Genomic DNA, 55,629 nt, shown 5'->3' on the forward strand with positions numbered 1-55,629 from the left:
GGATCGAGGCCTGCCGTGCCATCAAGGACGACAACCCGTCCGCCAAGGTGATCATGCTGACCGTCTCCGACGAGGAGGCCGATCTCTACGAGGCGGTGAAGAGCGGCGCGGCCGGCTACCTGCTCAAGGACTCCTCGATCGAGGAGGTCGCCCAGGGCATCCGGGTGGTCGCGGACGGCCAGTCGCTGATCTCCCCGTCGATGGCGGTGAAGCTGATCGACGAGTTCAAGCAGATGTCCAAGCCCGAGCGCAACCAGGTCAACGGCCTGCGACTGACCGAGCGGGAGCTGGAGGTGCTGCGGCTGGTCGCCAAGGGGCTGAACAACCGCGAGATCGCGCGCCAGCTCTTCATCTCCGAGAACACCGTGAAGAACCACGTCCGCAACATGCTGGAGAAGCTCCAGCTGCACTCGCGGATGGAAGCGGTCATGTACGCGGTGAAGGAGAAGCTGCTCGAGCTGCCCTGATGGCCACCGCTCTCTCCCGCTCGCAGGCCAGGAGGATCGCCCTGGCCGCCCAGGGCTTCGCGGACCCCCCGCACGCGGTGCCGACCATGCGCACCCTGGTGCGCACGGTGGACCGGACCGGGGTGCTCCAGGTCGACTCCGTCAACGTCCTCGAACGTGCTCACCGGATGCCGCTCTACTCGCGGATGGGGCCGTACGACGTCGCGCTGCTGCGTCGCGCCGCCGAGAGCCGGCCGCGGCGGCTGGTGGAGTACTGGGCGCACGTCCAGGCACTGATGCCGGTCGAGCTGTGGCCCTGGATGCGGCACCGGATGGAGGACTACCGCAGCACCCGGGGCAAGTGGGGCCTCGGTGCCGATCCTCAGCTCGAGCCCCGGGTCCTCGCCCTGGTGCGTGAGCGCGGCCCGGTCACGGCGCGTGAGCTGGAGGGCGAGCTGGGCGGGTCTCGGACCCGCGAGCACTGGGGGTGGAACTGGTCCGACGCACGGAAGGTGCTGGACCGCCTCTTCCTGGTCGGCGACCTGGCGATCGCGGGGCGCACACCCTCCTTCGAGGTGCGCTACGACGTGCCGGAGCGGGTCCTCCCGCCCGAGGTGCTCGCCGCGCCGGTGCCGAGCCGGGAGGAGGCCGCCCGCCACCTGGTCCGTCGGGCCGCGCGCTCCCACGGGGTGGCCAGCCTCGCGTGCCTGCGCGACTACTACCGGATGTCGGTGGCGGACACCCGGCTCGCGGTGGCGTCGCTGGTGGAGGACGGGGAGCTGGAGCCGGTCACGGTGGAGGGCTGGGAGCGGCCGGCGTTCCGGCACGTCGGCAGCCGCCTTCCGCGGCGGGTGGAGGCCCGGGCGCTGCTGAGCCCCTTCGACCCCGTGGTCTGGGAGCGGGCGCGGGCCGAGGCGCTCTTCGGGTTCCACTACCGGATCGAGATCTACACCCCCGCCCACCGCCGCGTCCACGGCTACTACGTCCTCCCGTTCCTGCTCGGCGACCGGCTGGTCGCCCGGGTCGACCTCCGGGCCGAGCGGCGGACCCGGGTGCTGGAGGTCCTCTCGGCGTACCGGGAGGCCGGCGCCCCCGCCGAGGTCGCGGAGGAGCTGGGCGCCGAGCTGGTGCGGCTCGCGGGCTGGCTGGGACTGGAGGAGGTCGTGCTCAAGGGCGGGGGCGACCTGGTCCCGGTGCTGGGCCGCTAGGGCCATCGTGCTCGCTTGCGATTGTGTGCGTGCCTGTGCCCGTTACGATGGCCAACGGGGTCGGCGTCAGCGCCTGTCCCCGAGACCCCACCGGTGGTTCCGCCAACCAGTGTGTCCCCGTCAACTCAGGAGTCCGTGTACGTGCCTGCCATCATCGACAAGCTCCTCCGCATCGGCGAAGGCAAGATCGTCCGCCAGCTCCAGGGCATCTCCAAGGCCGTCAACGCCATCGAGGACGACTTCGTCGCGATGACCGACGACGAGCTGCGCGCGATGACCGACGAGTTCAAGGGACGACTGGCCGACGGCGAGTCCCTCGACGACCTGATGCCGGAGGCCTTCGCCACCGTGCGCGAGGCCGCCAAGCGGGTGCTGGGCCAGCGCCACTACGACGTGCAGATCATGGGCGGCGCGGCGCTGCACCTGGGCAACATCGCGGAGATGAAGACCGGGGAGGGCAAGACCCTGGTGGCGACGCTGCCGGCGTACCTCAACGCGCTCGCCGGCAAGGGCGTCCACATCGTCACCGTCAACGACTACCTGGCCAGGTACCAGTCGGAGATGATGGGTCGCGTCTTCAGCTTCCTGGGGCTGACCACCGGGGTGATCCTGCCCTCGATGCGCCCCGCGCAGCGCCGCGAGGCCTACAACTGCGACATCACCTACGCCACCAACAACGAGCTCGGCTTCGACTACCTGCGCGACAACATGGCCGACGCGATCGAGGACTGTGTCCAGCGCGGCCACAACTTCGCGATCGTCGACGAGGTGGACTCGATCCTCATCGACGAGGCCCGGACGCCGCTCATCATCAGCGGTCCGACCCAGGACGAGGTCCACTGGTACGCGGAGTTCGCCAAGATCGCCGCCCGCATGGTCCGCGACGTGGACTACGAGGTCGACGAGAAGAAGCGCACCATCTCGGTCCTGGAGCCCGGCATCACCAAGGTCGAGGACCACCTCGGCATCGACAACCTCTACGACTCGGTCAACACCCCGCTGATCTCGTTCATGAACAACTCCATCAAGGCCAAGGAGCTGTTCCGCAACGACAAGGAGTACGTCGTCATCGACGGCGAGGTGCTGATCGTCGACGAGCACACCGGCCGGATGCTGGCCGGGCGCCGCTACAACGACGGCCTGCACCAGGCGATCGAGGCCAAGGAGGGCGTGACCGTCCGCGAGGAGTACCAGACCCTCGCCACGGTGACGCTGCAGAACTACTTCCGCCTCTACGACACCCTCTCCGGCATGACCGGCACGGCGATGACCGAGGCGAGCGAGTTCGACAAGATCTACAAGCTCGGCGTGGTGCCCATCGAGACCAACAAGCCGATGTCCCGGGTCGACCAGCCCGACCTGGTCTACCGCACGGAGGAGGCGAAGTTCGCCGCCGTGGTGGACGACATCGAGGAGCGCCACCGCAAGGGGCAGCCGATCCTGGTGGGCACCGTCTCGGTGGAGAAGTCCGAGCTGCTCTCCAGGGCGCTGCGCGCCCGCGGGGTCCCGCACTCGGTGCTCAACGCCAAGGTGCACGCCGACGAGGCGAAGATCGTCGCCCAGGCCGGCCACAAGGGCGCCGTCACCGTGGCGACCAACATGGCGGGTCGAGGCACCGACATCATGCTGGGCGGCTCGGTCGAGTTCCTCGCCGACCAGGAGCTCCGCAAGAAGGGCCTCGAGCCCACCGGCGAGACCGCGGAGGCCTACGAGGCGGAGTGGCCGCTGGCGGTCGAGCGGACCAAGGCGCAGGTCGCCACCGAGCACGAGGAGGTCACGGCGCTCGGCGGTCTCTACGTGATCGGCACCGAGCGGCACGAGTCCCGCCGCATCGACAACCAGCTGCGCGGGCGATCGGGTCGTCAGGGCGACCCGGGGGAGAGCCGCTTCTACCTCTCCCTGCAGGACGAGCTGATGCGCCTGTTCAAGTCCGACTGGGTCGACCGGGTGCTCCAGGTGCTCAAGGTGCCCGACGACGTCCCGATCGAGAACAAGCGGGTCACCGGCGCGATCGCCAGCGCCCAGGGACAGGTCGAGGCGCAGAACTTCGAGTCCCGCAAGAACGTGCTCAAGTACGACGACGTGATGAACCGGCAGCGCGAGGTCATCTACGCCGAGCGGCGTCGGGTGCTCGAGGGGGCAGACCTCGAGGAGCAGATCCGGACCTTCATCGACGACGTGGTGAGCGCCTACGTGACCGCGGCCACCGCGGACGTCGCCGAGGAGTGGGACCTGGCGGCGCTCGGCACCGCGCTGGGCCAGCTCTACCCGATGACCGTGACGCTGGAGGAGCTGGAGAAGCGCGCGGGCGGCCGGGCCAACCTCACCCGCGAGATGCTCGACCGCGAGCTGCGGGCCGACGCGCAGGCGGCCTACGACCGGCGCGAGAGCGAGGTCGGCGAGGAGGTCATGCGCGAGCTGGAGCGGCGTGTGGTGCTCTCCGTGATCGACCGCAAGTGGCGCGAGCACCTCTACGAGATGGACTACCTGCGCGAGGGCATCTACCTGCGCGCGTACTCGCAGCGCGACCCGCTGGTGGAGTACCAGCGCGAGGGCTTCGACATGTTCGCCGTCATGATGGACGCCATCAAGGAGGAGTCCGTCGGCTTCCTGTTCCACCTCGACGTCGAGGTGGAGGAGGACGACGGGGCCGGAGAGGCCCCCGAGGTCGAGGAGGCCCCGGCTCAGCCCGTCGGCGCGATCGACATGGCCGCAGCGGCGGCTCACGCCCCGCAGGTTCGCGCCAAGGGGCTCGACAAGCCGTCGCGCCCCCAGCGCCTCACCTACTCCGCCCCGTCCGAGGACGGCGACGTCGAGGTCTCCGCGGAGGGTGCCGGAAGCGTCGACGACCCGTATGCCGGGGTGGGGCGCAACGCGGACTGCCCCTGCGGATCGGGCAAGAAGTTCAAGAAGTGCCACGGCGCTCCCGGCGGGCCCACCGGGCTGACGGCCCGCGCGAACGGCTGACGCCCTCAGCAGAACTCGAGGGCAGTGCAGACCCACCGGCCGCGGAAGGTCTCGAACCGGGCCGCCACGGCGCGCGAGCGCGCACCGTGGCGGACCCGTGCCGACGCCTCCACCACGTCGTCGGCCAGGAAGTTGAGCCGGACCGCGGCGACCCGCGACTTCGCCAGCCCGCGGCGTCGCCCCTGCCCGGGGACATGGCCCCCCGCCCGAGCCACCAGGTCGGCGCGCCGGGCCAGGTCCTGGTGCACGTCGCGGCGGGTCCAGCGGTGCAGCTGGGAGGCGGGCCGGTCGCCGGCGACGATCTCGACCGCGGCCTGCACGTAGCCGCTCACCCATCGCTGGACCTCCTCGCGCCGGTGCGCGGCCACCTCGACGAGGTCGGAGCCCGGGAGGCCCGGGCGGGCGCCCGGCACCGGGGGGTCCAGGTGCGGCACCAGCTCCAGGGCGAGCGTGCCCTGGACGGTCGCGATGGGGGCACGGGCGTGCAGGCGAGTGACGCTGGCACCGGGTCCGGGTCCGGGTCCGAGTGCGGGTCCGGGGGCGGGGACGGGGGCGGGGCGGCTGCTCATGAGGGGTCTCCCTGGGTGGTGTGGGGCAGCAGCAGTCCCTGCCCGGGGCGGATGAGGTCCGGGTCGTCGCCGACGACCCGGTGGTTGAGCCGGTGGATCTCGCGCCAGCGGGCGTCCACCTCGGCCGCGGAGGCGCCCCCCGGCAGCGTCGCGGCCGCGATGCTCCAGAGCGTGTCTCCGGGACGCACCACGTACGAAGGGCTCCCCAGTGCGGTCCGGATGGTCGCCGGTGGCTCCCCGGGCTGGGCGGGCGCACCCACCGCCGCCCGGTCGGGATAGGGCAGCCCCGAGAGGTCGGAGGGCTCCGAGGCCGCGGAGGCGTGCGCGGTGCCGGTCATGGAGGTGGCCAGCGCGATACCGCACAGGGCCAGCACGGCGCGTCGCACCCCGCTGCGGCCGGGCCGCGGCAGGCGGCCGCGCACGACGTCGAGCACGGTGAGGGAGGCGATCACCCAGAGCCACGCCAGGGACAGGGCGCCGGCCACGCCACCCACCCCCACCAGCAGGTCCTCGAAGTGGCCGGGGGCGCCCAGCGCGTCCCATCCGTGCGGGCCGGGGGAGCGCGCGGCCCGCAGACAGGCGGTGCCGCCTGCCCCTGCGGCCAGTGTCACCAGCAGCCAGACGAGGGCGCAGCGCTTGGTTGATCCCCGAGTCATGCGAACCCCTTCGTTTGCGTCCGTTTGCCTAACGTAGCGACGATTGAAGTTGCATGTCTCTGTTGTCCACAGGGCGACCGGGCGTCTGCGGAGGACCGTCCGCGGCCAGAATTGGCCCATGACCGGTGACGAGGAGCTCTTCGAGATGTTCGAGGACCTGGAGGCTCAGGCCGAGGCGCTCCAGCAGGCGGAGCGCGCCGTCGAGGTGGCGGACCGGGCTCGTGCCGAGTACGGCGCCGTGACCTTGGACGCCCGGCTGATGGCCTCGGTGGGCCAGGGCGTCGAGGCGGACGTGCTCGCGGTCGGACGGGTGGCCGGCGAGCTCGTCAGGGTGGGGCCGGGGTGGTTCCAGCTGGACGCGGTCGGCGGGACCTGGTGGGTGCGGACCTCCGCGGTCACCGCCCTGCGGGGGGCCTCCGACCGGGCGCTCCCCGAGCTGGCCTGGTCACCGGTCGACCGCCTCGGCATCGGGTCGGCGCTGCGCCGGCTCTCCGACGACCAGGAGCTCGTGGTGCTGCAGCTCGTGGACGGGGGACGTCACGAGGGGCGGCTCGGCAGGGTCGGGGCCGACTTCGTGGAGGTGGTCGGTGCCGGAGGACAGGCCGGGGGAGCCGTCCTGGTGCCCCTGGGCCACGTGGTGGTGTGCCGCACCGCCGGGGCCCCCTGACTCAGGTCGCCTCGTCGTCGAACGGGGGCCGCGCGCCCGCCGGGAGTGCGGCCGAGGGGGCCGGAGAGTCGACGTCGGCCATCGCCTCGATGATGTGCTTGCGGACGATCGTCCGCGGGTCGAGGTCCCGCAGCTCGAGGTCGGAGTACTCCGGACCCAGCTCGCTGCGCAGCTCGTCGCGGGCCGAGTTGGCCATCGCGCGGCCCTTGCGCACCAGCACCCCGGCCTGGCGGGCCAGCTCCGGCAGCCGGTCGGGCCCCAGGACGAGCACCGCGACGAACGCGATCACCGCCATCTCGGGCAGACCGACGCCGAACATGTCAGAACTTGCTGGTGGGCGTCAGGCCGAGCTGCATCCCGGCGAGGCCGCGACCCCGCCCGCTCAGCTTCTCCGCGACCCCCAGCAGCACCTGCGCCGCGGGCGCGGTGGGGTCGGAGTCCACGATGGGCTTGCCGGAGTCGCCTCCCTCGCGCAGCGACAGGTCGAGCGGCACCGAGCCGAGCAGGGGCACGTCGTAGCCGAAGCGCTCCCCGAGGGTGCGGGCGACCCGCTCGCCTCCGCCCGAGCCGAAGACCTCGAGCCGGTGCTCCTTGCCCTCCTCGGCGCAGTGCGGGCACGCCAGGAACGCCATGTTCTCCACCACGCCGACCACCCGCTGGTGCATCATCGAGGCCATGGTGCCGGCCCGCTCGGCCACCTCGGCGGCGGCCTCCTGGGGGGTGGTCACCACGACGACCTCGGCGTTGGGCAGGTGCTGCCCGAGCGAGATGGCCACGTCGCCGGTGCCCGGTGGCAGATCGAGCAGCAGGACGTCGAGGTCGCCCCAGTAGACGTCGGCGAGCATCTGGACCAGCGCCCGGTCGAGCATGGGGCCGCGCCACGCCACCACCTGGTCGCGCCGCGGCTTCAGCATGCCGATGGAGATCACCGAGACGCCCGAGGGCGTCGGGACCGGCATGATCAGGTCGTCGACCTGGGTCGGGCGGGCGTCGGCGACACCGAGCATCGCGGGCACCGAGTGGCCGTAGATGTCGGCGTCCACGACGCCGACCTTGAGGCCCTGCCCGGCGAGGGCCAGGGCGAGGTTGACGGTGACCGAGGACTTGCCGACCCCGCCCTTCCCGCTGGCGATCGCGTAGACCTTGGTGAGCGAGCCGGGCTGGGCGAAGGGGATCTCCCGCTGAGCCTGGCCGCCGCGCAGCGTCTCGCCGAGCTCGCTGCGCTGCTCGGGCGACATGACCCCCAGCGTCAGGTCGACGCCGGTCACCCCGGGGACCGCGGAGACCGCCGCCGTCACGTCCCGGTTGATCGTGTCCTTGAGCGGGCAGCCCGCCACGGTCAGGAGCACGGTCACCGCGACGTTCCCGTCCGCCGCGACCTCGACGCTGTCCACCATGCCCAGGTCGGTGATCGGCCGCTTGATCTCGGGGTCGTGGACGGTCGCCAGGGCGGCGTTGACCTGCTCGAGGGTGGGGGTGCTCATGGGAGTCAAGAGTAGTTCGTGCCCGGTGGCCGCGGGTCGTCGCCCGCCCGCTCGTCGTCGGCGCGCTCCCGGTGGTGAAGGTCGCCCAGCAGCTGGCGCAGCTCCGAGCGCATGAAGTCGCGGGTCGCGACCTCGCCGACCGACATCCGGAGCCAGGCGATCTCGCGGGCCAGGAACTCCATGTCCGCCTGCGACTGGGCGTTGACCCGCCTGTCCTGCTCGGCCAGCACCTTGTCCCGGTTCTCCTGGCGGTTCTGGGCGAGCAGGATGAGGGGAGCGGCGTACGACGCCTGCAGGCTCAGCATCAGGGTCAGGAAGATGAAGGGGTAGTCGTCCCAGCGCATCTCCGCCGGGGCGAGCAGGTTCCAGGCGATCCAGATCACGACGAAGGCCGTCATGTAGATCAGGAAGCGGGCAGTGCCCATGAACCGGGCGAACTGCTCGGCGAAGACGCCGAACGTGTCGGAGTCGTAGGCGCGGCGGGGGAGTCGGCCCCGGCGTCCCTCGAGCGGGGTGTCGAGTCGGGACTGGGTCCCACGGGTCTCGCTCATCGCCGCACCGCCCTGTCGCGCCAGTTCTCGGGGAGCATGTGGTCGAGCAGGTCGTCCACCGTGACGGCGCCGAGGAGCCGCCCCTCCTCGTCGACGACCGGCGCCGCGACCAGGTTGTAGGTCGCCAGGTGGGCCGCCACGTCCTCGATCCGGGCCTCGGGGGTGAGCGGGTCGAGCGAGTCGTCGACGGCCGCCGCCACCAGGGTGGACGGCGGCTCGCGGAGCAGCCGCTGGATGTGCGCCGCACCGAGGAGCCGGCCCGTGGGCGTCTCCAGGGGTGGGCGGCAGACGAAGACCAGGGCTGCCAGCGAGGGGGTGAGGTCCGGGTTCCGCACGTGGGCCAGGGCGTCGGCGATGGTCGCGCTCGGCGGCAGGATGACCGGCTCGGGCGTCATCATGCCGCCCGCGGTCTGCTCGGCGTAGGAGAGCATCCGCTTGACGTCCTCGGCCTCCTCCGGCTCCATCAGGGCCAGCAGGGTGGCCGCGGTCTCCGGAGGAAGGTCGGCGATGAGGTCCGCGGCGTCGTCGGCCGACATCTCCTCCAGGACGTCCGCCGCGCGCTGCGAGGTCAGTCGCTCCAGGATCTGGACCTGGTCCTCGTCCGGCATCTCCTCCAGCACGTCGGCGAGACGCTCGTCGTCCATCGCCGCCACCACCGCGGAGCGCCGCTCCTCGGGCAGGTCGTGGATGGCGTGGGCCGCGTCGGCCGCGCGCATCTCCGAGATGGTCGCGATGAGGTGGGTCGCCGGCTGGGTGTCCTGCCGGTGGGTAAGCCCGACCACGTCGCGCCAGTCGACGATGTAGGTCTGGCCGCGGCGGCGGAAGCTGCGCGACGGCTCGCGGACAGCGACCCGGCTCAGCACCCAGTCGCGGGTGCGGGCCTGCTCCATGGCGACGTCGTAGACGACGCCCTCGACTCCCGTCGGGGTGATCCGCACCGTCTTGTCGAGGATCTCCGCGATCGCCAGGGTCTCGGTGGCCCGCTGCTCGAAGCGCCGCATGTTGAGCAGGCCGGTGGTGTGGACCCGACCGGCGTCGATGTGGGTCACCCGGGTCATCGGCACGAAGATGCGGCGCCTGCCGAAGACCTCCGCGACGAGGCCGAGCACCCGCGGCGGGCTCGCCTCGGTGCGCATCGCGACCACCACGTCGCGGACCTTGCCCACCTGGTCCCCCTGGGGGTCGAAGATCGGCAGCCCGACGAGTCGGGCCACGTAGACGCGGCTGGGGGCGGTGCTCACGCGGTCACGCTACCTGCGACCGGCCGTCGCAGCGGTGAACCCGAGGGGAGCGTCGAGCACGGGCTAGGCTGCTGCCATGCGATTCGGGGCTTCCAGGACATCCGTCGGCACCCGTCGGGCGTGGGCGGCGACGCTGCTGCCTGCGTTGCTCCTCACGGCTCTCGCCGGCTGCGGGGACGAGGCCGCCGACCCCGACGCCGGGACGGACACCTCGGCGAGCCCCTCCTCGACGCCCGGCTCCTCGACGCCCGGCTCGTCGGCCTCCGCCGACCCCGACGCCCCGGACTGCGACGAGGTCTGGGTGGAGGGCGCCAAGATCCCCGCGGGGTACGCCGGCTGCAACGCCGAGGGCGTCTTCGTCGAGAAGGACGTGCTCTCCTGCTCCTCGGGGCAGTACCTGGCCCGCCACGAGGACCGCTACTTCGGCGTGCTCGGCGGCAAGGTGCGCGTCGCCAAGTCGACCCTGGCCCGGGACGACGGGTACCGTGCCTCGGTCGCCAAGTGCCGGGGCTGACCCCAGGCCGGCCGAAGCTCCCGTTCCACGGCGCCCCCTGCAAGTTGCCACTCCCGAGAGGAACCCGATGCTCCACCGTCGGCTGATCACGGTCATCGCCCTGTCCGTGACCCTGTGCCTGACCTTCGCCGCCCCCGGCCTCGCCCTGCCCGGGCAGGGTGTCCAGCAGGGTGCCGCGACGACGGGAGCCACCGTCCAGGCCTCGGGCTCCCTCGCCGCCGCGCCGGTGGTGCTGGCGCGCAAGAAGCTGAACAAGCGCGACAACAAGAAGAAGTGGCGCCGCACCTTCAAGCCGAGTGCCGGCGTGACCTTCAACAGCGCGATCGGCGAGGGCCGGGACCAGCACACGATCAACCGCAAGATCATCAACCTGATCGACGCCTCGCGCAGCGGCACCCGGATCCGGATCATGAGCTGGAACGTGATGTCCCGGCCGGTGACCCGCGCGTTGCTCAAGGCGCAGAAGCGGGGCGCCCTCCTCTACATCCTGATGGCCGAGGAGAACGCCGAGGCGATCGACAACGAGGTGTGGCGCGAGCTCATCGCCGGCATGAACGCGGTCAACGCCGCGAAGCCCGCCAACCGGCAGAGCTGGGCCAAGACCTGCGTGGCGTCGTGCCGCGGCGACAGCGGCCAGGCGCACAGCAAGTTCTTCCTCTTCAGCAAGGTGGGCCGGGCCAAGAACGTCCTGGTCCAGGGTTCCGCCAACCTGACCCACGCCGCCGCGGTCAACCAGTGGAACGACATCTACACCTCGGTCAACCGCAGGCGTCCCTACCAGTTCGCCAAGCAGATCTTCGACGAGATGGCGCTCGACGTGCCGGTCGCCAACCCCTACCGGGAGTGGAAGGGCAAGAACAGTCACCTGATCTTCCACCCGCTGATCGGCACGGGCGCCAAGGACCCGGTGCTCCGGCTGCTGCGGATGACCAAGTGCCGCGGCGCCACGAACACCGCCAACGGCCGCACCCAGATCAGGATCGCGCCCGACGTCATCCGCAACGCGCGCGGGATGCGCATCGCCACCAAGCTCCGCAGCCTCTGGGAGCAGGGGTGCGACATCCGGATCGGCTACACGATCAAGGGCGTCGACGTGGGCCGGACGCTCCGCGACAAGGGCGGCCGGGGCCCGATCCCCATGCGCCACCTCGTGGTGGACCGCAACGGGGACGGCGAGTTCGACAAGTACTTCCACCTCAAGGCGATGTCGATCATCGGCCACGTGAAGAAGAAGAAGAACAACTACGTGGTGCTCAACGGCTCCGCCAACTGGTCGGGCATGGGGGCGGTCTCGGACGAGAACGTCGGGATCTACTGGGACAAGAAGCTCACCAAGCAGTACGCGAAGCACATCGACTACTGGTTCGAGAACTTCCCCAGCAGCTCGCGGCGACGCACCGCCACCGCCGGTGACGGCGCGGCCGCCCGGTTCGAGCAGGGCCCCATCCACACCCCGGACATGCTGCTCTCCGAGGGGGAGGAGCTGGTCCCCGGCGTCGACCCCTACGCCAAGATGGACCTGGACTGACACCGGCGATGGTCGTGACCCCGTCGGGGGAGGATGCCCCGCGCGTCCTCACGGTCGATGAGACCGGATTGACGCTCACCGCCTCCCGGGACCGTGCCGTGGACGTGGTCTTCGACGAGCAGCGTGTCTGGTCGTTCTGGGTGCTCCGGGACACCGAGGCGACCGGCTCGCGGGGACGCCGGCGGCAGGTCGAGTGGCCCGCGCCCCTGCAGAAGTTCCTCGACGGCCGGACCCTGCTGACGGTGCGGGACTCCGCCTCGTCGGAGGTGCTCTGGCAGCAGGACGTCGCCTTCGGCACCTCCCCGGAGCAGATCCGGGTGGTGAACCGCCGGGGCGCCGCCGTCGGCATGGACAAGTCCGGACGGCTGGTCCCCACCTTCGACAGCCGCAGCGGTTCCGACATCGACGCACTCGTCGACGCCACCGAGGAGGTGCTGCGGGTCCTCGCCGCCGCGGGTGCCGAGCCGTTCCTCGCCTACGGCACCCTGCTGGGGGCGGTCCGGGAGGGTCGGGTGCTCGGCCACGACTCGGATGCGGACGTCGCCTACGTCAGTCGCTACCGCGACCCCGTCGACGTGTGCCGGGAGTCCTTCCGCCTGCAGCGTGAGGTGACCTCCTTCGGCTACGCCACCCAGCGCTACAGCGGTGCCGCGTTCAAGATCGAGGTCCCCGAGGGGGACGTGGTCCGCGGCCTCGACGTCTTCGGCGGCTTCTTCACCGGTGGTCGCCTCTACCTGATGGGCGAGGTGGGGGTGGAGTTCGAGGAGGAGTGGATCCACCCGCTCGGCACCGCGTCGCTCGAGGGCCGCTCGCTCCCGGTGCCCGCACAGCCCGGCAAGCTGCTGGAGGCGATGTACGGCCCGTCGTGGCAGGTGCCGGATCCGGCCTTCCAGTTCGCCACCCCGGCCCGCACCTCCCGGGCGCTCAACGACTGGTTCCGTGGGCTCCGGGTCAACGAGAAGCAGTGGCAGCGTCGCTACCTGCGTCGTTTCGACGAGACGCTCGAGCCCCGCGCCTCCAAGCTGGCCCGCCTCGTCGCCCGGGAGGCCGCCGAGCGCGGAGCCCAGGTGCTCGACGTCGGTGCCGGTGCCGGTCGTGACTCCCTCTGGCTCGCCCGGGAGGGACTCGACGTGCGCGCCTACGACTACGTGCCCGAGCTGCTGGAGCAGGGGGAGAGCCTGGCCACCGGGTACGCCGGCTCCTTCGCCGCGCGGTACCTCAACCTGGCCGAGCTGCGCTCGGTGCTGGCCGAGGGGGCCCTGCTGGCGCGCGACCCCCGGCCCCGGGTGGTGCTGGCCCGCAACCTGCTCGACGCCGTCGACCCGTTCGCCCGGGAGACCTTCGCCCGGTTCTGCTCGATGTCCCTGCGCGCCGGGGGAGCGGTGTTGGCCGAGTTCCACGTCGGGGAGTCCTCGGTGGATCGGGAGTGGCGGGTCGGCCGGGTGGATCCGGTGGCGGTCGAGGCGCAGTGGCGGGCCTGGGGGGCCACCCGGGTCACCCGGGAGGAGAACGTCCGCGGAGGCGAGGACGGCAGGGTCGACCGGCTCGTGGCAGAGTGGGGCCCGTGAACGTGATGGACACGGTGCGTGGCACCAGGATCGCCGAGCTGGAGCGCAGGGTCGCCGACCTCGAGGCCGACCTCGCGGAGCTCCGCCAGCACAACGTGCGGCTGGCCGAGCTGACCGACCTGGTGCAGGAGCTCCTCATCCCGATGGCGAGCCGCGACGAGCAGCGGATCTCAGAGGCGATCGCCCGGTTCAACGAGAGCCTCTAGTGGTCGAGCGGGTCTTCCTCCACATCGGGCTGCCCAAGACCGCCACGTCCTACCTGCAGACGATCATCTGGAGCAACCGCGACGCGCTGCGTGCCGCCGGGGTGGTCGTCCCGGGGCGGGAGCGGCGTGACCACCTCTGGGCGTCCCGGGTGGTCCGCGAGGATCCGCACCTGCACCGGCACCCCGAGCACCACGCCACCTCCTGGGGACGGCTGTGCGACGAGCTCGCGGGGACGACCGGGTCCGGCCTGGTCAGCCACGAGTTCTTCGCGGCGGCCTCGCCCCGGCAGGCCCGGGCCGCCGTCGAGGCGCTCGCGCCGGCCGAGGTGCACCTCGTGGTCACCGCACGGGAGCCCCTGGGCCTCTTCACGGCCAGCTGGCAGGAGAGCCTGAAGAACGGCGGGACCGTCGCGATGGCCGACTACGGGCGCTCCGAGTCGAGGAGCCCGGAGGCGATCTGGGACTGGCGGACCCTCGACCTGGCGCTGGTGCTGCACCGGTGGGCGAAGGCCGTGCCGCCCGAGCGGATCCATGTGCTCCCGCTGGACCCGGCGGCCCGGCGCGAGGAGATCTGGCACCGGTTCGCGGGAGTGCTGGGGGTCCGTCCCGACGGCTTCGACCTCTCCGACTCCTTCCCGAACGCCTCGATGGGGGTGGTCGAGGCCGAGACGCTGCGGCGCGTCAACCTCTCGCTCCGTGCCTCCGACCATCCCTTCGACCGCGCCTTCGACAAGGGGGTCTACCTGCGCACCTTCCTCGCCGACGAGAGGTTGGTTTCCCGGGGCGGGGAGAGGTTCTGGCCCGAGCCCGACCAGATCGAGGACTGCCGGGCCCGGGGGAGGAGCGCGGTGGAGCTGCTCGAGGCCGGCGGGTTCACCGTGCACGGGCGCGCGGAGCACCTGCTGGTCCCCGAGCAGCTCGCGCCGCGTCGGGTTCCCGCCTCGGTCACCGACAGCGAGGTCGCCGCGGTCGCCGTCGACCTGGTCGGCACCCTGCTCGACGACGTGCGCCGTCTGCGTACCGCGCAGACGGGATCGGCACCCGAGGCGTCGGGCGCCGGATCCCACGCTCCCGGCGGACCGGCCGGGCGGGCGGGGGTCGGCGTACGGCTACGACGTCTCTTGCGCCGGGAGGCCCGCCCGGCCGTGGCGCCGACGACGGGCCATCCCACGAGCCCAGCGGCCACGTCCTGACGCGGGACCGGTCCCCGGCACCTCCGGGTCGCGGTGCAGCTCGGCGTTGAGCCAGCCCTTGGGCTCGGCAGCCAGGCGGCCGAGCCCCTCGGTGAGCACCGCCTGCCGCTCCGCGGTCAGCGCCTCGGGCCGATGGGTCCCGTCGGTGGGATCGACGTCGACCAGGAGGCCGAGCTCCTCGAGGGTCTGGACGTCGTCGCGGGTGCTGGTCTCGTAGATCCGGCGCAGGTGCCGCTCCGCGACCTCACGGGGCAGGTCCTTGGCCACCAGGGTGCGCAGTGCCTCGGCGAGGGGCGCCCGGTTGGGCCGGAACCCCGCCGGGCCGGCGCCCACCATGGCCGTCCACTTCCGGACGAACTCGGCCCCCGAGATCGCGTCGTAGTGGAGGACCCGCAGCGCGGGATCCTCCGCCCTGGCCGCCACCCGGCCGTCCGCGTCGACCGCCTCGTGCAGGGTGAGTCGCAGCCCGGAGGCGGGCCGCACGCCGGACTTGCCCTTCACGTGCCCGTGGAAGTAGGAGGCGTTCGTCGGAGAGTCGAGGAGATCGAGGACGTGCAGCAGGTTGAGGTCCGCGTCGTCCAGCAGCCGTTTGAAGCGGGTGGGACGTCGCGGCGGGTCGGGCTCGCTCACCGCCTCCAGCGGAGTGAGCCACGCCGCCCCCGTGGTCGCGGGCAGCGCGTCCAGCAGCTGCCGGTCCCCGGCGAAGACCTCGTCCCCGTCGAGGTGGAAGACCCAGGAGGCCCACGGCTGGTCGGCGAGGACGTGCACCAGGGCGTTGGCGTTGATCCGCTGGCGCACGTTGAGGCTCTTGGGCCGCTTGCCCCGCCACCAGTCGCGTCCGGCCGGCACGGCGGTCACCTGGGGGACGGAGTCCAGCCAGGCGCGGACCTCTCCCTGCTGCTCGGCCGCAGGGGCGTCCAGGAAGACCACCATGTGGTCGACGCCCATGGCCAGGTTGCCGCGGACGAAGTGCTCGACGTTGGCCGGGCTGTCGAGGATCGTGGAGGCCGTGAGGAGCATGTCCTGAGCGTAGCCACTCCGCGCCGCCGGGGCGTCTCCAGGCGCCGCTCCCGAGCCGGTGGACCGGGGGCGCGGCCTGTGTAAACTCCGCGCATGCCCGATCCGAGCCACAAGGCCCGTGACGCCGGGCGCCGGGGGGTGGTAGCCGGCCTCATCGCCGTGTGCCTCCTGGCTGCCGTCGTCCTGGCCGCGGTCCTCGTCGAGGATCGTGGAGCCGCCCCGTCGGCCGACCCGACGCCCGCCGCGCAGGCCGACGCGCCGGCGTACCGGTCGGTGCGGGCCGACGGGGCGCTGCGCCCCCGAGCGGCGCGCCGGATCGCCAAGGCCCGGGAGACCTACCTGCGGACGGCCGACCTGATGCGCTTCGACACCGGCCCCCGGCCCTGGCGCAAGGTGTGGACGCCGGCCCAGCTGGCCGAGCGCAAGGCCGCCCGCGAGGCGAAGCGGGAGCGGATCCGGGCGCGCCGGGAGCGCAAGAAGATGCAGGGCGCGCCGTTCACGATGGTGGTGGGCACGTTCAACGTGCTGGGCAGCCAGCACACCGCGCCCGGCGGGGAGCGGCGCAGGTTCCCGCCCGCCTCGGTGCGCAACGGCCAGGCCGTGGGCTACATCCGCGGTCACGGGGTCGACGTGCTCGGGACCCAGGAGCTCCAGGACGACCAGCTGCGCGCCGTGCAGTCGATGACCGGCATGGCGGCCTACCCGGGCTTCGAGTGGGGCGTGCAGGAGACCGACAACTCGATCCTCTGGGACCCGGCGAAGTTCGAGTTCCTCTCGGGCGAGAGCTACACGATCACCTTCGTGGGACGGCCCCGGCCCCAGCCGATCGTCAAGCTGAGGCACAAGCTGACCGGGCAGCAGTTCTACGTCGTCAACACCCATCCGTCGCCGGGGCAGGGCAAGGCCCTCGGCGAGCGGCGCAGTGCCCAGGCGACGACGGTGGGGGTGATCAACCGGCTCAAGGCGGACGGGATCCCGATCCTGCTCACCGGCGACATGAACGACCGTCAGGAGTTCTACTGCCAGGTGGTGGGGCCGGCGGGGATGACCACCCCCCAGGGCGGCTCCTACGGCGGCGGCTGCCGGCCGCCGGGCGGGCATCTGGCCGTCGACTGGGTGGCCGGCGCCGGGGTGACCTGGAGCGACTACCGGATGGACACCTCGCCGGTGGCGCGCCGGGTCAGCGACCACTTCTTCGTCAGCGCCACCGCCCACGTGGACTGATCTCCCCGCGCGGCGCGCACCGGGGGCTTCGCTCTGGGGCTCGATCGGGGCATCCTGGGGAGAGCGCCCGTGGCCCGGGGACGAATTCCACGGTTGGAATTCGCGCGAAGGCCTTCCCTGGGGTTGTTGTGACTGGTGTGATGTGTGTGACTCGGGGCTGGTGGCCGTCCCGACTCTTGTCCCGAGCAGCAAGGAGCACCCTGTGATTCCCGCCCCCCTCTCCCGATCCCACCGTCCCCGCCGGCACCGCGGACTGACCGCGGCCGTAGGGGTGCTGGCGCTGACCGCCGGCACGGTCGGAGTCACCGGGCTGGGGGCGTGGGGCTCAGGCGCTGCGGCCGGCGCCCCGCTGGCCTCCGTCAACTTTCCCTCGGCGACGCCCACCCCGACGGTGAGCCCGAGCCCGACGCTGCCCACCACGACGCCGACGCCCACCGTGACGCCCACGGTGACCCCCACCGTGACGCCGACGCCGACGCCGACGCCGACGCCCACCCCCACCGTTCCGCCGGTGCCCACCCCGGAGCCGACCCTGCCGCCCTCGGTCACCGGCAGTGACATCACCGTCGTCCAGGCCAACCTCGAGTCCCCCCAGTCGGTGGTGGGCTTCCAGGGAGACGTCTTCACCGTCCGCTCCCAGGCCCCCGACCTCATCACCTACAACGAGGTCGCCTTCCGCCAGGACGTCAACCTCGCGCCGCCGCCGGGATACGCCATGTTCCGCACCCCCGGCCAGTACACCGGGGCCACCCCCGTCGCCTGGCGCACCGACAAGTGGAGCCCGCTCCTGCAGGGCACCGAGATCCTCTCCGACCACCGCGGCATCCCCAAGGGCAAGCAGACCGAGCTGGGTCGTCGCTCGGCCAACTGGGTCACCCTGCAGTCGCCCGAGGGGCGGATCCTCTCCCTGGTCTCCGCGCACCTCGCGCCGAAGACGAAGAACATGCCCGACGTGCGTCGACCCGGGGTGCAGGCGCTCGCGGCCCTGGTCGACCGGCTCGACGACCACGGTCCGGTCCTGGTCGGGGGAGACTTCAACATGCACCACCTGGGCTCCGACTACGCCGGCGACCTCTTCACCCAGGCGGGCCTGGTGCCGACCTACGACCTCCTCGGCACCCGCTTCCCGACCTACGACGGGAAGAACGCCACGATCGACTACATCTTCCTGAAGGGCACCGACCAGCTGCGCGCCGACGTGCACTACCCGGTCGAGCTCAACTCCGACCACAAGGCCGTGGTCGCCGGGTTCTCCTGGACCGTCGACGCCGCCGCCCTGGTCACCACCGTGCAGAACAACGCCGCCTCCCGGCGAGCCGTGCTCCGGGCGCTGCAGCAGCCCCTCCAGGACGCCAAGAAGGGCGACAAGGTGCAGCTCGCCACCACCCGCCTGGCGCTGCCCGCGCTCTACCGCGACCTGCTGAAGGCCGGAGAGCGTGGCGTCAAGATCCAGCTCACCACCCGCTCCGGCAGGCTCACCCCGCAGGAGGTCAAGCTCAAGCGCGCCCTCGCCGCCAAGAACGGCTCCTGGGTGCGTCGCTGCGGCAAGGGATGCAGCAAGAAGTGGACGCGCCTGGCCCGGCCCACCACCCTGATGCTGGTCCGCAGCGGCAACAAGCCGGCACTCCGGCTGGACGTCAACCGGCAGCTGCGCAAGTCGATCATCCGGCGGCAGACCCGGCTCTCGGAGAGCCGCGGACCGCTCAACCTGGCCGACGCCGGCAGCATCTTCCGCGACCTGCGCTGAGGTCGGACGCGGGCGGGCACGACTCCGGGAGGCCGGCGGGTGCCCGCCACGCGTGCGCCCGCCGGTGTTACTCGGGAGTTCGGCTAGCATCTGCCGACGCCCATCGACGAACGGAGTGACACGCATGCCCCGCCTCTGCCAGACCGAGGACCTCACCGAGGACCAGTCCGAGATCCTGAAGGCAGTGCGGACCTTCGTGGAGGAGAAGATCCTCCCGGTGGCCACCGAGCTGGAGCACGCCGACGAGTACCCGACCGAGATCGTCGAGGGCCTCAAGGAGCTCGGGATCTTCGGCCTGATGATCCCCGAGGAGTACGACGGCCTGGGCGAGTCGCTGCTCACCTACGCCCTGTGCGTGGAGGAGATCGCCCGCGGCTGGATGAGTGTCTCCGGCGTCATCAACACCCACTTCATCGTCGCCTACATGCTGATGAAGCACGGCACCGAGGAGCAGAAGCGCAAGTACCTGCCCCGGATGGCCACCGGCGAGGTGCGGGGCGCCTTCTCGATGTCGGAGCCGTCCCTGGGCTCCGACGTCTCGGCCATCTCGACCAAGGCCACCCGGATCTCGACGGACGGGGGCGATGAGGGCTACGAGATCACCGGCCAGAAGATGTGGCTGACCAACGGCGGGTCGTCGACCCTGGTGGCCGTGCTGGTCAAGACCGACGAGGGTGCCGACTCGGTCTACAAGAACATGACGACCTTCCTGGTGGAGAAGGAGCCCGGCTTCGGCGAGACCGCCCAGGGCGTCACGGTCCCGGGCAAGATCGACAAGATGGGCTACAAGGGCATCGACACCACCGAGATGATCTTCGAGGGTCACAAGATCTCCGCGGACCAGATCCTGGGTGGCGAGCCGGGCAAGGGCTTCTACCAGATGATGGACGGCGTCGAGGTCGGCCGGGTCAACGTCGCCGCGCGTGCCTGCGGCATCGCCAACCGGGCCTTCGAGCTCGGGGTGGCCTACGCCCAGCAGCGTGAGACCTTCGGCAAGCCGATCGCGGAGCACCAGGCGATCCTCTTCCGCATCGCCGAGATGGCCACCAAGGTCGAGACCGCCCACGCGATGATGGTCAAGGCGGCCCGCAAGAAGGACGCCGGCGAGCGCAACGACGTCGAGGCGGGCATGGCCAAGATGGTCGCCTCGGAGTACTGCAACGAGGTCGTCGAGGCCTCCTTCCGGATCCACGGTGGCTACGGCTACTCCAAGGAGTACGAGATCGAGCGGCTCTACCGCGAGGCCGCCTTCATGCTGATCGGTGAGGGGACCTCCGACATCCAGAAGATGATCATCGGGCGGAGCATGCTCAAGGAGTACAAGCTCCGCTGACCTCTAGGATCACCACCATGCCGGGCCGTCTCGTCCTCCACGTCGGAGCCATGAAGTCCGGCACGACGTTCATCCAGTCGCGCCTCTTCGCCAACAAGGCGATGCTGCGCCGCCGGGGTGTGCTCGTGCCGGGCCGTGAGTGGCTCAGTCAGGTCTACGCCGTCAAGCACCTCCTCGAGGGGCAGGGGCGGATGTGGGACAAGCACGCCGCGAAGGTCTCCGAGCACCCCGGTACGTCGGTCATCTCCATGGAGTACCTGGGCCCGGCGCGCCCGGCCGCGGCCCGGCGGGTGCGCGAGACGGTCGCGGGCGAGATCGAGGTGGTGATCACCGCCCGCGACCTCAACCGCTCCATCGCGGCGATGTGGCAGGAGACCCTGCAGAACGGCCGCACCTGGACCTGGCAGGAGTACCTGGACGGGATCGTCTCCCAGCGCCCCGGCCACCGGGACCCCGACGCCCCGGTCGCCGAGGCGGGGCGGACCTTCTGGCGCCAGCAGAACCTGGTACGGATGGCCCGCACCTGGGGCGAGGCGGTGGGGCCCGAGAACGTGACGCTGCTGACGCTGCCGCATCCCGGCGCGCCCCGGAACCTGCTCTGGGAGCGCTTCGCCTCGGTGCTCGGCACCGAGCCCGAGGGGTTCGCCCCCGCGCCCACCCAGAACGAGTCGCTGGGCGCCGCCTCCGCGCTGGTGATGCGCCGCCTCAACGAGCTCCTCGACGAGCACGGGCTGCCCTTCCCGGCGGGGACGCCGTTCCGCAAGGGGCTGCTCTCCAAGACGATCCTGGCCGGCCGCAAGTCCGCCGAGCCCTCGATCGGTCTGCCGGTGGCTCCGTGGGTGCGTGAGCACGCCGACGAGATGGTCCAGGGCCTCCAGCGGCTCGGCGTGCGGCTGGTGGGGGACTGGGCGGAGCTGGCGCCGGTCGAGGTGCCCGGCATCGACCCCGCGACCGTCCCCGAGGCCGAGGTGACGGAGGCCGCGCTCGTCGGCCTGGCAGGCCTGTTGGCCGACGTGATCCGCCGCGACGACGAGGAGCGGGCACGGGCGCGGGCCGAGGCCGGCCGGCCCGGCTGAGGGGGAACCCGGCTGACGGAGTGGGTGAGCCGTGGCACAGTTGGCCTCGTCCGCGAACCCCACGTGCACCACGGAACGGAGCTGTCATGAGCAACGACGACCTCAAGGCCAAGATGCGCGAGGCGCTGGAGAAGAAGAACGGCCAGGAGCGCGGTGTGCACCAGGACGGCCCCGTGCAGGAGAAGGCACACGGTCCCGAGGTGACCGGCGGCGCGGCCCCCAAGATGCACCGCCGCAAGGCCGGCGGCGGCGGCGCCTGACCGAGGCGGCGCCCGCGTCCCTGCCCGCGTCCCTGCCCGGGGTGGGCAGGGCGCGGCGCCGTCCGGCGCATGCGGCAGGATGTGACGCATGAGCCACAGCAAGACCAACCCGGGCAACTACTTCGAGGACTTCAGCCTTGGCCAGGTCATCGAGCACGCCACCCCGCGCACGGTCACGGAGGGGGATCGCGCCCTCTACGGCGCGATCTACCCCACCCGCTTCGCCGTGCCGTCCTCCGCCGAGTTCGCGGCCTCGGTCGGTCTCGCGGAGCACCCGGTGGAGGAGCTCATCGGGTTCCACATCGCCTTCGGCAAGACCGTGCCCGACGTGTCGCTCAACGCGGTCGCCAACCTGGGCTATGCCGAGTGCCGCTTCCACCGCCCGGTGGTCCCCGGCGACACGCTCCGGACACGCTCGGAGGTGATCGGTCTCAAGCAGAACTCGAACGGTCGCACCGGGGTCGTCTGGGTCCGCTCCACGGCGACCAACCAGCGGGGGGAGACGGCCCTGGACTGGGCGCGCTGGGTGATGGTCCACAAGCGGGACAGCGACGCGCCGGCGCCCGAGACGGTCGTGCCCGCGCTCGCCCCGGTGGTGGAGCCGGCCGACCTGCCCGTCCCGGCGGGTCTCGACTTCACCCGGTACGACGTCGCCGCCGCGGGCGAGCCGCACCGCTACGACGACTACCAGGTGGGGGAGCGCATCGACCACGTCGACGGCGTCACCCTCACCGACGCCGAGCACATGATGGCCACCCGGCTGTGGCAGAACACGGCCAAGGTGCACTTCAACACCCAGGCCCGGCCGGACGGCAAGCGCCTCGTCTACGGCGGGCACGTGATCTCCCTCGCCCGGGCGCTCTCCTTCAACGGACTCGCCAACGCCCAGCTGGTGGCGGCGATCAACGGCGGCTCCCACGTCTCGCCGGCCTTCGCCGGGGACACCGTGCACGCCTGGTCAGAGGTCCTCGACAAGGCCGAGGACCTCGCGCCCGGGGTGGCCGCGCTGCGGCTGCGCCTGGTGGCGACCCGGGGCAGGGACGAGTCGATGACGCTGCGGGGTGCGGACGGGAAGCACGCCGAGGGCGTCCTCCTCGACCTCGACTACTGGGCCCTCGTCCCGCGCTGATCCCCGCTGTCCGGGGTGGGGGTCACTTCCGCCCGAGGGCCTGCAGCGGCTGGATCAGCCGGTTGGGGACGAGCCGGGTGGCGGCGATGATCGCCTTGTACTGCCTCCCGGGGATCGAGAAGGCCCGGCCGCGGGCGTGGTCCCGCAACGCCTGGCGGACCAGGTCGTCGGCCTCCAGCCACATGAAGTCGGGGGCCGAGCCGCGGCCGACGTCCATCCGCTCGTGGAACTCGGTCCTGGTGAAGCCCGGGCACAGGGTCGTCACGGTCACTCCCCGGGGCCGGTACTCCGTGGCCGCCCACTCCCCGAACCGGTTGACCCAGGCCTTCGCGGCCGAGTACGTGCCCCGGGGCAGGAAGGCCGCGACGCTGGAGACGTTGATGATGCCGCCGCGGCGGCGCTCCACCATCGCTCCCAGGGCGGCGTGGCTGAGCCGCATCACGGCGGTGACCAGGACGTCGAGCATCTCGGTCTCGGCGTCCACGGGGTTGTCCAGGAAACGGCCCTTGAGCCCGAAGCCGGCGTTGTTGACCAGCAGGTCGACCGGCCGGCCGCGGTCCGCCAGTCGCTCCTCCACCCGGCGCAGCTGCTCGCGGTCGGCGAGGTCGGCCGGCAGGACCTCCACGGCGACGCCGTAGCGCGCGCCGAGCTCGGAGGCCTCGTCCGCCAGGCGGGCGTGGTCGCGCGCGACGAGCACCAGGTCGTGCCCGCCGGCGGCGAGCTGGTGGGCGAAGGCGCGTCCGATGCCTGCGGTGGCGCCGGTGACGAGCGCGGTGGGAGTGGTCATGAGCTCAGCATTCCGGTGTGGCGGGCTTGCAGCAAGCGCCGTCGGCACAGGAGGGTCGTGTCATGACGACGACACTGGCGGTAGCGAACCAGAAGGGCGGGGTCGCCAAGACGACCTCGGTCGCCTCGATCGGCGCGGCCCTGGTGGAGGAGGGCCACTCGGTCCTGCTGGTCGACCTCGATCCTCAGGCCTGCCTGACCTTCTCCCTGGGCATCGACCCCGAGGACCTGGAGCTCTCGCTCCATCACGTGCTGGCCAAGGGGATCTCCGCCGCGGAGGTGCTCCTGGAGACCCTTGACGGGCCGCACCTGCTGCCGGCCACGATCGAGCTCGCCCGTGTGGAGGCGGACCTGCTGACCCGCACCGGCCGCGAGCACGTGATCCGCACCATGCTGGAGGAGCTCGCCCGCGACGGCGCGGGCTACGACTGGGTGCTGCTGGACTGCCCGCCGTCGCTGGGGGTGCTGACGGTCGGTGCGCTGACGGCGGCCGACGGGGTCGTCGTGCCCCTGCAGTGCGAGACGCTCTCGCACCGGGGGGTCGGACAGCTCCTCGACACCGTGCACGACGTACGGCGCTTCACCAACCGGGACCTCGCCGTCTGGGGGGTGCTGCCCACCATGTACGACGGTCGCACCAACCATGCCCGCAAGGTGCTGGAGACGATCTCGGAGACCTACGACCTGGCGGTCATCGAGCCGCCCATCCCCAAGACCATCAAGTTCGCCGAGGCTCCCGCGGTCGGCCGCTCGATCCTGTCGACGTCGCGCACCAGCAAGGGCGCCACGGCATACCGCGAGGTGGCCAGGAGCCTGATCGCCCGGGCGGAGCGGCAGCCGGCAGGTCGCCGCTGACGCGTCGGCGCTGCCGGCCGTCCTCAGTCGGTCGTGGCGCCCGCGGCAGCCGCGCTGCCCTCGCCGGACGAGTCGCCCTGGCCCTCGCGCGAGCCCGACGGACGACGGCGCCGGCGACGGGTGCGCGCGGGCCTGTCGTCGGCGGAGCCGCCGGTGGCCTCCGAGACCGGCCCGGTGGTCGCCTTCGCCTCCGTCGCCGGCTCGGCGGCGGCCTCGACCGGCTGGCCGTTGCGGCTGCGCGTGCGGCTGCGGTCCCGCTCGCGGCCGCGGCCGCGCTGACCGCCCTCGCGACCGCTCTCGCGACCACCGTCACGCCCGCCCTCGCGGCGGCCGTCCCGACCTGCCTGGCGAGGGGCGCGCTCGACCGGCGCGGGGTCGACGATGCGGCCCTTGGTGCCCGGCGGGATGCCCTGGTCCTGGTAGAGGTGCTCGGAGGTGGAGTAGGTCTCCTGCGGCGAGTCGAACGGGAGGTCCAGTGCCTTGTTGATCATCTTCCAGCGGTGCAGGTCCGCCCAGTCGACGAAGGTGATCGCGGTGCCGGTGGCACCGGCCCGCCCGGTGCGCCCGATGCGGTGCACGTAGGTCTTGTCGTCCTCGGGACAGGTGTAGTTGATGACGTGCGAGACACCGGCGACGTCGATGCCGCGCGCGGCGACGTCGGTGGCCACCAGGACCCGGATCTTGTTCTCCCGGAACTTGGCCAGCGCCTTCTCCCGGGCCACCTGGGCCATGTCGCCGTGCAGGGGGCTGGCGGCGAAGCCGCGCTCGGCGAGGTCGTCGGCGACCCGCTGTGCCTGACGCTTGGTGCGGGTGAAGACGATGATCTTGTCCGCGTCGTCGGCCTGGAGCACCCGGCCGATGATCTCCGGCTTGTCGAGGTCGTGGGCCTGGTAGATGAACTGGGCGGTGGCCGGGACCATCGTGGTGTCGTACGAGGACTCCGCGCGGATGTTCATCGGGTGCCGCATGTGGGTGCGGGCGAGCGAGACGATGGCGGCCGGCATGGTGGCCGAGAAGAGCATCGTCTGGCGGGTCTCGGGCGTCATCGCCAGCAGGCGCTCCACGTCGGGGAGGAAGCCCAGGTCCAGCATCTCGTCGGCCTCGTCGAGCACCAGCGCGTGCACGTGGGAGAGATCCAGCGCCCGGCGGTTGGCCAGGTCGATCAGCCGGCCGGGCGTGCCCACGACGATGTCGACCCCGGACTCGAGTGCCTCCAGCTGGGTGTCGTAGCCGACGCCGCCGTAGACGGTGAGGACCCGCAGGCCCACGTCCTTGCTGGCGAGGTGGAGGTCGTTGGAGACCTGCAGCGCCAGCTCACGGGTGGGGGCCACGATGAGGGCCTGGGGCTTGCCCTGGGGGAGGTCGGAGTACGCCGGGTCGGACGGCGCGACGCTGCGCTGCAGCACCGGGATGCCGAAGGCCAGCGTCTTGCCGGTGCCGGTGCGGGCCTGTCCGATCAGGTCGGTGCCCATCAGGGCGACCGAGAGGGTCATCTCCTGGATGGCGAAGGGGGTGGTGATGCCGGCGCGCTCGAGCGCGTCGCAGATCCCGGGCAGCACGCCCAGGTCACGGAAGGTGGTCACGTCAATCGCTTTCGTCGCAGTTCGTTGCACCAGCGGCAAACTCGACGTAGCGGCCTGCCGCGCACATGCCGGTGTGCGGCCCTCGACCGCACACCCACGCGCACGTCTGCGTGCGCGGATGGGACCAGTGTATCGGTAGGGTTCACGCATGACTGCATCCCAGGAAGAGGCGCCGGAGCAGGGGCCGTTCGCCGACCCCGACTACCGCGAGGCGGTCGTGGACCTGCTGGGGGCCATCGCCTACGGGGAGCTCTCCGCCTTCGAGCGTCTCGCCGAGGACGCCAAGCTCGCCCCCGACCTCGTCGACAAGGTCGAGATGTCCGCGATGGCGGCCGCCGAGTTCGGCCACCTGGTCGCCCTGCGCGAGCGCCTGGCCGAGCTGGGCGCCGATCCCTACGCGGCCATGGAGCCCTTCCGCCGGGCGATCGACGACTTCCACGCGCACACCGCGCCGTCGGACTGGTACGAAGGACTCATCAAGGCCTACGTCGGCGACGGCCTCGCCGCCGACTTCTACCGGGAGATCGCGGTCTACCTCGACAGCGGGACGCGTGAGCTGATCAACGACTCCCTCGCCGACGCCGGCCACTCCGCCTTCGTCATCGAGCGCGTGCGCGCCGCCATCGTCCGGGACCACCGGCTCGGCGGCCGGCTCGCCCTCTGGGGACGCCGGCTGATGGGGGAGGCGCTGACGCAGGGGCAGCGCGTCGCGGCCGAGCGCGACGCCATGACCGCCCTGCTGGCCGGCGGCATCGACCGTCCCGGGCTCGACCTGGCCGCGATCGGGCGCATGTTCACCCGGCTCACCGAGCGGCACGCCGCCCGGATGGCCGAGCTGGGACTGGACGCCTGAGCGTCGCTCAGCGGAAGCCGACGGTCCCGGTGACGCCGCCGCCGAGCTCCACGTAGGCGATCTGCGAGCCGGGCACGAGCACCCGGCGGCCCTTGGCGTCGGTGAGGGAGACCGGCGAGCCGTCACCGATCGCGGTCCTGACCATCTCCTCCACCTCGTCCTGGGCGAGGTCCACGTCGACCACGATCTCCCGCGGGGCGTGCTGGATGCCGATCTTGACCTCCATGGAGGCCTCCTTCTCGAGTCGTCGGGGAGTCGCGCGAGTGCGCGAGCTCACTGTTCCTTCGGGTAGCCGCTGATCCCGCGCCACCCGAGGGCGGCGACGAGCGCGGCTGCGTCCTTCTGGCTGATGGTGTCGCTCTGGTCGCCGTGGGCGGTGTCGGCCAGCCAGAACCTGGCGCTGACCTGTCCCATGCCCACCAGCGCCACCGCCAGGAGCATGCAGGCGCGCATCGGCAGGCCGGTGTCCTTCTGGATGACCAGGGCGATGCTGGAGGCGGCGTCCTCGGTCACCCGCTCGACACGCTCGCGCACGGCGGCGTCGTTGGTGAGGTCCGACTCGAAGACCAGCCGGAACGCACCGGTGTCGTTGGCGACGTAGGAGTAGAAGGCGGCGATGGCGTCGGCGACGCGCTGCTTGTTGTCCTGCGTCGAGGCCATGGCCTCGCGGATCTTCTCGGTGATGGCGTTGCAGGAGTCGTCCAGCAGCGCCATGTAGAGCTCGAGCTTGCCCGGGAAGTGCTGGTAGAGGACGGGCTTGGAGACTCCCGCGCGCTCGGCGATGTCGTCCATCGCCGCGGCGTGGTAACCGTGGGCCACGAAGACCTCCAGCGCGGAGTCCAGAAGCTGGGCCCGTCGCTCCCGCCGGGGCATGCGAGCACCCCGAGGGCGCCCTTCGGCGTCATACCTGTCAGTGCTCACCGGCTCCTCCGTCTCACGCGGCGCAGCCTATCCCCCCACGCACGTACCCCGGCCGGTCGGTCGGGGTGTCGACGTGTCTACGCCTCCTTGCTACCGACGAGTATCAGCGTCCGGATGCCGGGACCGTCAGGGCTCCACGAGCCACGGAACGGACGATGGGAACAGAGAGACGGGGCCCGGCGTTGAGCCGGTTGCCCGTGCACCCCCGTGACCCGCAGGAGTATGTCGTGTCGTTCCCCGCGCTCGTCGAGCCCGCCGCCGAGCTGACCGTCGACGAGGTGCGCCGCTACAGCCGCCACCTCATCATCCCCGACGTCGGCATGACCGGGCAGAAGCGGCTGAAGAACGCCAAGGTCCTGGTGATCGGGGCCGGCGGCCTCGGCTCCCCGGCCCTGCTCTACCTGGCGGCCGCCGGTGTCGGCACGCTCGGCATCGCCGAGTTCGACGAGGTCGACGAGTCCAACCTCCAGCGCCAGGTCATCCACGGCCAGTCCGACGTGGGTCGGCCGAAGGCGCAGTCCGCCCGGGACTCCGTCAAGGAGGTCAACCCGCTGGTCGAGGTGGTGCTCCACGAGGGACGCCTCGACAACGACAACGTGATGGAGGTCTTCGCCGGCTACGACCTCATCGTCGACGGGACCGACAACTTCGCGACCCGCTACATGGTCAACGACGCCGCCTACTTCCTCAAGATCCCCTACGTGTGGGGCTCGATCTACCGGTTCGACGGGCAGGCGTCGGTCTTCGCGCCCTCCATGGCCGACGACGCGCCGTGCTACCGCTGCCTCTACCCGGAGCCGCCGCCGCCGGGCATGGTCCCCTCGTGCGCCGAGGGTGGCGTGCTCGGTGTCCTGTGCGCCTCGATCGGGTCGATCCAGGTCAACGAGGCGATCAAGCTGCTGACCGGCATCGGGGACCCGCTGGTCGGCAAGCTGATGATCTACGACGCGCTCGAGATGGAGTACCGCAAGCTCAAGGTGCGCAAGGACCCGAACTGCGCGCTCTGCGGCGACTCCCCGACGGTCACGGGCCTCATCGACTACGACGCGTTCTGCGGTGCCGTCTCCGACGAGGCGGCCGACGCGGCCGCCGGGTCCACCATCTCGGTGAGCACCCTGGAGTCCATGCTCAAGGAGCGCGAGGAGGGCAGCCGCGACTTCGTCCTGATCGACGTGCGCGAGCCCAACGAGTACGAGATCAACCGGATCCCCGGCTCGGTGCTGATCCCCAAGGGCGAGTTCCTCAACGGCAAGGCGCTGGAGCAGCTCCCCGCGGACAAGCAGATCGTCCTGCACTGCAAGTCCGGCGTCCGCTCCGCCGAGGCGCTGGCGGTCGTCAAGGGCGCCGGCTACGCCGACGCCGTCCACGTCGGTGGCGGCGTGGTGGCCTGGGTCAACCAGGTCGACCCCAGCCAGCCCTCGTACTGACTTCTCCCACGCCGACGGCGGGGTCCGGCAACGGAGCCCCGCCGTCGGCGTGACCTTTCGGCTCCTCGCGCGTTGAGCCGGGTGTCAGCGACTTCTGTCGTCCCCGGCCCGAAGGGAGCCTGCATGACCCACACCCCCATGAGCCCGACCCTCAGCCCCGAGGGTCTGCCTCGCGTCGGCCGCGCCGGCAGGCGCTTCCGGCAGTCCTGACGCCCATCTCCTCCGTGCCGGTCCCCTGATCGCGCGGAGGCACTGACCCGCTCCCGAGGCGGGACGGCGACCCCGTCGGCGCTGCAGTCGACGGGGTCGTCGGCGTCCGGGGGCGCGAGGACCGGCATGATGGGCGCATGCTCCTCGAGGCCCTCCACCGCGTCGTCCCCCCGGTGGCCCGGGCGGTGTGGAGGCCCGAGGTCGTCGGCCTCGAGCACGTGCCGAGGACGGGCGGGGTGATCCTGGCGAGCAACCACCTCAGCTTCGCCGACTCCGTCGTCATCCCGGTGGTGGTGCCCCGCCGCGTGGTCTTCCTCGCCAAGGCCGAGTACTTCGAGGGCAGCGGCGTGCGCGGGGCCCTGAGCCGGGCGTGGTTCGAGGGCCTCGGGATGCTGCCGGTCGACCGGGACGACTCGCGCGCGGCGCTGGACAGCCTCGACCTCGCGCTCACGGTGCTCGGGCGCGGTGAGGCCTTCGGCATCTACCCCGAGGGCACCCGCAGCCGCGACGGCCGTCTCTACCGCGGCAGGACCGGAGTGGCACACCTGGCCCTGACCGCGGGGGTGCCGGTGGTCCCGGTGGGACTGCAGGGCACCGAGCGCCTCCAGCCCGTGGGTTCCCGGCTCCCGCGCCTGGCGCGGGTGACCGTCCGGTTCGGACCGCCGATGGAGTTCGCGGAGCGGCCGGGCGTCGCGCCGGGGCGGCTCCGTCGCGAGGTCACCGACCAGGTGATGGCTGCCATCGGGGCCCTGAGCGGTCAGGAGCAGGCCGGGGTCTACCACGACCGGGCCAACGTCTCGGGCTGAGTCCCGGGCTGAGTCCCGGGCTGGGTCACGGGGCGCTCGGGCCGTCCTGGTGCCGGACCCCGGAGTGCTCGTGTCGGTGCCGGCTGCTTGGCTGGGGACATGAGCAGCTCGCCGCCACGCACCACCTACCGCCTGGTCCCTCCGGGGCCGGTCGGCGCCGTGCCGGAGCTCGACGAGCACCAGCAGCGGGTGGTGGAGCACCGCGAGGGTCCCCTCCTCGTGCTGGCCGGGCCGGGGACGGGCAAGACGACGACCCTGGTGGAGGCGGTGGTCGATCGCGTGGCGGGGGGCGCCGACCCCGACGGCGTGCTCGCGCTCACCTTCTCCCGCAAGGCGGCCGAGCAGCTCCGCGACCGGATCACCGCGCGGCTGGGCCGCACCACGGCGACCACGCCCTGCTCGACCTTCCACTCCTTCGCCTACGGGCTGGTCCGTCGTTTCGCGCCCGGTCATCTCTACGCCGCCCCGCTGCGCCTGCTGTCGGCTCCCGAGCAGGACGTGGTCCTCGCCGAGCTGCTGGCCGACACCCCGGAGGCCGTGCGCTGGCCGGAGTCCCTCGCGGCGGCCGCCCGGACCAGGGGGTTCGCCAAGGAGGTCCACGCGGTCCTCGCCCGGGCCCGCGAGCGTGGCCTCGACCCCGCCGACCTGGTCGCGCTCGGCCGCGACGAGCGGGCCCCCGAGCTGGTCGCCGCCGGGCTCTTCATGGAGCAGTACCTCGACGTGCTCGGAGACCAGTCGGCGATCGACTACCCCGACCTGATCGCCCGCGCGGTGGTGGAGGCCGAGGCCCACCGTGACGAGCTCCGCGCGCAGTTCTCCCACGTCTTCGTCGACGAGTACCAGGACACCGACCCGAGCCAGGTGGCGCTGCTCCGTGCCCTGGCCGGCGACGGTCGTCGCCTGGTGGTGGTGGGAGACCCCGACCAGTCGATCTACGGCTTCCGCGGCGCCGACGTGCGCGGCATCCTCGACTTCCCCCGGCAGTTCCCGCGCTCCGACGGCCGACCGGCCGACGTGGTCGCGCTCGGCACCACCCGGCGGTTCGGCTCGCGGCTGCTCACCGCGTCGCGCCGGGTCGCCTCCGGCATCAGCACCAGCGGCTCCATCCCCTCGGAGGTCTACGCCGCGTTCCGCGCGCCCGCCTCGGCGCCCCACGAGCTCGGCCCCGGGCGCGTCGAGGTCACCACCTACGACACGGCGCGGGCGGAGACCGAGCACGTCGCCGACCTGCTGCGCCGGGCCCACCTCGAGGACGGCGTGCCGTGGGACGAGATGGCGGTCCTGGTCCGGTCCGGCCGGGCCTCGATCCCGGCCCTGCGACGTTCTCTCTCCGCCTCCGGCGTGCCGGTCGAGGTGGCCAGCGACGAGACGCCCCTGGTCCGCGAGCCCGCCGTGGTGCCGCTGCTGGACGCGCTGCGGGTGGTGGTGGACGCCGAGATCGACGACGTGACCCACCCCGACCACGTCGGTCCCGACCGGGTCGAGGCACTGCTCACCTCGCCCCTGTGCGGCCTCGACGCGACGGCCCTGCGCTCGCTGGCCCGCACCCTGCGCGCCGCGCACCCCGAGCCCGCGCCCTCGCGCGAGCTGCTCCGCCGTGCGGTGCTGGAGCCGGAGTTCCTCGGCGACCTGCCCGCCGGCCCCGCGGGCAAGGACGGCGGGCCCGAGCGCGGCGACGCCCTGCGGGCGGCGGCGCGGCTGGCGCGGCTGATCGCCCGGGCCCGGGCTGCGCTGGAGGCGGGTGAGACGGTCGAGCAGGTGCTCTGGATCCTCTGGGAGGGGACCAGCTGGGGCCGCCGGCTGCGCGCGGCCACGGAGATGGGCGGCCAGGCTGCCCGGATCGCCCACCGCGACCTCGACGCCATCTGTGCCCTCTTCGAGACCGCCGCCACCACCGAGGAGCGGAAGGGGCACACGAGCGCCGGCTCCTTCCTGGCCACCCTCGGCGCCCAGGAGATCCCCGCCGACACGCTGGCCGACCGGGGCGTCCGGGGATCCTCCGTGCGGCTGCTCACCGCGCACCGCTCCAAGGGCCTGGAGTGGCGGCTCGTGGTCGTCGCCCACGTCCAGGAGCGCGGCTGGCCCGACCTGCGCCGCCGCAACTCGCTGCTCCAGGCCGACCGGATCTCCCGCGAGGGCCTGCTGCCCCCGGTCACCACCGCCGCCATGCTGGCCGAGGAGCGCCGCCTCTACTACGTCGCCTGCACCCGGGCACGGCAGCGCCTGGTGGTCACCGCCGTGGCCTCACCCGACGACGACGGCGAGCAGCCCTCCCGGTTCCTGGGCGAGCTGGGCGTCGACGTGGCCCACCGGGTGGGGCGCCCGGCCCGGCCGCTCTCGATGAACGGGCTGGTCGCCGAGCTGCGGCGCACCCTGGCTGATCCCGCCGAGCCGGAGGCGCTGCGTCAGGCGGCCGCGACCCGGCTCGCCGCCCTCGCCGCCACCCAGGTGCGCGGCCGTCCCGTGGCCCCCGCCGCCGACCCGGCCACCTGGTGGGGGCTCCGGGCGCCCAGCCGAGCCGCGGTCCCGCTCCGTGCCGAGGGCACTGCGCTGGTCCTCTCCGCGAGTGCGCTCGAGGGGTTGCTCCGCTGTCCCGCCCAGTGGTTCCTGGCACGCGAGGCGGGCGGCGAGGTCCCGTCGACCGCGAGCCAGGGCTTCGGGCTGGTGGTGCACACCCTCGCCGACCGGATCGCCCGGGGTGAGCTCTCGGCCGACGACGACCTGATGGCCCTCGTCGACGAGGTCTGGGACCGGATGGACTTCCGCACCCCCTGGTCGGGGCCGCGGGAGCGGGCCCAGGTGGCCGAGGCCCTCCAGCGCTTCGTCGCCTGGCACTCACGCCCCGACGCGCGCACCCTGCTCGGCACCGAGACCCGGATCACCGCCGACCTGACCCTGCCCGACGGGGAGGCGATCCGGCTGCACGGCTACGCCGACCGGATCGAGCTCGACCAGGACGGCCGGGTGGTGGTGGTCGACCTGAAGACCGGCAAGTACCCGCCCACCGGCACCGAGGTGAAGGAGCACGCCCAGCTCGGGCTCTACCAGCTCGCCGTGCGCCACGGCGCGGTCGACCACCTCGTCGGCGGCGAGCGGGCCGAAGTGGGCGGGGCCGAGCTGGTGCAGCTGCGGCACGGGACCACGCTGCCCAAGATCCAGCGACAGGAGCCGCAGGAGCCGGACGCGACGGGTGCCACCCTGGTGGAGCGACAGCTGGGGCAGGCCGCCCGCCTGCTCCGCTCCGAGGAGCTGGTGGTCCGGCCCGGCAAGCACTGCGAGCGCTGCCCGTTCACCGCCCTGTGCCCCGACAAGACGGCAGGATCGGTGCTCTCATGAGGCAGATCACCACGCCCGAGCAGCTGCAGCAGGTCATGAGGGCCGACTTCGCCTTCAGCGACCAGCAGTTCGCGGCCGTGACCGCGGAGCTCGAGCCCGCGGTCGTCATCGCCGGGGCCGGCTCGGGCAAGACCACCGTGATGGCGGCCCGGGTGGTGTGGCTGGTCGCCACCGGGCGGGTGGCCCCGCACGAGATCCTCGGACTGACCTTCACCACCAAGGCCACGGCCGAGCTGGCGGTGCGGATCCGTGAGGCGCTCCGCGCGGCCGGGCTGCTGCCCGAGCGACGGCCGCTGGCGACCGAGGAGGAGGTGGAGGAGCCCACGGTGGTCACCTACCACGCCTACGCGGCCAACCTGCTCTCCGAGCACGGCCTCCGGATCGGCCACGAACCCGACGCGCGGTTGATCGCCGACGCCTCGCGCTACCAGCTGGCCGCGCGCGCGGTCCAGCGGCACCGGCGCCCGGTCGTCCACCTCAGCGACTCGCCCAGCCACGTGGTCCAGTGGCTCCTCGCCCTGGACGCGGAGATGAGCGAGCACCTGGTCACCCCCGACCAGGTGCGGGAGCGCGACGCGCGCGAGCGTCAGCTCTTCGCCGAGGGGATGGTGACCGAGCACCGCAAGACCTACCGCGAGCTCAACGAGAAGGCGATCCTGGCGATCGACCGGCGCGCCGAGCTGCTGGAGCTGGTGGAGGAGTACCGCGCGCTCAAGCAGCACCTGGGGCTGATCGACTTCTCCGACCAGATCGCGCTGGCCGCCCGGCTGGCGAGGGAGTGCCCCGAGGTCGGCACCGCCGAGCGGGCCAGGTTCAAGGTCGTCCTCCTCGACGAGTACCAGGACACCTCCGTGGCGCAGGCCCTGATGCTGAGCCGTCTCTTCTCCGGGCCCGACCCCGCCCACGGCCTGGGTCACCCGGTGACGGCCGTGGGGGACCCCAACCAGGCGATCTACGGGTGGCGAGGCGCCTCGGTCTCCAACATCCTGGAGTTCGGCCGCGACTTCCCGGCACGCGACCAGGCCACGCGGACCTACCCGCTCACGGTCAACCGTCGCTCCGACGCGCGGATCCTGCAGACCGCCAACGTGCTGGCCGAGGAGCTGTACGCCGCGCGCCCCGAGCTGCTCCCGTTGGAGGCCAAGCCGGACGCCGCGCCCGGCGAGGTGGTCGCCGTGGTGCACGAGACCTACGACGCGGAGCTCGCCTGGCTCGCCGACGAGGTGATCGCGTGCCACCAGACGATGGCCCGGCCCGCGTGGCGGGAGATCGGGGTGCTGACCCGGAGCAACGCCCATGCCGCCGACGTCTTCGACGCGCTGACCGCCCGCGAGATACCCGTCGAGATCGTCGGTCTCAAGGGACTGCTCCGGCTGCCCGAGGTGGCGGAGGTGGTCGCCACCCTGGCGCTGGTCTCCGACGCCACGGCGAACGCCTCGCTCCTGACCCTGCTGGCCGGTCCGCGCTGGGCGATCGGTCCGCGCGACCTGGCCCTGCTGGGCCGGCGCTCCCACGAGCTGGCCACCGGGCATCGCCCCGGCGGGCCCCCGGAGCTCTCGGTCGAGGAGGAGCTGGCCAGCGCGACCGAGGGCGCCGACCCGACCGAGATCTCGGCGCTGGGGGACGCCCTGGAGGATCCGGGCGACCTCGACTACTCGCCGCAGGCACGCCAGCGGTTCGGGCTGCTCGCCGCCGAGCTGCGGCGCCTGCGCGCCGCGGCGGGGGAGCCGATCCTGGACCTGGTCCGGCGGATCATCGACCTGACGGGGATCGACGTCGAGCTCGCCTCCTCGGTGAGCCCGGCCGCCGCCGCCCGCCGCGACAACCTGGACCTCTTCGTCCAGGCGGTGGCGGAGTTCCAGGCCGTGGACGGCAAGGTGACCCTGGCCGCCCTCATGGCCTGGCTCGAGGCGGAAGACGTCTACGGCCAGGGCCTGGACGTGGCCACGCCCTCGGAGGCCGACTCGGTCAAGCTGCTCACCGTCCACCGGGCCAAGGGGCTGGAGTGGGACGCGGTCTTCCTGGTCGGGGTGACCGACAAGAAGTTCCCCACCAACCAGTCCAGGCCCAGCCACCTGAGCGCGCCGCACGTGCTGCCCAGCGAGCTCCGCGGTGACGCCCGGGACCTCCCGGTGCTCGCCGGCCACACTCCTGAGGACATCAAGGCCCGTCAGGTCGCCGCGAAGCGGCACGAGGCCGAGGAGGAGCTGCGCCTGGGCTACGTCGCCTGGACCCGTGCCCGGCACCGGCTCCTCGTCTCCGGCTGGATCTGGCATCCCCGGCTCAAGGGGGCCTGCGGTCCCTCCGACTACCTGGTCCGGACCCGGGAGGCGATCGCGAGCTGGGACGGCGCCCTCACCGAGTGGCCGGAGCCGCCCGGCAAGGAGCAGACCAGTCCCTACCTGGCGGTGCGCGGCGAGCAGCCCTGGCCGATCTCGCACCACACCGCCGAGGTCGACCGCCGCCGGGAGGCGGCGGCCCGGGTCGCGCAGGCGACCGACCGGATCGTCGCCGGCGCGCCCGACGAGGTCGTGGAGGACGTGCTGGTGCTGGACCGGATCGCCCAGTGGGACGAGGAGATGGGCCGGCTGGTCGCCGAGGCGGAGCGCGAGCGCCGCGACGTGCTCGAGGTGGAGCTGCCGTCGAGCCTGAGTGCGACCTCGCTGGCACGCCTGCAGGCGGACCCGGCGATCTTCGCCGCAGAGCTGGCCCGGCCGATGCCGCGTCAGCCGTCGGCGTCGGCCCGGTTCGGGACCCGGTTCCACGCCTGGGTGGAGTCGCGCTTCGGTCAGCAGGGTCTCCTCGACCCCGACGATCTGCCCGGTCGTCTCGACAGCGGCATAGACGACGCGGAGGACCTGGCGCAGATCATCGAGCGGTTCGAGTCCGGGCCCTTCGGGGACCGGGCGCCTCTCGCCGTGGAGGCCCCGTTCGCCCTGGTGCTGGGCGGGCAGGTGGTGCGGGGGCGCATCGACGCGGTCTTCCGGGAGCCCGACGGCTCGCACCTGCTGGTCGACTGGAAGACCAACCGCGCCCAGACGGCAGACCCCCTCCAGCTCTCGATCTACCGGCAGGCCTGGGTCGAGCTGCACGACCTCGACCCCGGTCAGGTCCGCGCCGTCTTCCACTACGTCCGGACCGGTGAGACGGTCGAGCCGTCCGAGCTCCTCGACCGGGAGGCACTGGAGGAGGTGCTCGCGGCGACCACGGCGGGGTGAGGGCGGGCGCACTATCCTCGCCGGATGGCACCCCGCGACCTCCCGCACGTTGCGCTCTCCGCCCGGGCCCACAACCGTGAGGCGCTGCACCGGACCGACGCCGAGTGGCTCGACCGGGAGTGGCGGGCACCCACCACGCGGGTCCTGGTGCTGCGCGGCGCCCGGGTGCGGATGGCCGGCGGCGGCCTCGAGTGGGTCACCCCGGAGCGGGCCCCCGACGGTGTCCGGATCCTGCTCGGGCGCCGCGACGGGGTGACCCGCTTCGCGGTCCTGGCGGAGCCCCGGCGCGAGGAGGAGGGCTGGGTGGGCGCGCGCGAGCTCGTCGCCGGGCTGGTCCGGGGGCAGGACGCCCCCGAGCAGGTGCCGTGGCTCTTCCACGCGGTGGGGCTGGCGGAGTGGCACCGGGCGACCCGGTTCTGCCCGCGCTGCGGGGGGACCCTCGAGGTGCGCGCGGCGGGCCACGAGCTGCGCTGCACCGGTTGCGAACGTCCGCAGTTCCCGCGCACCGATCCCGCGGTCATCATGGCGGTCAGCCACGGGGCGCCCGGGAGCGAGGACGAGCGCCTCCTGCTCGGCCGCCAGACCAGCTGGCCGGAGGGCCGGTGGTCGACGTTGGCCGGGTTCTGCGAGCCGGGGGAGACCCTCGAGGACGCGGTGCGCCGAGAGGTCCTGGAGGAGGTCGGCGTCCGGGTCGGCGCGGTCTCCTACTTCGGCAGCCAGCCCTGGCCGCTGCCGGCGAGCCTCATGGTGGGCTTCCAGGCGAAGGCGTTGACCACGGAGATCGACGTGGACGGCGCCGAGATCGCGGAGGCGCGCTGGTTCACCCGCGCCGACCTGCGCCGGGGCGTCGACTCGGGTGAGCTCCGGGTCCCGGGCTCGGTCTCCATCTCGTCGTCGCTGCTCGAGGCGTGGTTCGGCGCACCCCTGCCCCCGGGCTGGTAGCCCCCACGGCTCCCCGGACCGTGCGGCGGCGGCTCAGCCGAGCTCGGCGAGCTTGGCCTTGACCTGGGCCAGCGACGGGTTCGTCTGAGCAGTGCCGTCGGAGTAGACCAGGGTCGGCACCGTCTGGTTGCCGTTGTTGGCCTCCTCGACGATCTTCGCGGCGTCCGGCACCTGCTCGATGTCGACGATCTCGAAGGGGATCCCCTCGCGGTCGAGCTGGCTCTTGAGGCGGTGGCAGTAACCGCACCACGGGGTGCTGTACATCGTGAAGCTGCCAGTGGCCATCGGACGGGCTCCTTGCTGGTCGAGGTCGGAGGAGCGCCGGACGGCGCCTCCGGGGTCACCAGGACCCTGCGGGGTCAACCTACCCGCGCCACCGCCCATTCCCCGGGGGACGTCGTGGGGAGGGGCGCTGACGCCGCCGTCGCAGTGCCCTGTGCAAGGCCCGGTGCAGTGCCCTGTGCAAGGCCCTGTGCAGGGATCGCGAGCCTGTCGCTCCGGCCGTCTAGGCTCGTGCCCGTTCCGTCCCGCCATCCCAGGAGATGTTCCCGCGTGCCCACCCCCGAGGACCTGCTGGCAGCCCTGGACCCCGAGCAGCGCCGGGTCGCCGAGGCGCTCCGCGGCCCCGTGCGGGTGCTCGCGGGAGCCGGCACCGGCAAGACGCGGGCGATCACCCACCGGATGGCCTACGGCGTCGCCACCGGGACCTACGCGCCGACCGAGGTCCTCGCCGTCACCTTCACCACCAGGGCGGCGGGGGAGATGCGCGGCCGGCTGCGCACGCTGGGGGCGCCGGGGGTCCAGGCGAGGACCTTCCACTCCGCGGCCTTGCGGCAGCTGCGCTTTTTCTGGCCGCGGGTGCACGGGCGTGAGCTGCCCAACCTGGTGGAGTCGAAGCTGGGGCTGCTCGCCACGGCGGCACGGCGGCAGCGGCTCAGCCCCAACCAGGCGCTGCTGCGCGACCTGGCCTCCGAGATCGAGTGGGCCAAGGTCAGCAACGTCTCCGCCGACGACTACCCGCGCACCGCGCCGCGCCGGGGACGCCAGGTCGGCGACCTCACCCCGGAGACGGTGGCGCACGTCTACGACGCCTACGAGGAGGTCAAGCGCGGCCACGGCCGGATGGACATGGAGGACGTGCTGCTCCTGACCGCCGGGATGCTCGCCGAGGACGAGCGGGTCGCCGCGCAGGTCCGTCGCCAGTACAAGTGGTTCGTGGTCGACGAGTTCCAGGACGTCTCGCCTCTCCAGTACGCCCTGCTGGACCTGTGGCTGGGGGGTCGCGACGAGCTCTGCGTCGTGGGCGACCCGGCCCAGACGATCTACTCCTTCGCCGGCGCGAACGCCGACTACCTGCGTGACTTCGGCTCCCGGTTCCCGGGGGCCACCTCGGTGGAGCTGGTGCGCAACTACCGGTCCACGCCCGAGATCATCACGGCCGCCAACGCGCTGCTGGCCGGCACGCCCAGCAAGGGGGTCGACCTGGTCGCCCAGCGGCCGTCCGGAGCGCGCGTCGACTGCACCACGCACTCCGACGAGGTCGCCGAGGCCTCGGCGGTGGCCGAGCGGATCTCGCGGGTGCTCGCGTCGGGGACGCCGGCCAGCGAGGTGGCCGTCCTGATGCGGATCAACGCCCAGTCCGAGGCGTTCGAGGACGCCCTGGCGGCCCGGGGAGTGCCCTACGTGGTCCGTGGCGCGGCCCGCTTCTTCGACCGTGCCGAGGTGCGGCAGGCCGTCACCCTGCTGCGAGGCACGGCCCGCGCGGGCACCTCCGACCCCGGCGACATGGTCGAGGTGGTCAGGGCGACCCTCTCCGGCATGGGGTGGTCGGCCGAGGCACCCACCGCCCGGGGCCAGACGCGCGACCGGTGGGAGTCCCTGCAGGCGCTGGTCGACCAGGCGGTCGAGTTCGCCGGACAGCAGGTGCCCGACCTGGGCGCCTTCGTCGACGACCTCGACCGCCGGGCCAGCGAGCAGCACGCCCCGGTCGCCGAGGGCGTCACGATCGCGACCCTGCACACCGCCAAGGGGCTGGAGTGGGACGTGGTCTTCCTGGTGGGGCTGGTCGAGGGCACGCTGCCGATCGTCTACGCCCAGTCCCCGACGGAGGTGGAGGAGGAGCGTCGCCTGCTCTACGTCGGGATGACGCGCGCGCGGCGTGAGCTCTTCCTCAGCTGGGCCCAGGCCCGCAACCCCGGCGGGCGGGCGAGCCGCAAGCGGTCCCGCTTCCTCGATGCCGTCGTGGGGCCCGCGGACGGCGCGGAGGGCGGGGGTGCCCGCACGGGCCCCAAGGCCCGGAAGACGCGCAAGGCCCTGCACTGCCGGGAGTGCGGTCGTCCGCTCTCCAACGCGGCGGAGAAGAAGGTCGGCCGGTGCGGCGACTGTCCCGCCTCCTACGACGAGGAGCTCTTCGAGGCGCTGCGCGAGTGGCGGCGGACCCGTGCCAGCGAGGACGAGGTCCCGGCGTACGTCGTCTTCACGGACGCGACCCTCCAGCTCATCGCGGAGAAGCGTCCGGCCAACGACGCGGAGCTGCTCGCGATCGCCGGGGTCGGCGCGAAGAAGATCGAGGCCTACGGCGCCGAGCTGCGGGCCCTGCTGGGCTGACCGGGCGTGGCCGCAGAGAAATCTCGGAAAGGCCCATTAAATCAATTGCCCATTACGCGGGTGGCGGGCTAGTTTACTCGTCATACCAAGAACCGCGCTCACGACCCTGGCAGGGTCGGCGCCCGAGGCAGTGAAGGAGGTGGAACGCATGATCAAGAACATTCTCTCGACGACGGCCCAGAAGCCGTCCTTCGGCATGCCCACCCACGTCTCCGTCGCTGCCGCCTGCGGCACCGGTGTCGTCGTGCGCGATCGCCACCTCGGTGGCGGCACGTGGGCGCTCGACGCCGTCGTGGCGATTGCCGTCGACCGAGCCCTCCCTGGGACCACCGCCTGGAGACCACCGACCTGTTGAGTCATCGACAGCCGGCACCTCCAGGCCGCGGATCCCCACCGGGATCCGCGGCCTTTCTGTTTCCCGCGGACCCCGGGTCTCCAGCCCGTCAGCGACCAGGTCAGCAGTGAAGGAGGTGACATCACATGACCATCAGCGTTCTCGACCACCCGGCCGAGCTCTCCTCGGCAGCGGCCCCGTGCCGGACCGCGAACCCGGAGCTCTGGTTCGCGGAGTCGCCCGCCGAAGTGGAGCGCGCCAAGAGCCTGTGCCAGGCGTGCCCGGCTCGGGCGACCTGCCTCGAGGGTGCCCTCGAGCGCCGAGAGCCGTGGGGCGTCTGGGGAGGCGAGCTCTTCCTCCAAGGAGTCGTCATCCCGCGCAAGAGGCCCCGCGGCCGGCCCCGGAAGAACCAGCAGGACGACGGCGTCGCCGCCTGAGCCCTCCGCACGAGACACGGAGCACCCACACGTTCATGAGCAACAACACCATCAAGAACGGAACCAGCGACATGAATCTGATGTACGAGGAAATGGCACGCGCACAGATGACCGCGCGCCTGGGAGAGGCGCACGAGATGCGGCGTGGACACCGGGTCGCCATGGCGCGCCGGATGAGCCGCAAGGCGGAGCGCGCGGCACGCCAGGCCCGCCTGGCCCTGGCTCGCGCCCTCTGACCGCCGCCCGGCGACTCGCCGGGGACGCCGAGCCGGTCCCGAGTGACTCGGGACCGGCTCGGCCGCGTCCGGCCAGGTCGGCCGCGGCACCGCGTCAGCCGAGGGCCAGGAGATCCCCCCAGCTGCACCCGCAGTGCGGGTGCCGGGACCACTCCTGGTGCTCCTCGACCAGGTCCTCGTCGATCCAGGTCGTGGCCGAGCAGGTCCGGGGGAGCCTGCCCTCGGCCCAGGCCGCCGACTCCGCCACCGTGCGCACCAGCACGTGGTGGAGGAGCAGCGGCGGGAGGTCGACCTCTCCGGGGAGGAGCGAATCGGGCGGCGCGGGGCGCGCCGGGTCGATGACGGCCAGATGGGCGTCCACGCAACGCAGGCAGGCGGTCGAGCCCGGCAGCACGAACGGCCCCACGCGGACCCGGGCGTCGATCGCCGCGACCAGCAGGAGTGCGTCGCCGGAGTAGGTGAGCACGTCGACGAGCTCCCGGGACGGCTCTCCCACGCTCAGCAGGACGGTGAGGTCGGCGGGAGGGGTGTCAGGCGCCGCCGCGCCGTCGGGGGCACGGTGGGCGACCTGGACCAGGCCGTGGGTGCCCAGGAGCAGAGCCAGGTCGGCGCACCACCCGGCGGGGCCCAGCAGGCTGATCCGCGCCTCGGCCCGCGACCGCAGACGGTGGGTGCGCTCGGGCTCGTCGACCACGAGTCCCCGCGCCAGGAGGCGAGCCAGCACGGCCCGAAGCCCTGGGTCGGTCGGCTCTCCGGCGCCGCGCGACAGCTGGGAGAGCAGCTCGTCGATCGCCGGTGCCCGGGTCAGCAGCACCCGGCGGTCGGGGTCCGTCCCGACCTGGACCATCCCGTGGGCGCGCGGCAGGACCGGGACGCCCCGGCGCAGCCGATAGGGCAGCGAGTGGTCGGGCAGGCTCATCTCCCGAGCGTGGCACCTCCGTCGCCCGGGTGTCGGCGTCCCTCCACAGGTTCCCGGTCGCCGGAAGCCTCCGGACGCACGAACGGCGCCGCCCCCGAAGGGGCGACGCCGTCCGTTTCACCGCAGGGGGGCGTTGATCACGCCTTGCCGAGGATGCGGTTGAGGTTGGTGCCACACTCAGGGCAGACGGCCTTCGCCATCCGGGTGCCCTTGTCGTTGACCTTGACCTCGCCCTCCGCCTCGCGCTTCTCCTTGCACTTGACGCAGTAGAACTCGCCGCTCCAGGTCTCCGCCATGACGGCCTCCTTGCCTATGAGAATTCTCGGTCGTCGCGACGGGGGATTCGGGGAAGCCCGCCGGAGTCTGGGGACTAAGGGCCCCAAACCGTTCGAAACCCTACGCCACGCGTGGGCTCAGGCGTGAACGGCACACCGTCGAGCCTGGAGCGGGTGTGATCTGCGTACCCTGCCCCCATGCCTGACGTGACCCCTGCCACTGTCTCCTCCCAGCCCCGTCGCCTGCCGCACCTGGCCGTCTCCAGGCCTTCCGACGGCGTGGTGCTGCTGACCCTGGACAACCCCGATCAGCGCAACGCGATGTCCGACGAGATGACCGCCTCGTGGGTCTCCTCCATCGAGGAGCTGGCCGCCGACCGCTCGGTGCGGGTCGTGGTGGTCACGGGGGAGGGGAGTGCGTTCAGCTCCGGAGGCAACCTGGACTGGCTCGCGAGCGACCCCGACGCGAGCGTCGACCGGCTCCGTGACCGGATGCTGCCCTTCTACCGGGCCTGGCTCACCGTCCGCGCGCTGGAGGTGCCGACGATCGCGGCGATCAACGGGCCGGCCATCGGAGCCGGCCTCTGCCTCGCCCTGGCCTGCGACATCCGCTACGCCGCGGCCGGTGCCCGGATGGGGGTGCCCTTCACCAAGCTCGGGCTGCACCCGGGCATGGCCGGCACGTTCCTCCTGCCCGAGGTGGTGGGGCTGGCGGCCGCCCGCGACCTCTTCCTGACCGGTCGCCTGGTCAAGGACGACGAGGCGCTGCGGCTCGGACTGGTCTCCCGGGTGATCGAGCAGGACGGGTTCTTGGGGACCGTGCTCGAGACGGCCGCGCAGGTCTCGGCCGCGGCGCCGCTCGCCACCCGGCTGACCAAGCTGGCGCTCCTTGACGGCGGCCATGCCGACCGGCAGAGTGCCCTGAACTGGGAGGCCCTGGCCCAGCCGGTCACCATGGCAACCGCCGACCTGCACGAGGGGATCCGGGCCGCCCAGGAGAAGAGGTCGCCGCGCTTCCGTGGCGTCTGACTACACACGGGGGGAACGATTCCATTGGGACAGCTCTGCACGGTCCGGACGGCGGCCATCGCACTGGCAAGCGTGCTCGTGGGCACCATGGGCGTGGTGCTGACGGGCTCGCCGAGCGTCGCGGGCGAGCGCGTGCCGGCTCCGAGGCCGGGGGAGACCTTCCGCCTGGAGGCCGACTCGTCGCGGCTGGTCGCGGAGCGCTCCGGGATCTACACGGCGTTCGGCGTGAACACCAGCGCGGCCGGGCTGGACAAGATCGTCACCGCTCCCAACGGTGACATGTGGTTCGAGATGGAGACCGCCAACAAGATCGGCCGGATCACCCCGGCGGGCGTGGTCACCGAGTTCGGGCTCGGCGAGACGACCACCGGGGAGGGCCGGGTCCAGGACCTGACGGTCGCTGCGGACGGCTCGGTCTGGGTGGTCTACGACTCCGGGTGGCGGGCACTGCGGCTCCACCCCGACCTGCAGAACGCGACCGCCTACTCGCTCGGCCCCTACCCCTACGGCAAGGACGTCGAGATGGGCCCGGACGGCGTCCCGTGGATCACCATGAGCTACGACGAGAACGGGGTGGCGCGCATCCTGCCGGACGGAGGCTCGGTCTGGGCGGAGAACGCCCCGCCCTGCGACGGGTTGCTCGCCCGGGCCCACGACGGTGGGATGTGGTGCGAGGACGGGAGCGACAAGCTCATCCTGCTCAACGCCGACGCGAGCGGCGGCATGACCTACCCGCTGCCCCCGAACGCCATGGACACTCGCTCCCTCGCCGCCGGCCCCGTGGGCTCGATGTGGTTCTCCCGCTACTCGTCCAGCTGGTTGACGAGCCCCGCCTACGGCCAGGTCGGCTGGATCGACCAGGCGACCGGCCAGACGACGATCTTCGAGACCGGCTCCCGCACCGGTCCGGCCGGACTGGTCCAGGGCCCGGACGGTGCCATGTGGTTCGCCAACCGCGGGGTCGGGAAGGGCATCGGACACCTCGACGCCCAGGGCAAGGGTGCGATCACGAAGGTCGGGGAGTACGTGGGCAACCACCTCACCTTCGACCAGCAGGGCTACCTCTGGTTCACCGACTCCGCCAACAACTCCCTCGTGCGGGTGCACCCCTCCGACCTCCAGACCACGAACGTGGACGTGGGGACCGGCTCGGTCTTCGAGGAGCCCGGTGCCCAGCCGCCCGGCACCCAGCCTCCAGGCACCCCGACGGCGCCGGCGAAGGCGGTCGGCAAGGTGGCGGCGGGCAAGAAGCCGCTGCGGGTGCGGAAGAACAAGGTGCGGGTGCCCGTGTCCTGCCCGAAGTCCGCCGGTGGTCCGTGCCGCGGCACTGCGGTGCTGCGGCACAAGAAGAAGGCGAAGCCCTTCAGCGCCTCCACCCGCTACCAGGTCAAGCCGGGCCGCAGTCGGGCCGTCGTCCTGAGGCTCAACAAGGCCGGCAAGAAGGCTGTCTCCCGCAAGCCGGTCAAGGTCCGCGCCTCCCTGATCAGCACGACCGACGAGGCGGTGCGGGACCGGACGATCCGTTTGCGCCGCTGACGGAGCATCTCCGTCACAGGAAGAGGCCCCCTGCCCTCCACGGAACGCGTGCCTTCCCCTTGCGAACGTCCCGTGGATGGGCCGGGGGCCTCATCTGCCCCCACGCTAGGAGGGATTCCGCCGACAGGTCAACCATCCCGTCCAGACTGACCCCTCCGGACTGGGACGGACCTGTGGAGGAACCTGTGGAAACCGGTGGAGAACTGTGGAGAACCGGGCGCCGCACTGGGACGATCCTGTGCAGGACACGCCCGGCGGGCGGCCGCGGCACCGTCCTGACCAGTCAGGATGAGGCGACCGAGCCTGTGGAGGAGAGACGGTGAGCGATCAGCAGTACGACGCGGGACCAGTGGCCGCCCTGCGCCGGATCGCCTTCCTGCTCGAGCGCGCCCGGGAGGACACCTACAAGGTCAAGGCCTACCGGTCCGCGGCCTCGACCCTGCTCCAGCTGAGCGAGGACGAGCTCGCGGAGCACCTCGGCGCCGGCACGCTCACCTCGCTCCCCGGCATCGGCGCCAGCACCGCGAAGGTGGTCGAGGAGGCCTGGCGCGGCACCCGGCCGGCCCGGCTCCGGGCGCTGGAGGAGAGCGCCGGGCCGTTGGCGCCGGGAGGGCGCGAGCTGCGGGCGGCGCTCCGCGGCGACCTGCACTCCCACTCCGACTGGTCCGACGGGGGCTCCCCGATCGAGGAGATGGCGTTCACCGCCATCGAGCTGGGGCACGAGTACCTGGTGCTCACCGACCACTCGCCGCGGCTCAAGGTCGCGCGTGGTCTCTCCGCCGAGCGGCTGGCCCGCCAGCTCGAGGTGGTCGACGCGGTCAACGACCACCTGGGCGGGTCGGGCTTCACCCTGCTCAAGGGCATCGAGGTGGACATCCTCGACGACGGGTCGCTCGACCAGACCGACGAGATGCTGGCGCGCCTCGACGTCAGGGTCGCCAGCGTCCACTCCAAGCTGAGGATGGACGCCGACGCGATGACCCGCCGGATGGTGGCGGCGACCGCGCACCCGCTGATGAACGTGCTGGGCCACTGCACGGGGCGCCTGGTGACCGGGAGCCGCGGGGTGCGCCCCGAGAGCCGGTTCGACGCCCGGGCCGTCTTCGAGGCGTGTGCCGAGAACGGAGTGGCGGTCGAGATCAACAGCCGACCGGAGCGGCGGGACCCGCCGACGGCACTCCTGGAGCTCGCCCGAGACCTCGGGTGCCTCTTCTCCATCGACAGCGACGCCCACGCCCCGGGCCAGCTCGACTTCCTCGACCACGGCTGCGAGCGGGCCGAGGCCGCCGGGATCGACCCGGACCGGATCGTCAACACGTGGCCCAAGGAGCGCCTGCTCTCCTGGGCGAGCCAGTAGCGTGCGGCCATGGGAACGGTGGGGGAGGTCGAGGTGCGCCGCAGCAAGCGGCGACGGCGGACCGTCTCGGCTTATCGGGACGGTGACCGGATCGTGGTGCTGATCCCCGCCACGATGAGCAAGCGGGACGAGGCCCGCTGGGTCGAGGACATGATCGCCCGACTCGAGCGCTCCGAGGCCCGCAAGAGGCCCTCGGACGAGCAGCTGCTGGTGCGGGCCACCCAGCTCAACGACGAGTACTTCGGCGGGCTGGCCCAGCCCGCGTCGGTGCGGTGGGTGGGCAACCAGCGCTCGCGCTGGGGCTCGTGCAGCCCTGGCGACCGGTCGGTCCGGCTCTCGGTCCGGTTGCAGGGCATGCCCACCTGGGTCATCGACTACGTGCTGGTCCACGAGCTGGCCCACCTGCTGGAGCCGGGGCACGACGAGAAGTTCTGGGCCTGGGTCAACCGCTACCCGCGCACCGAGCGGGCGCGGGGCTACCTGCTCGGCTGGTCGGCCGCCGCCGAGGTGGACCCGCCCGGCAGCGAGGGCCTGGTCGACTGACCCGGCCCGCTCCACCTGGTGCGGGAGCGGGAGACCAGCTCGCGCATCTCGTCCTCGAGGTCGTCCGGGAGCCGGTCGACGGGCCACCAGCGCACGTCCAGCGACTCCGCGCTCGTCGCGTGGACGGCGTCGTCGGCGGCCAGCGCGGTGAAGCGGACGTCCAGGTGCCGCACGTCGCCGCGGGGATCGCAGAAGCCGACGGTGTGCTCGTCGAGGTGGACCGGGCGCGGGTCGATCCGCAGGGCAGGGAGTCCGGACTCCTCCAGGCCCTCGCGCAGGGCCACCCCGTGCAGGGTCTCGTCCTGCGGCTCGCAGTGCCCGCCGAACGCGAACCAGCGGCCCGCCTTGCGGTGCAGGTTGAGCAGGACGCGCTCCAGGTCGGCGGAGAGCACCAGGACGCCGGCGGTCAGGTGGGCGGGGAAGCACTCCCGAGCGAGTCCGTCGCGGTGACCGGCGAGGTGCTCGAGGTAGCGGCGGCGCAGCCCCTCCTGACGTCCCGGCTCGGGCACCCACGCCTCGAGGGTGGCCACCGCGTCGGTGTGGAGACTCACTCCTTCGCTGCGTCGCCGGGGTCCCCGGGGTCGCCGGCGTCGCCGGGGTCGCCGGCGTCGCCAGGGCCCTCGAGGAGGTCGCGCAGCCCCGCGTCGAACTCCTCCTCCGAGATCTCGGCGACCGGCACCGCGTCCTCACGGAAGCCCAGGGGGTCGTCGAGGTCGGCGGCCGTGGGCAGCAGGTGCGGGTGCATCCACACCCCGTCCCGGGCCTCGGGGCCCTGGCGGGTGCGCAGCGACCCCCACAGCGTCGAGGCGTCGCGCAGCCGGCGGGGACGCAGCTCAAGGCCGACCAGCGAGGCGAAGGTCTGTTCCGCCGGGCCACCCGTCGCACGGCGGCGGCGGACGGCCTCCTGGAGCTGGGCGGCGGCGGGCATGCGCTCGGCGGTGGCCTGGCCGACCACCTCGTCGACCCAGCCCTCCACCAGCGCGAGGGTCACCTCGAGGCGCTCCAGCGCGGCCTTCTGCCGCGGCGAGCTGGAGAGGTCGAAGAGACCGCCCTCGAAGGCACGCTGCATCGACGAGGGGTCGCTGAGGTCCATCCCGCGCAGCTGCTCCTCGATGCCGGAGGTGTCGATCTCGATGCCGCGAGCGAAGTCGGTGATGGCGCCGATCAGGTGGTCGGCGAGCCAGGGGACGTGGGCGAAGAGGCGGTGGTGGGCGGCCTCGCGCAGGGCGAGGTAGAGCAGCACGTCGTCGTGGGACAGCCCGAGCCCCTCGGCGAAGGCGGTGATGTTGGCGGGCAGCAGCGCCGCGCGGCCCGGAGCGGCGAGCGGGATCCCCACGTCCGTGGCTCCCCAGACCTCACCGCCGAGCGCGCCGATGCCCTGCCCGACCTGGGTCGCGACCATGGCACCCGTCGCCTTGCTCAGCATCCCCAGCAGGGGTCCGGCCATCGCGCGGGCCTCCTCGGGCAGCGCCTGGCCCAGGGCCTCGACAGCGGAGCCCGCGATGGGCTCCACGAGTCGCTTCCACACCGGGGTCGTCTCCACGATCCACTCCGCCCGGCTCCAGGCGGTCGCGGTGGTGACCCCCGAGGGGAAGTCGGTGGTCTCGTCGAGCCAGTGGTCGGCGAGCCGGACGGCGTCGGCCACGGCGTCCTTCTGCTGCTGGGTGGGCGAGGGGTCCGGGGCGCGGGCCACGGTCTTGCGCGCCGTGTCGGTGGCGTACTCCCAGTTGATCGGGCCGTCGTAGGGCTGCATGAGCCCCTGCAGCTGGCTCATCAGCGCGGCGAGGTCGGGCATGCCGCCCCCGGGACCGCCGCCGGGGCCGCCACCGAGGTTCCCGAGGTTGCCCAAGTTCCCGAGGTTGCCCAGGTTGCCGCCCAGGGCGCCGAAGAGCTGCTCGAACGGCGTGCCCTTGAACGGGTTCTCGTCGCCTTCGCCGGACTGGCCTGGGGTGTCGTTCATGCTCCGAGGCTACTCGGCCCGCCCAGCGCGGGCTCCCGGGAGCGCGCCGTCCCGCCTGCCGGCGACGCCTCGCCCTAGAGTGGGCGGGTGAGTGCTGCCTCCGCCGTGCGCCTGGTCGACCTGCGCGACTCCCCGCTGGACGTCGCGGAGGTGCTGGCGGCCCTGGACGACCCGGCGGCCGGAGGGCTCACGCTCTTCGTCGGACGGGTGCGCGACCACGACGGCGGCAAGGGGGTCCAACGGCTCGACTACTCCGCCCACCCCAGTGCGCTGGAGCGGCTCCGCGAGGTGGCGGAGCGCGTGGCCGCGGAGCACGACGTGCTGGCCGTGGCGGCGGTGCACCGCGTCGGCACCCTGGAGATCGGCGACCTCGCGGTGGTCGTGGCCGCGGCGGCGGCCCACCGCGACGAGGCGTTCCGCGCCTCCCGGGCGCTCATCGACACCCTCAAGAACGAGGTGCCGGTCTGGAAGCACCAGCGGTTCGACGACGGTGCGGAGGAGTGGGTGGGCACGCCCTGAGGGCCGGCACGCGGCGTGCCTGGCCCCGCTGCGCCGCCCGGGTGCCTAGGCTGGCGGACGTGGAGATCCTGTGGTGGCTGGCACCGTCCCTGGCGGTGACGTGCCTGGCCATGCTCTGGGTCGGCTGGCTCGGTCGCGAGGGCCGCGGCGAGGTGGACCGGGAGGTGGCGCTGCAGCGGTTGTCGCGCGAGCTCTCCCGCGAGCGTCCCACCCCGGCGACGCCGACCGGTCGCCAGCGCGACCGCAGCACCGGGATCGCGGTCAGGCAGGCCCGGAAGGCCCCGCCGCCGGCAGATTCCACCCGACGCGTCTCCTAGTTGCCGCGGTTTGAGAGGGTTGCGCCATGAGTCAGCGGACCTTGGCGGGAATCCTCGCCGTGCCGTTGCTCCTCGCGTTGTGGGCGGCGGCCCTGCTGACCCCGCTGCCCTACGTCACCTACGAGCCGGGGATCACCGTGGACGTGCTCGGTGAGGACGACGGACAGGAGCTGGTCCAGGTCTCCGGTGAGAAGACCTACCGCGACGACGGCGAGCTCCGGCTGACGACCGTCTACGTCTCGCGTCCGCAGGCCAACGTCAACATCTTCGAGGTGGTGGAGGCGTGGTTCGACGACGACGCCGCCGTGCTGCCCTACGACGCGGTCTACTCGCCCGACACCACCGCCGAGGAGTCCGAGCGCCAAGGGGCGGTGCAGATGGTCTCCTCCCAGGACACCGCGATCGCGGTGGCCCTGCGGGAGCTCGGACAAGAGGTGGAGCAGGTGGTGGAGATCTTCGACGTCAGCGACGACCTGCCCGCGGCCGGACGGCTCCAGGTCCGCGACATCCTGCTCGAGGTCGGCGGTCGCGAGATCACCGAGCCGCAGGACGTGGTGGAGGCGGTGGACGCCGCGAAGGCGGGGGAGCCGCTGGAGTTCGTGGTCGAGCGCAACGGCGAGCGGCGCACGGTCGAGGTGACCCCCACGATGGTCGACGGGGACAAGCGGGTGGGCATCACCCCGGGCCCCGGCTACGCCTTCCCCTTCGACGTCTCGGTCCAGGTCGACTCCAACATCGGGGGCCCGAGCGCCGGTCTGCTCTTCGCCCTCTCGGTCTACGACACCCTGACCCCGGGGTCGCTGACCGGGGGAGAGGTCGTGGCCGGCACCGGCACGGTCGACGCCGAGGGTGCCGTCGGGCCGATCGGCGGCATCGCCCAGAAGATCGCCGCGGCGCGGGAGGTGGGCGCCAAGCTCTTCCTGGTGCCGCCGGACAACTGCGACGAGGCACTCGGTGCCGAGGCCGGAGAGATGCGCCTGGTCCGGACGGACTCGGTCCACTCGGCCCTGGAGGCCATCGAGGACTGGGTCGAGGACCCGGACGCCGACCTGCCCAGCTGTGAGAGGAGCTCCGCGTGAGCGAGCAGTCAACCGACCAGACGACCGTCCCCGACCCGGCGCTGGCGGCGGCCGTGCTGGAGATCGAGTCCCACGCGGCCGAGCAGGGCTGGGACCAGCCGGCCAGGCTCTACGCGCTGGTCGAGACCGCCCGCATCGTGGCCAACGAGCCCGAGCTCGCTCGCGTGATGGGTCTCGACGAGGAGTCCGCCCAGGGCTCCCTGACCCCGGTGGAGCAGGAGCCGGGCCGCAGCGACCAGCCGCTGGAGCAGCTGCTCGAGGAGATCGCCTGGCCGGAGACCGTCGACGGGGCCGCGGTCGTCCTGGAGCGCCTGGTGCTCCCGCCAGAGGTGGACGAGACGATCCCCGAGGACCCGGTCGAGGCGGGCGAGTTCGCCCGCAACCACCCGCTGCGCCAGGAGGTGCGCCTCGTCGCGGGCGTCACCCGCAGCGGTTCGAGATACTGCGCGATGAGACTGCGCGCCCACGACGACCCGCAGGCGGTGGTCCCGGGCACCGACCTGGTGCCGGGACTCATCGCGCTGCTCGCTAGCACGTTCGAGGAAGAGGAGACCAAGTGAGTGGAATGTTCGGCCAGTCGGCCCGACCTCCGGCGCAGCCTTCGGCGGCACCGAGGCGATCGCGGGCGTTGGTGATCACCGCTGCGATCCTGCTGGTGCTGTTCCTCGCGCTCACCGCCTTCTCCGCCTTCTGGACGGAGCGGCTCTGGTTCGACTCCTTCGGGTTCGACGGCGTCTTCAGCACCTTGGTCTGGACCCGGGTGGCGCTCTTCGCGATCTTCGGCCTGGTGATGGGCGGCGTCGTCGCGCTCAACATGTACCTCGCCTACCGCTTCCGACCGGTCTTCCGCCCCAGCTCGCTGGAGCAGGACAGCCTGGACCGCTACCGGGAGGCGGTCACCCCGGTCAAGGGGTGGCTGCTCGCGGCGGTCTCGGTGGTGATCGGCCTCTTCGCCGGGGCCTCGGCGGCCGGGCAGTGGCGCCAGTACGCGCTGTGGCGCAACAGCGTCTCCTTCGACGAGACCGACCCCTTCTTCGGGCGTGACGTGGGCTTCTACGTCTTCGACCTGCCCTGGTGGCACTTCCTCACCGACTTCGTGATGGCCGTGGCCATCCTCGGCCTGCTCTCGGCCGCAGTCGTCCACTACCTCTACGGCGGGATCAAGCTCCAGGTCAGCCGTGACCGGCTCAGCCCCGCCGCCCAGGCCCAGTTCTCCGCGTTGCTGGGTCTCTTCGTGCTGGCCAAGGGCGTCGACTACTGGCTCGACCGCTTCGACCTGCTCAACCGGGACGGCAACCTCTTCACCGGCATGGGCTTCACCGACGAGAACGCGGTGCTGCCGGCCAAGAACATCCTGCTGTGGATCGCGGCGATCTGCGCCCTGCTCTTCTTCCTCAACATCTGGCGGCGCACCTGGGTGCTGCCGTCCGTCGGGGTGGCGCTGCTGGCCCTCTCGGCGATCCTGCTGGGCCTGGTCTGGCCCGGCGTGGTCCAGCGGTTCCAGGTCTCGCCCAGCGAGGCCGACCGCGAGGCGCCCTACATCGAGAAGAACATCGAGGCCACCCGCGCCGCCTACGACATCGACGGCGTCGAGGTCAACCGCTACACCAGCAGCCCCGACCTCGAGGCCGACCTGCCCACGCTGGACGAGGAGACCTCCTCGGTCCCGCTGGTCGACCCGCAGCTGGTGCGGCCGACCTTCGAGCAGCAGCAGCAGGTCCGTGCCTACTACTCGGTGGCCGACGTGCTCGACGTGGACCGCTACCTCCTCGGTGGTGAGGAGCGCGCCGTGGTGCTCGGCGTGCGCGAGCTCGACCAGGAGGGGCTGGCCGACTCGGCCCGCAACTGGTCCAACCTGCACACCGTCTACACGCACGGCACCGGGATGATCGCCGCCTACGCCAACCAGCGTCCGGGCGACAACCGCAACCAGGCCTCGGGCATCCAGTGGGCCGAGGGCCAGGAGGACAACCAGAGCGCCCTGACCGAGCTCGAGGCCGAGGGCTACGAGCAGCGGGTCTACTTCGGCGAGTCGAGCCCGTCGTACTCGATCGTCGGCAACGCCGACGGTCGCGACCTCGAGCTGGACCTGCCGCGCGGCGAGGAGGACACCAGCCAGACGACCACCTACGACGGTGAGGGCGGGGTCTCCGTCGGCGGGCTCTTCAACCAGGTGCTCTACGCCATCAAGTACGGCGAGCCCAACATCCTGCTCTCCTCGCGGGTCAACGAGAACAGCAAGATCCTCTACGACCGCAACCCGCGCACCATGGTGGAGAAGGTGGCGCCCTGGCTGACCGTCGACGCGGACCCCTACCCGGCGGTGATCGACGGCCGGATCCAGTGGATCCTCGACGGCTACACGGTCACCGACCAGTACCCGATGTCGCAGCGGGAGTCCTTCGAGGACATGACCGACGACTCGCTGCAGCAGGCGCCCGGCTTCCAGACCCTGCCGACGGACGAGATCAACTACGCCCGCAACGCGGTCAAGGCGACCGTGGACGCCTACGACGGCACCATCAAGCTCTACGAGTGGGACGAGGAGGACCCGATCCTGAAGGCCTGGCGCGGCGTCTTCCCCGACGTGGTGCAGGACAAGGAGGAGATCCCGGACGCCCTGCGGGCTCACCTGCGCTACCCGGAGGACCTCTTCAAGGCGCAGCGCTACCAGCTCGCCCGCTACCACGTGACCGACCCGAAGGACTGGTACGCCGAGAACAACCGCTGGGAGGTTCCCGAGGACCCCAACTCCGACGGCAACCTGCAGCCGCCGTACCGCTTCTTCCTCAACCCGCAGCGCGCGGCGGGGGAGGACCTCGGCGACGAGTCGGAGGCCAGCGACACCGACGACCAGGTCTGGTCGCTCTCCTCGGTCTACGTGCCGCGGGGCAAGAGCAACCTGGCGGCGTTCGTCTCGGTCAACTCCGACGCGACCAGTGACGACTACGGCAAGATCCAGGCCCTGGAGCTGGCCGACGAGCGGACGAACGGTCCGACCCAGGTGGCCAACGAGATCGCCTCGGACGAAGAGGTCCGAGACGAGCTCTTCTCCTTCGACCAGGGTGGGATCAACCCGCGCTACGGCAACCTGCTGACCATGCCGGTCGGCAACGGGCTGATGTACGTGCAGCCGCTCTACGCGGCGCGCGACACCTCGGAGTCCGCCTATCCGATCCTGAGCTTCGTGCTCGTCTCCTACGGCGGGCAGGTCGGCATCGACACCACCCTGCGCGGCGCGATCGCCGACGTGCTGGGGGTCGAGGACGCGGAGTCCGCCGGACCGCCGCCCGAGGAGGGAACCCCGGAGGAGGGGGAGACGCCTCCGGAGGAGGGTGGTTCGGTCAGCCAGCAGGTGCGCCGGCTGCTCGACCAGGCCGCAGCCAAGTTCGAGGAGGCCAACGCGGCTCAGCGCGAGGGTGACACCGTCGCGTGGGCCGAGGCGCTGGACGAGGCGCAGGCCCTGGTGGAGGAGGCTTCCGAGCTCTACGAAGCCGGGAACTGACCCCCCGGATTTGGCTCCACCCCGCGCATCACGTACTGTTCTGTTCACCGACGCGGGGTGGAGCAGCTCGGTAGCTCGCTGGGCTCATAACCCAGAGGTCGCAGGTTCAAATCCTGCCCCCGCTACAAGGAACAAGGCCTGACCTGCGGAAACGCCGGTCAGGCCTTGTTGCAATTTCTGGCGCTGGCCTAGAGATTTCCCGTTGAACTCCTGGGTGCCCGACTCCGGGAGCTCGGCCAGGAAGACGCCGTACGCCAGGGGGCGGCTGGAAGTCACGGCCCCACACCACCGTCCCCCCGCACTCAGCGACGCCGCTCGCACGACGTGAGCCGCTCCCCGGCCAGGCAACGGTCGCTGCCCCTCTGTCCGTCGAGCCGGTCCCGGCCGGGGCCGCCGTGCAGGAGGTCGTTGCGGTTGCCGCCGACGAGGACGTCGTTGCCGCCGCCTCCGAAGGCACGTACCGGGAACCCGTAGGCGTACACCCGGAACAGCTCGGGCGTGGGTCCCCCGCGGAACGTGGCCCGCCCCGGAGCGGTGTTGCCGGTGAGCAGGAACTTCTCGACCCCCGTGAGCCTCGCCAGCACACGGCCGTGCTGGGTGATCCGGCGCTTCGGCACGTGGATCACCATGTCGTAGGGGCGTTGACGACCGCCGTAGGTGTGGAAGTCCACCCGGTCCCTGCCTTGGCCTCCGGCGAGGGTGCGCGTCGGCTGGCCCGGCCGGTCCCGCTCGATCTCCACCCGGAACACGTCGTCGCCGGACCCGCCTCGCGTCACCGTGCCGGCGACCGTGGCGAGCAGGTCGTCGCCCGGGCCGCCGAGGAGGAAGGAGTCGACCGAGTCGCGCTGACCGGCCACGAAGTCGTCGCCCGCGTCGCCGCTGATCCGGTCGGTGCCGTGACCCCCCGAGACGACGTCGTCGCCGGGACCGCCGCTGATCACGTCGTCGCCCGGCACCGGCGCGGGCGCCTCCTGGCTCATCGGCGGGTCGCCGACGGCATCGCCGTCCAGCTCGTCGTCGCCGGGACCGCCGGTGATCACGTCGTCCCCACCGCCGCCCAGGATCTGGTCGTGCGCGGGTCCGCCGAGGAGGACGTCGTCGTGGGGCGAGCCGATGATCCCGGTGTACCTGTCGGCCGGGGTCGGGGCGAACGTGTCGTGGCCGTCCCCGGTGGCGGTGAGTGCACCCAGGTCGACGGTGACCGGTCCGGGGGCGTCGGCGTAGGAGACCTTGTCGGAGTAGACCCACTCGGACGGGTCGAGGCCGGCGGGGCCGACCTCCGACTCCAGGTCGACGTAGTCGTCGCCGGGGCCAGGCTGGATCACGTCGCCCCAGTAGTCGTCGCTCCAGAGGTCGCCGCCGCCGAAGAGCCGGTCGTTGCCCGGGCCGCCGCGGATCTGGTCGGCGCCGTCGAGGCTGCAGATGGTGTCGTCGCCACCTGCCCCGTCGATC

Annotated in this window: 52 protein-coding genes and 1 tRNA gene (2 of these 53 running past the window's edge); 36 read left to right on the forward strand and 17 right to left on the reverse strand. The window is 72.3% G+C overall.

Translation table 11 applies throughout. The features are described 5' to 3' along the window. The 3 genes from AC3X7R_RS07460 to secA form a co-directional block, all read left to right on the forward strand. Window positions 1-467 carry the 3' portion of a response regulator gene (locus AC3X7R_RS07460; RefSeq protein ID WP_489964945.1) on the forward strand. 211 nt of this gene lie to the left of the window's left edge, so the window shows 467 of its 678 coding nt (coding positions 212-678); its start codon lies beyond the left edge, outside the window; it ends in the stop codon at window positions 465-467. Continuing rightward, complete coding sequence (locus AC3X7R_RS07465; protein WP_489964946.1) at window positions 467-1,654, forward strand: winged helix-turn-helix domain-containing protein; 1,188 nt, start codon at window positions 467-469, stop codon at window positions 1,652-1,654. Before AC3X7R_RS07460 ends, AC3X7R_RS07465 begins: the two co-directional genes overlap by 1 nt. A gap of 141 nt (window positions 1,655-1,795) precedes the next feature. Continuing rightward, the gene (gene secA / locus AC3X7R_RS07470; protein ID WP_489964947.1) at window positions 1,796-4,621 is read left to right on the forward strand and encodes a preprotein translocase subunit SecA; all 2,826 of its coding nucleotides are present in this window, start codon (window positions 1,796-1,798) and stop codon (window positions 4,619-4,621) included. A 5-nt stretch (window positions 4,622-4,626) separates the two neighbouring features. On the opposite strand, the gene AC3X7R_RS07475 is transcribed toward secA, so the two are convergent. Beyond that, window positions 4,627-5,190: an Rv3235 family protein gene (locus AC3X7R_RS07475; RefSeq protein WP_489964948.1), complete on the reverse strand. Its 564-nt coding sequence runs from the start codon at window positions 5,188-5,190 to the stop codon at window positions 4,627-4,629. Next, on the reverse strand, window positions 5,187-5,846 hold the full coding sequence (locus tag AC3X7R_RS07480; protein ID WP_489964949.1) for a LysM peptidoglycan-binding domain-containing protein: 660 nt from the start codon (window positions 5,844-5,846) through the stop codon (window positions 5,187-5,189). Before AC3X7R_RS07480 ends, AC3X7R_RS07475 begins: the two co-directional genes overlap by 4 nt. 118 nt (window positions 5,847-5,964) lie before the next feature. Between AC3X7R_RS07480 and AC3X7R_RS07485 the strand changes: the two genes are divergently transcribed. After that, the gene (locus AC3X7R_RS07485; RefSeq protein WP_489964950.1) at window positions 5,965-6,513 is read left to right on the forward strand and encodes a hypothetical protein; all 549 of its coding nucleotides are present in this window, start codon (window positions 5,965-5,967) and stop codon (window positions 6,511-6,513) included. Between the two features lies 1 nt (window position 6,514). On the opposite strand, the gene AC3X7R_RS07490 is transcribed toward AC3X7R_RS07485, so the two are convergent. The 4 genes from AC3X7R_RS07490 to AC3X7R_RS07505 are packed head-to-tail and all read right to left on the reverse strand — an operon-like array spanning window position 6,515 to window position 9,789. After that, a complete protein-coding gene (locus AC3X7R_RS07490; protein WP_489964951.1) occupies window positions 6,515-6,832 on the reverse strand; it encodes a sec-independent translocase in 318 nt (105 codons plus the stop codon). Window position 6,833: 1 nt separating this feature from the next. Next, window positions 6,834-7,997, reverse strand: coding sequence for an Mrp/NBP35 family ATP-binding protein (locus tag AC3X7R_RS07495; protein ID WP_489964952.1), 1,164 nt, complete (start codon window positions 7,995-7,997; stop codon window positions 6,834-6,836). Window positions 7,998-8,002: 5 nt separating this feature from the next. After that, window positions 8,003-8,548 (reverse strand): DUF1003 domain-containing protein, encoded by a 546-nt coding sequence (locus tag AC3X7R_RS07500; protein WP_489964953.1) that lies wholly within the window; start codon window positions 8,546-8,548, stop codon window positions 8,003-8,005. Further along, a complete protein-coding gene (locus AC3X7R_RS07505) occupies window positions 8,545-9,789 on the reverse strand; it encodes a magnesium transporter MgtE N-terminal domain-containing protein (RefSeq protein ID WP_489964954.1) in 1,245 nt (414 codons plus the stop codon). The genes AC3X7R_RS07500 and AC3X7R_RS07505 overlap by 4 nt, the downstream gene beginning before the upstream one ends. A gap of 76 nt (window positions 9,790-9,865) precedes the next feature. On the opposite strand from AC3X7R_RS07505, the gene AC3X7R_RS07510 reads away from it, so the two are divergent. The 5 genes from AC3X7R_RS07510 (at window position 9,866) to AC3X7R_RS07530 (ending at window position 14,798) form a co-directional block, all read left to right on the forward strand. Next, the gene (locus AC3X7R_RS07510; RefSeq protein ID WP_489964955.1) at window positions 9,866-10,303 is read left to right on the forward strand and encodes a hypothetical protein; all 438 of its coding nucleotides are present in this window, start codon (window positions 9,866-9,868) and stop codon (window positions 10,301-10,303) included. 67 nt (window positions 10,304-10,370) lie between these two features. Beyond that, window positions 10,371-11,831 (forward strand): phospholipase D-like domain-containing protein, encoded by a 1,461-nt coding sequence (locus tag AC3X7R_RS07515; protein ID WP_489964956.1) that lies wholly within the window; start codon window positions 10,371-10,373, stop codon window positions 11,829-11,831. 68 nt (window positions 11,832-11,899) lie between these two features. Next, on the forward strand, window positions 11,900-13,399 hold the full coding sequence (locus AC3X7R_RS07520) for a LicD family protein (RefSeq protein ID WP_489964957.1): 1,500 nt from the start codon (window positions 11,900-11,902) through the stop codon (window positions 13,397-13,399). A gap of 5 nt (window positions 13,400-13,404) precedes the next feature. Continuing rightward, window positions 13,405-13,605, forward strand: coding sequence for a DUF6752 domain-containing protein (locus tag AC3X7R_RS07525; RefSeq protein ID WP_489965136.1), 201 nt, complete (start codon window positions 13,405-13,407; stop codon window positions 13,603-13,605). Beyond that, entirely contained in the window at window positions 13,605-14,798 is a 1,194-nt protein-coding gene (locus AC3X7R_RS07530; RefSeq protein ID WP_489964958.1) for a hypothetical protein, read from the forward strand. Before AC3X7R_RS07525 ends, AC3X7R_RS07530 begins: the two co-directional genes overlap by 1 nt. Here the strand turns inward: AC3X7R_RS07530 and AC3X7R_RS07535 are convergent. Beyond that, the gene (locus AC3X7R_RS07535; RefSeq protein ID WP_489964960.1) at window positions 14,715-15,818 is read right to left on the reverse strand and encodes a glycosyltransferase family protein; all 1,104 of its coding nucleotides are present in this window, start codon (window positions 15,816-15,818) and stop codon (window positions 14,715-14,717) included. The genes AC3X7R_RS07530 and AC3X7R_RS07535 overlap by 84 nt on opposite strands. Window positions 15,819-15,911: 93 nt before the next feature. Here AC3X7R_RS07535 and AC3X7R_RS07540 point away from each other — a divergent pair, with 93 nt between their 5' ends. From AC3X7R_RS07540 to AC3X7R_RS07565, 6 genes are all read left to right on the forward strand, one after another. Beyond that, window positions 15,912-17,042, forward strand: a complete 1,131-nt coding sequence (locus AC3X7R_RS07540) for an endonuclease/exonuclease/phosphatase family protein (protein ID WP_489964961.1) — start codon at window positions 15,912-15,914, stop codon at window positions 17,040-17,042. A gap of 202 nt (window positions 17,043-17,244) precedes the next feature. Continuing rightward, entirely contained in the window at window positions 17,245-18,789 is a 1,545-nt protein-coding gene (locus tag AC3X7R_RS07545) for an endonuclease/exonuclease/phosphatase family protein (protein WP_489964962.1), read from the forward strand. 124 nt (window positions 18,790-18,913) lie between these two features. Further along, window positions 18,914-20,122: an acyl-CoA dehydrogenase family protein gene (locus AC3X7R_RS07550; RefSeq protein WP_489964963.1), complete on the forward strand. Its 1,209-nt coding sequence runs from the start codon at window positions 18,914-18,916 to the stop codon at window positions 20,120-20,122. Window positions 20,123-20,139: 17 nt separating this feature from the next. Next, window positions 20,140-21,198 carry a hypothetical protein gene (locus AC3X7R_RS07555; RefSeq protein ID WP_489964965.1) on the forward strand — a complete coding sequence of 353 codons (1,059 nt, stop codon included), beginning with the start codon at window positions 20,140-20,142 and terminating at the stop codon, window positions 21,196-21,198. An 86-nt stretch (window positions 21,199-21,284) separates the two neighbouring features. Continuing rightward, entirely contained in the window at window positions 21,285-21,458 is a 174-nt protein-coding gene (locus AC3X7R_RS07560; protein ID WP_489964966.1) for a DUF5302 domain-containing protein, read from the forward strand. Between the two features lie 88 nt (window positions 21,459-21,546). Continuing rightward, window positions 21,547-22,587, forward strand: a complete 1,041-nt coding sequence (locus AC3X7R_RS07565; RefSeq protein WP_489964967.1) for a MaoC family dehydratase — start codon at window positions 21,547-21,549, stop codon at window positions 22,585-22,587. A 22-nt stretch (window positions 22,588-22,609) separates the two neighbouring features. On the opposite strand, the gene AC3X7R_RS07570 is transcribed toward AC3X7R_RS07565, so the two are convergent. After that, window positions 22,610-23,374, reverse strand: a complete 765-nt coding sequence (locus AC3X7R_RS07570) for an SDR family NAD(P)-dependent oxidoreductase (RefSeq protein ID WP_489964968.1) — start codon at window positions 23,372-23,374, stop codon at window positions 22,610-22,612. Window positions 23,375-23,436: 62 nt separating this feature from the next. Between AC3X7R_RS07570 and AC3X7R_RS07575 the strand changes: the two genes are divergently transcribed. After that, window positions 23,437-24,228: a ParA family protein gene (locus AC3X7R_RS07575; protein WP_489964970.1), complete on the forward strand. Its 792-nt coding sequence runs from the start codon at window positions 23,437-23,439 to the stop codon at window positions 24,226-24,228. Between the two features lie 23 nt (window positions 24,229-24,251). Here AC3X7R_RS07575 and AC3X7R_RS07580 read toward each other — a convergent pair whose 3' ends face one another. Further along, a complete protein-coding gene (locus AC3X7R_RS07580) occupies window positions 24,252-25,721 on the reverse strand; it encodes a DEAD/DEAH box helicase (RefSeq protein WP_489965137.1) in 1,470 nt (489 codons plus the stop codon). Window positions 25,722-25,959: 238 nt separating this feature from the next. Here AC3X7R_RS07580 and AC3X7R_RS07585 point away from each other — a divergent pair, with 238 nt between their 5' ends. After that, entirely contained in the window at window positions 25,960-26,664 is a 705-nt protein-coding gene (locus AC3X7R_RS07585; protein WP_489964972.1) for a ferritin-like fold-containing protein, read from the forward strand. Window positions 26,665-26,671: 7 nt separating this feature from the next. Here AC3X7R_RS07585 and AC3X7R_RS07590 read toward each other — a convergent pair whose 3' ends face one another. Continuing rightward, complete coding sequence (locus AC3X7R_RS07590; RefSeq protein ID WP_489964973.1) at window positions 26,672-26,890, reverse strand: DUF3107 domain-containing protein; 219 nt, start codon at window positions 26,888-26,890, stop codon at window positions 26,672-26,674. A gap of 47 nt (window positions 26,891-26,937) precedes the next feature. After that, window positions 26,938-27,537: a TetR/AcrR family transcriptional regulator gene (locus tag AC3X7R_RS07595; RefSeq protein ID WP_489964974.1), complete on the reverse strand. Its 600-nt coding sequence runs from the start codon at window positions 27,535-27,537 to the stop codon at window positions 26,938-26,940. Between the two features lie 275 nt (window positions 27,538-27,812). Between AC3X7R_RS07595 and moeZ the strand changes: the two genes are divergently transcribed. From moeZ to nudC, 5 genes are all read left to right on the forward strand, one after another. Beyond that, complete coding sequence (gene moeZ, locus AC3X7R_RS07600) at window positions 27,813-29,012, forward strand: adenylyltransferase/sulfurtransferase MoeZ (RefSeq protein ID WP_489964975.1); 1,200 nt, start codon at window positions 27,813-27,815, stop codon at window positions 29,010-29,012. Window positions 29,013-29,359: 347 nt separating this feature from the next. Next, complete coding sequence (locus AC3X7R_RS07605) at window positions 29,360-30,028, forward strand: lysophospholipid acyltransferase family protein (protein ID WP_489964976.1); 669 nt, start codon at window positions 29,360-29,362, stop codon at window positions 30,026-30,028. Window positions 30,029-30,127: 99 nt separating this feature from the next. Next, complete coding sequence (locus AC3X7R_RS07610; RefSeq protein ID WP_489964977.1) at window positions 30,128-33,364, forward strand: ATP-dependent helicase; 3,237 nt, start codon at window positions 30,128-30,130, stop codon at window positions 33,362-33,364. Further along, complete coding sequence (locus AC3X7R_RS07615) at window positions 33,361-36,582, forward strand: ATP-dependent helicase (RefSeq protein ID WP_489964978.1); 3,222 nt, start codon at window positions 33,361-33,363, stop codon at window positions 36,580-36,582. Before AC3X7R_RS07610 ends, AC3X7R_RS07615 begins: the two co-directional genes overlap by 4 nt. A 24-nt stretch (window positions 36,583-36,606) precedes the next feature. Further along, complete coding sequence (gene nudC, locus AC3X7R_RS07620; RefSeq protein WP_489964979.1) at window positions 36,607-37,524, forward strand: NAD(+) diphosphatase; 918 nt, start codon at window positions 36,607-36,609, stop codon at window positions 37,522-37,524. Between the two features lie 33 nt (window positions 37,525-37,557). On the opposite strand, the gene AC3X7R_RS07625 is transcribed toward nudC, so the two are convergent. Then, window positions 37,558-37,809 carry a mycoredoxin gene (locus AC3X7R_RS07625; RefSeq protein WP_489964980.1) on the reverse strand — a complete coding sequence of 84 codons (252 nt, stop codon included), beginning with the start codon at window positions 37,807-37,809 and terminating at the stop codon, window positions 37,558-37,560. A gap of 267 nt (window positions 37,810-38,076) precedes the next feature. Here AC3X7R_RS07625 and AC3X7R_RS07630 point away from each other — a divergent pair, with 267 nt between their 5' ends. From AC3X7R_RS07630 to AC3X7R_RS07645, 4 genes are all read left to right on the forward strand, one after another. Then, on the forward strand, window positions 38,077-40,131 hold the full coding sequence (locus tag AC3X7R_RS07630) for an ATP-dependent DNA helicase UvrD2 (RefSeq protein ID WP_489964982.1): 2,055 nt from the start codon (window positions 38,077-38,079) through the stop codon (window positions 40,129-40,131). A gap of 148 nt (window positions 40,132-40,279) precedes the next feature. Continuing rightward, the gene (locus tag AC3X7R_RS07635; protein ID WP_489964983.1) at window positions 40,280-40,486 is read left to right on the forward strand and encodes a hypothetical protein; all 207 of its coding nucleotides are present in this window, start codon (window positions 40,280-40,282) and stop codon (window positions 40,484-40,486) included. A 125-nt stretch (window positions 40,487-40,611) separates the two neighbouring features. Next, window positions 40,612-40,902, forward strand: a complete 291-nt coding sequence (locus tag AC3X7R_RS07640; RefSeq protein ID WP_489964984.1) for a WhiB family transcriptional regulator — start codon at window positions 40,612-40,614, stop codon at window positions 40,900-40,902. Continuing rightward, on the forward strand, window positions 40,794-41,138 hold the full coding sequence (locus tag AC3X7R_RS07645; protein WP_489964985.1) for a hypothetical protein: 345 nt from the start codon (window positions 40,794-40,796) through the stop codon (window positions 41,136-41,138). Before AC3X7R_RS07640 ends, AC3X7R_RS07645 begins: the two co-directional genes overlap by 109 nt. A gap of 94 nt (window positions 41,139-41,232) precedes the next feature. Here AC3X7R_RS07645 and AC3X7R_RS07650 read toward each other — a convergent pair whose 3' ends face one another. Next, window positions 41,233-42,057: a hypothetical protein gene (locus tag AC3X7R_RS07650; RefSeq protein ID WP_489964986.1), complete on the reverse strand. Its 825-nt coding sequence runs from the start codon at window positions 42,055-42,057 to the stop codon at window positions 41,233-41,235. A 137-nt stretch (window positions 42,058-42,194) separates the two neighbouring features. Continuing rightward, window positions 42,195-42,353 carry a DUF5679 domain-containing protein gene (locus AC3X7R_RS07655; protein WP_181312372.1) on the reverse strand — a complete coding sequence of 53 codons (159 nt, stop codon included), beginning with the start codon at window positions 42,351-42,353 and terminating at the stop codon, window positions 42,195-42,197. 177 nt (window positions 42,354-42,530) lie between these two features. Here AC3X7R_RS07655 and AC3X7R_RS07660 point away from each other — a divergent pair, with 177 nt between their 5' ends. The 4 genes from AC3X7R_RS07660 to AC3X7R_RS07675 all read left to right on the forward strand — a co-directional run bounded on the left by AC3X7R_RS07660 (window position 42,531) and on the right by AC3X7R_RS07675 (window position 46,797). Beyond that, window positions 42,531-43,361, forward strand: coding sequence for an enoyl-CoA hydratase/isomerase family protein (locus tag AC3X7R_RS07660; protein ID WP_489964988.1), 831 nt, complete (start codon window positions 42,531-42,533; stop codon window positions 43,359-43,361). Between the two features lie 72 nt (window positions 43,362-43,433). Further along, window positions 43,434-44,897 (forward strand): Vgb family protein, encoded by a 1,464-nt coding sequence (locus tag AC3X7R_RS07665; protein ID WP_489964989.1) that lies wholly within the window; start codon window positions 43,434-43,436, stop codon window positions 44,895-44,897. Between the two features lie 319 nt (window positions 44,898-45,216). Then, complete coding sequence (locus tag AC3X7R_RS07670) at window positions 45,217-46,254, forward strand: PHP domain-containing protein (RefSeq protein ID WP_489964990.1); 1,038 nt, start codon at window positions 45,217-45,219, stop codon at window positions 46,252-46,254. Window positions 46,255-46,263: 9 nt separating this feature from the next. Continuing rightward, window positions 46,264-46,797: a M48 metallopeptidase family protein gene (locus AC3X7R_RS07675; RefSeq protein WP_489964991.1), complete on the forward strand. Its 534-nt coding sequence runs from the start codon at window positions 46,264-46,266 to the stop codon at window positions 46,795-46,797. Here the strand turns inward: AC3X7R_RS07675 and AC3X7R_RS07680 are convergent. Together AC3X7R_RS07680 and AC3X7R_RS07685 are read right to left on the reverse strand one after the other, a co-directional pair. Next, window positions 46,731-47,348, reverse strand: coding sequence for an NUDIX hydrolase (locus tag AC3X7R_RS07680; RefSeq protein ID WP_489964992.1), 618 nt, complete (start codon window positions 47,346-47,348; stop codon window positions 46,731-46,733). The two genes, AC3X7R_RS07675 and AC3X7R_RS07680, sit on opposite strands and share 67 nt — an antisense overlap. Beyond that, the gene (locus AC3X7R_RS07685) at window positions 47,345-48,757 is read right to left on the reverse strand and encodes a zinc-dependent metalloprotease (RefSeq protein ID WP_489964993.1); all 1,413 of its coding nucleotides are present in this window, start codon (window positions 48,755-48,757) and stop codon (window positions 47,345-47,347) included. Before AC3X7R_RS07685 ends, AC3X7R_RS07680 begins: the two co-directional genes overlap by 4 nt. A gap of 87 nt (window positions 48,758-48,844) precedes the next feature. On the opposite strand from AC3X7R_RS07685, the gene AC3X7R_RS07690 reads away from it, so the two are divergent. From AC3X7R_RS07690 to AC3X7R_RS07715, 6 genes are all read left to right on the forward strand, one after another. Further along, on the forward strand, window positions 48,845-49,276 hold the full coding sequence (locus AC3X7R_RS07690; protein ID WP_489964994.1) for a molybdenum cofactor biosynthesis protein MoaE: 432 nt from the start codon (window positions 48,845-48,847) through the stop codon (window positions 49,274-49,276). 59 nt (window positions 49,277-49,335) lie between these two features. Then, window positions 49,336-49,593: a hypothetical protein gene (locus AC3X7R_RS07695; RefSeq protein ID WP_489964995.1), complete on the forward strand. Its 258-nt coding sequence runs from the start codon at window positions 49,336-49,338 to the stop codon at window positions 49,591-49,593. Window positions 49,594-49,619: 26 nt separating this feature from the next. Beyond that, window positions 49,620-50,672 carry a YlbL family protein gene (locus AC3X7R_RS07700; RefSeq protein ID WP_489964996.1) on the forward strand — a complete coding sequence of 351 codons (1,053 nt, stop codon included), beginning with the start codon at window positions 49,620-49,622 and terminating at the stop codon, window positions 50,670-50,672. After that, window positions 50,669-51,232 carry a PPA1309 family protein gene (locus AC3X7R_RS07705; protein ID WP_489964997.1) on the forward strand — a complete coding sequence of 188 codons (564 nt, stop codon included), beginning with the start codon at window positions 50,669-50,671 and terminating at the stop codon, window positions 51,230-51,232. The genes AC3X7R_RS07700 and AC3X7R_RS07705 overlap by 4 nt, the downstream gene beginning before the upstream one ends. Before the next feature lie 71 nt (window positions 51,233-51,303). Then, window positions 51,304-54,177, forward strand: a complete 2,874-nt coding sequence (locus AC3X7R_RS07710; RefSeq protein ID WP_489965138.1) for a UPF0182 family membrane protein — start codon at window positions 51,304-51,306, stop codon at window positions 54,175-54,177. 51 nt (window positions 54,178-54,228) lie between these two features. Further along, window positions 54,229-54,302, forward strand: a tRNA-Met gene (locus AC3X7R_RS07715). Between the two features lie 177 nt (window positions 54,303-54,479). Here the strand turns inward: AC3X7R_RS07715 and AC3X7R_RS07720 are convergent. After that, window positions 54,480-55,629, reverse strand: the 3' portion of a protein-coding gene (locus AC3X7R_RS07720) for a calcium-binding protein (protein ID WP_489964998.1). The gene runs 221 nt beyond the window's last position; 1,150 of the gene's 1,371 nt are visible here — the last part of the coding sequence; its start codon lies off the right edge, out of view — the gene reads right to left on this strand; its stop codon occupies window positions 54,480-54,482.

The organism is Nocardioides sp. Z22_16, assembly GCF_058134365.1.

What these genes read in the sequence shown, in the direction of transcription:
- AC3X7R_RS07555 (WP_489964965.1), top strand. Translation starts at nt 20,140, where the DNA reads ATGCCGGGCCGTCTCGTCCTCCACGTCGGAGCCATGAAGTCCGGCACG.
- AC3X7R_RS07510 (WP_489964955.1), top strand. Translation starts at nt 9,866, where the DNA reads ATGCGATTCGGGGCTTCCAGGACATCCGTCGGCACCCGTCGGGCGTGG.
- AC3X7R_RS07685 (WP_489964993.1), bottom strand. Translation starts at nt 48,757, where the DNA reads ATGAACGACACCCCAGGCCAGTCCGGCGAAGGCGACGAGAACCCGTTC.
- AC3X7R_RS07615 (WP_489964978.1), top strand. Translation starts at nt 33,361, where the DNA reads ATGAGGCAGATCACCACGCCCGAGCAGCTGCAGCAGGTCATGAGGGCC.
- AC3X7R_RS07640 (WP_489964984.1), top strand. Translation starts at nt 40,612, where the DNA reads ATGACCATCAGCGTTCTCGACCACCCGGCCGAGCTCTCCTCGGCAGCG.
- AC3X7R_RS07540 (WP_489964961.1), top strand. Translation starts at nt 15,912, where the DNA reads ATGCCCGATCCGAGCCACAAGGCCCGTGACGCCGGGCGCCGGGGGGTG.
- AC3X7R_RS07465 (WP_489964946.1), top strand. Translation starts at nt 467, where the DNA reads ATGGCCACCGCTCTCTCCCGCTCGCAGGCCAGGAGGATCGCCCTGGCC.
- AC3X7R_RS07660 (WP_489964988.1), top strand. Translation starts at nt 42,531, where the DNA reads ATGCCTGACGTGACCCCTGCCACTGTCTCCTCCCAGCCCCGTCGCCTG.
- AC3X7R_RS07675 (WP_489964991.1), top strand. Translation starts at nt 46,264, where the DNA reads ATGGGAACGGTGGGGGAGGTCGAGGTGCGCCGCAGCAAGCGGCGACGG.
- AC3X7R_RS07535 (WP_489964960.1), bottom strand. Translation starts at nt 15,818, where the DNA reads ATGCTCCTCACGGCCTCCACGATCCTCGACAGCCCGGCCAACGTCGAG.
- AC3X7R_RS07490 (WP_489964951.1), bottom strand. Translation starts at nt 6,832, where the DNA reads ATGTTCGGCGTCGGTCTGCCCGAGATGGCGGTGATCGCGTTCGTCGCG.
- AC3X7R_RS07635 (WP_489964983.1), top strand. Translation starts at nt 40,280, where the DNA reads ATGATCAAGAACATTCTCTCGACGACGGCCCAGAAGCCGTCCTTCGGC.
- AC3X7R_RS07475 (WP_489964948.1), bottom strand. Translation starts at nt 5,190, where the DNA reads ATGAGCAGCCGCCCCGCCCCCGTCCCCGCCCCCGGACCCGCACTCGGA.
- AC3X7R_RS07580 (WP_489965137.1), bottom strand. Translation starts at nt 25,721, where the DNA reads ATGACCCTCTCGGTCGCCCTGATGGGCACCGACCTGATCGGACAGGCC.
- AC3X7R_RS07585 (WP_489964972.1), top strand. Translation starts at nt 25,960, where the DNA reads ATGACTGCATCCCAGGAAGAGGCGCCGGAGCAGGGGCCGTTCGCCGAC.
- AC3X7R_RS07625 (WP_489964980.1), bottom strand. Translation starts at nt 37,809, where the DNA reads ATGGCCACTGGCAGCTTCACGATGTACAGCACCCCGTGGTGCGGTTAC.
- AC3X7R_RS07495 (WP_489964952.1), bottom strand. Translation starts at nt 7,997, where the DNA reads ATGAGCACCCCCACCCTCGAGCAGGTCAACGCCGCCCTGGCGACCGTC.
- AC3X7R_RS07590 (WP_489964973.1), bottom strand. Translation starts at nt 26,890, where the DNA reads ATGGAGGTCAAGATCGGCATCCAGCACGCCCCGCGGGAGATCGTGGTC.
- AC3X7R_RS07560 (WP_489964966.1), top strand. Translation starts at nt 21,285, where the DNA reads ATGAGCAACGACGACCTCAAGGCCAAGATGCGCGAGGCGCTGGAGAAG.
- AC3X7R_RS07550 (WP_489964963.1), top strand. Translation starts at nt 18,914, where the DNA reads ATGCCCCGCCTCTGCCAGACCGAGGACCTCACCGAGGACCAGTCCGAG.
- AC3X7R_RS07575 (WP_489964970.1), top strand. Translation starts at nt 23,437, where the DNA reads ATGACGACGACACTGGCGGTAGCGAACCAGAAGGGCGGGGTCGCCAAG.
- AC3X7R_RS07565 (WP_489964967.1), top strand. Translation starts at nt 21,547, where the DNA reads ATGAGCCACAGCAAGACCAACCCGGGCAACTACTTCGAGGACTTCAGC.
- AC3X7R_RS07480 (WP_489964949.1), bottom strand. Translation starts at nt 5,846, where the DNA reads ATGACTCGGGGATCAACCAAGCGCTGCGCCCTCGTCTGGCTGCTGGTG.
- AC3X7R_RS07515 (WP_489964956.1), top strand. Translation starts at nt 10,371, where the DNA reads ATGCTCCACCGTCGGCTGATCACGGTCATCGCCCTGTCCGTGACCCTG.
- AC3X7R_RS07525 (WP_489965136.1), top strand. Translation starts at nt 13,405, where the DNA reads ATGGACACGGTGCGTGGCACCAGGATCGCCGAGCTGGAGCGCAGGGTC.
- AC3X7R_RS07595 (WP_489964974.1), bottom strand. Translation starts at nt 27,537, where the DNA reads ATGCCCCGGCGGGAGCGACGGGCCCAGCTTCTGGACTCCGCGCTGGAG.
- AC3X7R_RS07610 (WP_489964977.1), top strand. Translation starts at nt 30,128, where the DNA reads ATGAGCAGCTCGCCGCCACGCACCACCTACCGCCTGGTCCCTCCGGGG.
- AC3X7R_RS07655 (WP_181312372.1), bottom strand. Translation starts at nt 42,353, where the DNA reads ATGGCGGAGACCTGGAGCGGCGAGTTCTACTGCGTCAAGTGCAAGGAG.
- nudC (WP_489964979.1), top strand. Translation starts at nt 36,607, where the DNA reads ATGGCACCCCGCGACCTCCCGCACGTTGCGCTCTCCGCCCGGGCCCAC.
- AC3X7R_RS07650 (WP_489964986.1), bottom strand. Translation starts at nt 42,057, where the DNA reads ATGAGCCTGCCCGACCACTCGCTGCCCTATCGGCTGCGCCGGGGCGTC.
- AC3X7R_RS07485 (WP_489964950.1), top strand. Translation starts at nt 5,965, where the DNA reads ATGACCGGTGACGAGGAGCTCTTCGAGATGTTCGAGGACCTGGAGGCT.
- AC3X7R_RS07570 (WP_489964968.1), bottom strand. Translation starts at nt 23,374, where the DNA reads ATGACCACTCCCACCGCGCTCGTCACCGGCGCCACCGCAGGCATCGGA.
- AC3X7R_RS07500 (WP_489964953.1), bottom strand. Translation starts at nt 8,548, where the DNA reads ATGAGCGAGACCCGTGGGACCCAGTCCCGACTCGACACCCCGCTCGAG.
- AC3X7R_RS07605 (WP_489964976.1), top strand. Translation starts at nt 29,360, where the DNA reads ATGCTCCTCGAGGCCCTCCACCGCGTCGTCCCCCCGGTGGCCCGGGCG.
- AC3X7R_RS07700 (WP_489964996.1), top strand. Translation starts at nt 49,620, where the DNA reads ATGAGTCAGCGGACCTTGGCGGGAATCCTCGCCGTGCCGTTGCTCCTC.